The sequence below is a fragment of the Streptomyces sp. NPDC028910 genome, assembly GCF_055564955.1.
Genome location: NZ_JBVHVF010000012.1, coordinates 1 through 56,875, shown reverse-complemented (window position 1 = coordinate 56,875; position 56,875 = coordinate 1). Strand labels below are relative to the sequence as shown.

The following is a 56,875-nucleotide window of genomic DNA, read 5'->3' as shown; positions in this document are numbered from 1 at the left end:
CGGGCCCGGACCTCGGGGTCGGTGCCGGGGAACTCCATGACGTCGAGGGCGCCCCGGACGTACAGGCCTGATCCGCCCACGAGGACCGGCGTACGGCCCTGCGCGAGCAGCCTGTCGATCTCCAGGCGGGCCAGGCGCTGGTACTCGGCGACGTTGGCGGTATCGGTGACGTCCCAGATGTCGAGGAGGTGGTGCGGGACACCGCCGCGTTCCTCGGTCGTCAGCTTGGCGGTGCCGATGTCCATCCCCCGGTACAGCTGCATGGAGTCGGCGTTGACGACTTCGCCGTCGAAACGGCGGGCCAGGGCGACGCCCAAGTCGGACTTTCCGGCCGCGGTGGGACCGACGACGGCGATGACCCGCGGTGCGGGGGCTGCTTTCCTCACTGCCCCAGTCTCGCAAACCTCACGGCGTGTACCCGATCGAGTTACGTGACGGGGTGGGGGCGGGGTCGTTGCCCTGGCGAGGTTCCGGCCCGGCATGCGCTCTGCGCGCACCTGGCGGAGGCCGGTCCGGCCAAGGCGGAACTTCACTCGCACGAGTAACGTTACGGGAGTAGACATGGGCGTTTTTGATCGGTTTTTTCGTCGTAAGGACGAAGCTGCGACCGAGGAGGTCGCGGCCGAGGCACTGACGGCGGAGTCCGGTGCGGCCGACGAGGCCGAGGCCGAGCCTGTTGCCGCGGAGGCTCCGGCGGCGGAAGCCGTGGAGATCCCGAAGCAGCAGTCGGCCGAGGTGGCCGCGGACAGCGAGGCCGGCGAGGGCGCCCGTACGTAGCGACCGCCAACGGAAGGTGACCCATGGGCCTGCTGGACAATCTGAAGGCCAAGCTCGCTCCGGCGAAGGAGAAGGTCGGCGACCTCGCCCAGAAGAACGAGGGCAAGATCGCCGAGGGTCTCGACAAGGTGGCCAGGGCCGTGGACTCCAAGACCCACGGCAAGTACAGCGACCGGATCACGAGCGGCACGGGCAAGGCGAAGGACGCCCTGGGCAAGATCGCGCACAAGGACAGCCCCGGCGGGCCCCCTACGACGCCGCCGGCCGCCACCTGACGCGGTCCCGGAAAGGGGCGCGGAACCGGCTGATGCCGGTCCCGCGCCCCTTTCGTCGTTTTTCCGCGCCTACGGTCGGGCGGTTTCCGCGCCTACGACCAGGCGGAGACGACGTACCCCACGCCGTACGGCGCGTCCTCGTACAGCAGGCGCCCGTCCAGGTCCGCGTCCTCGGCGGCGCCGGCCAGCACCTGCCAGGGAGCCCGGCCGGCGGCCTGGAGTTCGGCCGCGAGCCCGGTGTCGAGCGCGGCGAGCGCGGCCACGTCGGCGGTGCCCAGCGCACGGGCGGCGGACGCGTCGAAGGCGGCGGCGCGCTCGTCGAGGTATCCGGGGGCCTTGAGGCTCCGTCGGGTACTGCCGTCACCCATCACGAGCAGCGCGACCCGGGCGGAACGCGCGGCCAGTTCCCGGCCGGTTTGCAGACACCGCGCGGTTTCCAGCGACTCCGCGACCCCGAGCCCCTCGACCGGGGCGGCGCCCCACCGGGCGTGCCCGAGCAGCCAGGCGCCCACGGCCAGTGAGGCGGGCAGCGGGCGCGGCCCCGCCTCGCCCTCCCCGAGCTGGACGTCGCTCTCGACGCCGAATCCGCGGAAGCTGCCGCGGGCGCCCTGGGGGTAGGTCCCGAGGTGCTCCTGGTCGGCGGCTCCGACCAGGACCAGCAGGTCGGGCCGGGAGGCGGCGAGCACCGCCAGCGCGTCGGAGCAGGCGGTGCGGGCGTCGCCGAGTTCGGCGGCGGCCCCCGCGGCGACCTCCGGCACGAGCAGCGGCGGGGCGGGACAGACGGCAGCGGCTACGAGCATGATCCGCAGCCTAGCCGGACGCGCAGGACGAAGGGGAGGCGGTCGGCGCGGCTCCAGAGCCGGCCACAGGCCCGCGCCCCGGGCCCCGCGCGACGGTGTGCGACGCCTGCCTCAGGACGGTGTGCCCGCCTCAGGAGGACGCGGGCACCGAGCAGCCGGACGTGACGGGCGGGAGGGGCGCCGGGGCACCCAGGGTCGGGATGCCGAGCATGACGCCGGCCGGCCGGGCCGGGGCGGCGTTGCGCTTCTCCCAGGCGTCGCCCGCGCGCGTGCGGCGCACGGTCAGGGTCGGACCCTCGGCCAGCAGGTGGTGCGGGGCCGCGTAGGTGATGTCCACGGTGACCACGTCACCCGGGCGGACCTCGCCCTCCGGCTTCGTGAAGTGCACCAGGCGGTTGTCCGGGGCGCGGCCCGACAGGCGGTGCGTGGCACCGTCCTTGCGGCCCTCGCCCTCCGCGACCATGACCTCCAGCGTGCGCCCGACCTGCTTCTTGTTCTCCTCCCAGGAGATCTCCTCCTGGAGGGCGACCAGGCGCATGTAGCGGTCCTGCACGACCTCCTTGGGGATCTGCCCCTCCATGTCGGCCGCGGGGGTGCCGGGCCGCTTGGAGTACTGGAAGGTGAAGGCGTTCGCGAAGCGGGCCTCGCGCACCGTGTGCATCGTCTGCTGGAAGTCCTCCTCCGTCTCACCGGGGAAGCCCACGATGATGTCGGTGGAGATCGCGGCGTGCGGGATCGCGGCGCGGACCTTCTCGATGATGCCGAGGAACCGCTCCTGCCGGTACGAGCGGCGCATCGCCTTGAGGATCGGGTCCGAGCCGGACTGCAGCGGCATGTGCAGCTGCGGCATCACGTTCGGGGTCTCGGCCATCGCCGCGATCACGTCGTCCGTGAAGTCGCGCGGGTGCGGGGAGGTGAAGCGGACCCGCTCCAGGCCCTCGATCTGGCCGCAGGCGCGCAGCAGCTTGCTGAAGGCCTCGCGGTCGCCGAGGTCGGAGCCGTACGCGTTCACGTTCTGGCCGAGCAGGGTGATCTCCGAGACGCCCTCGGCGACCAGGGCCTCCACCTCGGCGAGGATGTCGCCGGGGCGGCGGTCCTCCTCCTTGCCGCGCAGCGCCGGGACGATGCAGAAGGTGCAGGTGTTGTTGCAGCCGACGGAGATCGAGACCCAGGCGGCGTACGCGGACTCGCGGCGGGTCGGGAGCGTCGAGGGGAACGCCTCCAGCGACTCGGCGATCTCGACCTGCGCCTCCTCCTGGATGCGGGCGCGCTCCAGCAGCACGGGGAGCTTGCCGATGTTGTGCGTACCGAAGACGACGTCGACCCACGGGGCCTTCTTGACGATCGTGTCGCGGTCCTTCTGCGCGAGGCAGCCGCCGACGGCGATCTGCATGCCGGGGCGCTTGGTCTTCATCGGGGCCAGCCGGCCGAGGTTGCCGTACAGCTTGTTGTCGGCGTTCTCGCGGACCGCGCAGGTGTTGAAGACCACGACGTCGGCGTCGCCGTCGGAGCCCTCGGGCGCGCGGACGTAGCCGGCGTCCTCCAGCAGACCGGAGAGCCGCTCCGAGTCGTGCACGTTCATCTGGCACCCGTAAGTGCGCACCTCGTAGCTTCGCTTCACGTCCACTGCCTGGCTCCGGTCGCTGCTGGTCATGCAACAAGGGTAGGCGGTACCCGGAAGACCTCCGGTCCCGCGTGCGGCCGGCCCGCGCCGGCCCGCCGGCGCATGCGGCCCGAGCTGCGGATCGGCTGCGCCCGGGGGGCCCGGACGGCCCGTGCCGTGACAGGACGGCGGGCGGGTGGCAGGATCGCGGCCATGCCTCTCGTACCGCCCCGGATCAGCAGGCGCCACGCCCTGCGCGTCCTTGTGGCCGTACTCGCCGTGCTCGGGGTCCTGACCTGGTGGTTGAAGCCCTTCGGGGAGCCGGAGCTGCGCGGCGAGCTGACCATCAGCACGGGCGCGCAGACGGGGGTCTACCACCGGTACGGGCAGCTGCTGGAGCAGGCCCTCGCGCGGGACATGCCCGGGGTGAAGGTACGGCTGGAGACCAGCGAGGGCTCGCAGGAGAACCTGAAGCGGCTTGCCTCCGGCGAGGCGAACTTCACGGTGGCGACGGCGGACGCGGTCGCCAAGTACCGGCTCGACGGGAAGCCCGGCGCGGACCTGCTGCGCGGCTGCGCGCGGCTCTACGACGACTACGTGCAGCTGGTGGTGCCCGCCGGGTCGCCGGTGCAGTCGGCGCGGGACCTGCGGGGCAAGCGGGTCGCGATCGGCCAGCCGGGGTCCGGGGTGCGGCTCGTCTCGGAGCGGCTGCTCACCGCGGCCAAGCTGGACCCGGTGCTGGACATCACGCCGGTGTCCATCGGCATCGACACCATGCCGACCGAGCTGGAGGCCGGCCGGATCGACGCCTTCTTCTGGTCCGGCGGCCTGCCGACGAACGCGGTGCGCGAGCTGTCGGAGCGGTTCGACATCCGGCTGGTGCAGCTCGGCGACCTGGTGGAGCAGCTGCAGGGGGCCGGGAGCCCGGCGCGCCACTACCGGACGGCGGTGATGCCGCAGGACGCGTACGCGCGGGCGCGCAACACCAGCGCGGTGACGACCGTGGCCGTGCCGAACCTGCTCGTGACCACGCAGGGAACGGACCCCGAGCTCACCGAGCAGCTGACGCGGACGGTGATCCTCAGCCGCGACCGCGTCGGACGCGAGGTGCACGCGGCGCAGCTGGTGGACCTGCGGACGGCGATCTACACCGATCCCCTGGAACTGCACGAGGGCGCGCGCCGGTACTACCGGTCCGTCAAGCCCTGACGTTCAGGGCCGGGCCCTGACGTTCGCGGCAGGGCCCTGACGTTCACGGCGAGGGCGACGGCAGCAGCATCGTCGCCGCGGCGGCCGCGCCGATCAGGCCCGCGTGGGTGCCCAGGGTCGCCGGTACGACGTGCAGCTCCTTGACGAAGGAGAGCGTGGCGTACGTCGCGAGGTGGGTGCGGATCGGTGTGAAGAGGGTGTCGCCGGCGGCGGCGACTCCGCCGCCGATCACCGCGATGTCCGTTTCGACGAGGGTCGCGGTGGCCGCGATGGCGGCGGCCAGGGCGCGGCCCGCGCGGTCGAAGGCGGCCAGGGCGATCGGGTCGCCGGCGGCGGCCGCTGCGGCCACGCCCGCCGCGGTGGCGTCACGCGTGGTGCCCGTCGTCCGCCGGCCGGCGGCGCTGTTCCCGCTGTCCGCGCTCACGCCGTTCGACGGGGTCCAGCCCTGGGTCAGGGCCCAGCGCGCGATGGCCGTGCCGGAGGCGATCGACTCGACGCAGCCGCGGCCGCCGCAGACGCACGGTTCCCCGTCGAAGGCCACGCTGATGTGACCGATGTGGCCCGCGTTGCCGGTGGGTCCGGGGTGGAGCTGGTTGTTCAGGATCAGGCCGCCTCCGACGCCCGTGGAGACCACCATGCAGAGCGCGTTCGCGTGGCCCCGGGCCGCGCCCAGCCAGTGCTCCGCGGCGGTCATCGCCACGCCGTCGCCGGCCAGCACGGTCGGCAGGTCGGCCCCGCGCTCCGCGAGCTCCGCGGTGATCCGGGCCTGGACCGGGAAGTCCCGCCAGGCCCCGATGTTGACCGGGCTGACCGTGCCCCGGGAGGCGTCCACCGGGCCGGCGCTGCCGATCCCGCAGCGGACCGCCGAGGCCCACAGCGGCGAGTCGGAGAGTTCGGCGACGACCTCGGCCACCGCCGCCATGACACCCTCCGCGTCCGCTCCGCGCGGAGTCGGGCGGCGGGTCGTGGCCGTCATCGTGCCGTCGGGGTGCACCAGCGCACCGGCGATCTTCGTTCCGCCGATGTCGATCGCCACCGTCAGACCGGCGGCCGCGGCTGCGGCCCTCGGTGCGGGGAAAGGGGCGGTGGGGGTGATCACGGTGGCGGCTCCAGGGAGGGTTCAGGACTCAGTATGCGCCGGGGGCGGCGCCGTGCTCTCTCGCGGTTCCAGTCGTGGCCGCTCGCTGATCCGTACCCCGGGCGGGCTGCCCGCGAGGACGGCGAGGAGCTCCTCGGCGGCGAGCCTGCCGAAGCCCGCGGTGTCCCGTACGAGGGCGGTGAGCCGGGGGTGGGTGACCCGGCAGAGCGCGGAGTCGTCCCAGGCCACGATGGACAGCCGGCCCGGTACGGGGATGCCCAGCTCGGCGGCGACGGCGCTGCCGGCGACGGCCATCACGTCGTTGTCGTAGACGAGCGCGGTGGGGGGCCGCGGCTCGGCGAGGACCCGGCGGGTGGCGGCCGCGCCCTCGGCGTCGGAGTAGTCGGTGACCACCGAGCGCACCTGGTCCGGACCCAGCCCGCGCCGCGCGGCCTGGGACCGCAGGGACTGGATCCGGCGGGCCGTGTGGGCGAGGTCGGGGAGCCCGGCGATGTGGACGATCCAGCGGTGGCCGAGCCCGTGGAGGTGGTCCAGGACCTGGGCCATGGCCCCCGCGTCGTCGGCCCGTACCGAAGAGACCGACGAGGCCGGGGACACCGGCGAGGCCGGAGAGACCGGCGAGGCCAGAGAGACCGGCGAGGCCGGGAAGAGGCCCCCGGCGGGCTCGGCCTCGCCGATGGTGACCGCGGGCAGGCCCAGTTCCTCGAGGAGGGCCGGGCGCGGGTCCCGGGTCCGCGGGTCGACGACGAGGACGCCGTCGACCCGCCGTTCGGCCCACCAGCGGCGGTAGACCGCGCATTCGGCGTCGATGTCCTCGACGACCTGGAACAGCAGGGCGGTCCGGGCGGCGGAGAGGACCTCCTGGATGCCGGAGACGAGCTGGAGGAAGAAGGACTCGACTCCGAGGGTGTGCGCGGGCCGGGCGAGGACCAGCCCGACGGCTCCGGAGCGTTCGCCGGACAGGGCGCGGGCCGCGCTGTTGGGCTGCCAGCCGAGTTCCTCCGCGACGCGGCGGATCCGGGCCCGGGTGTGCTGCGAGACGCCCGGCCGGTCGTTGAGCGCGAAGGACACGGCGCTCTCCGACACCCCGGCCTGCCGGGCGATGTCCTTGATCGTGGGTCTGCGGGCCATGGCCTGCCTCATTCATCCTTCGAGAGCGTCGAGCGTCACGCGTGGCGGAGTACGGACGGCAATGGCCGGACCGTACGCGATCCTGCCCCGGCAGACCTCCTTGACCACATCCCGCGGGCCCGGAAGGCCTCGGCGGTATCCACCGAAATACCACGGCCCATTTCCCAGTACTTCCCAGTGGCCTTGACAGCTAAAGCGCATTAGTCCATCCAGGCTCCGATGAGTGGGCCCTTGTGTCAACGACACTGAAGCGCATAAGTAGCCGAACCCGAGGCCCTGTTGACTTTCCTCATCAGCACCGGCAGGTTGTGGCCCGCCCGGTGAATTCCTCCCGAACTCCTGGACGCCTTGTGCCCGATGACGCGCTCCGCTTCGGCGCCAACTACACGCCGGCCCGCGGCTGGTTCCACCACTGGCTGGACTTCGACCTCGACGAGGTCAGGGCCGACCTCGACTCGATCGCGGCGCTCGGGCTGGACCACGTCCGCGTCTTCCCGCTCTGGCCGGTCTTCCAGCCGAACCGGACGCTGATCCGGCCGCGCGCCGTCGAGCAGCTCGTCGCGCTCGCCGACGCGGCCGCCGAGCGCGGGCTCGACGTCAACGTGGACGGGCTACAGGGGCACTTGTCGAGCTTCGACTTCCTGCCCGCGTGGACCGGCACCTGGCACCGGCGCAACATCTTCACCGACCCGGACGTGGTCGCCGGGCAGGAGGAGTACCTGCGCACGCTGGCCGCGGCCCTCTGCGACCGGCCGAACTTCCTCGGCATGACGGTGGGCAACGAGATCAACCAGTTCTCCGACGCCCCGCACCCCGACCCCGACCGGATCACCCCGGCCCAGGCCGCCCGCTGGCTGGAGCGGATGCTCGCCGCCTGCGAGAAGGGTGCGCCCGGGCGGTTCCACCTGCATGCCGAGTACGACGCCGCCTGGTACCAGGACGGGCATCCCTTCACCGCGGCCCAGGCGGCGCGGCTGGGCGCGGCCACCGCCGTGCACTCCTGGGTGTTCAACGGCACCGCGCAGCGCCACGGCGGGAGCGGGACGGCGACCGAGCACCATGCCGCGTACCTGATCGAGCTCTCCAAGGCCTGGGCCCTCGACCCGCACCGCCCGGTGTGGCTCCAGGAGGTCGGCGCCCCGGCCCCGCTGATCGGGCCACAGCGGGCGGCGCGGTTCACCGAGGCCACCGTCGCGAACGCCCTGGACTGCCCGGACCTGTGGGGCGTGACCTGGTGGTGCTCGCACGACGTGTCCCGGGACCTCGCGGACTTCCCGGAGCTGGAGTACGGCCTCGGCCTGCTCACCAACGACCGCCGGACCAAGCCGGCCGGCGCCGCCCTCGCCCGGATCACCGAGGAGTGGCGGGGCCGCGCGCACCGCCCGGCTCCGCGCTCCACCGCGCTCGCCGTGGACGTGGGCGGGGCGCAGGAGGCCCCGCACCGGTCGGTGTGCGCCCCGGGCGGTGCGTTCTTCGAAGCCTGGGCCGTGCTGGCGGCCCGGGGGGTGCGCCCCGCGGTGGTCCTGGCGGAGCGCGCCGAGGACCCGGCCCATCTGTCGGCGCGCGGGATCACCGAGGTGCTGCGCGTGCACGACGTGACCTGACCGATCCCCTCGTGAGGAGCCCCCGCATGTCCGAGACCGACAACGGCGTCGATCCTCGTACGCCGCCCGCGACGCCGATACGGCCGCCCCGGCGCGCGGTGCTGGCCGCCGCCGGGGCCACCGGGGTCACCGCCGCCGGGGCCGCCGCGCTGCTGGGCGCGATCGGCCCGGCCCCGTACGCCGCCGCCGCGCCACCGTCGGCGCCCACCCCGCCGAGCTCGCCGACCCCGGCCGACCTGGCCCCGTACGCCTCCTACTGGTTCCCGGACTCCCTTCCGGCGGGGACCCCCGGCCCCGGGATCGTGTGGCGCTCGCTGCGGCGGTGGACCCCCGAGAGCGACCGCGATCTGGCGCACAACACCGCGACCGTGCCCCTGGCGGAGCGGTTCACCCCGGTCCCGGCGAACCGCGACGCCCGCGCCGGCCAGGCCCGGATCGCCTCCCTCGTCTCCTTCGGACCCACGGCGGGCAATCCCTCCCAGGGTTCCGCGACCGCCGACTACTACGCGCTCACGCACTGGGCGTACATCGACGAGCTGGTCTTCTGGGGCGGCTCCGCCGGCGAGGGGATCGTGCTCGCCCCGAACGCTCCCGTGGTCGACGCCGCCCACCGCAACGGGGTCCGGGTGCTGGGCAACGTGTTCCTGCCGCCCGTCCCCTACGGCGGCGACCTCCAGTGGACCCGCGACCTGGTGCAGCGGGACTCCCTCGGCCGCTTCCCGATCGCGGACAAGCTCGTCCAGGTAGCGCGGACGTACGGCTTCGACGGCTGGTTCGTGAACGTCGAGACGGACGGCGGCGACAGCGCGCTCGCCACCCGGATGCGGGAGTTCCTGCGCGCCCTGCGGGCGGCCGGCGAGCCGCACGGTCTGCGCATCACCTGGTACGACGCCATGAACGTCACCGGCCGGGTGGGCTGGCAGGGCGCCCTCAACGCGCTCAACCAGGAGTTCTTCGAGGACCGGGCCGGGAAGGTCGCGGACACGCTGTTCGTGGACTTCCGCTGGACCCCGGAGACACTGGCCGCCTCGGGCGCGCTCGCCGACCGGCTGGGCCGGTCCCGCCACGAACTGTGGGCGGCCGTCGACACGGAGTCCCACGGCTGGGATTCCCCCGTCCGCTGGGACGCGATCGTCCCGCGCGATCGCGACCACGTCGTCAGTTACGGCTTCTACCGGCCCGAATGGACCCGCAACCACCTCACGGACCGCTCCCCCGGCGCCTTCCACCGCGCCGACGACCGGTTCTGGACGGGCGAGTCCCTGGATCCCGCCCGGCCCGCGCCCGTGTCCCGCTGGCGGGCGCCCGCCACGGCCGTCGCCGACCGGTCCACCGTCACCGGGCTCCCCTTCGGCTGCTCCTTCAACACCGGGCACGGGCTGCGCTGGTACGAGAACGGCAAGGTCGTCTCCGACGCGCCCTGGAACCACCTCGGACTCCAGGACCGGCTCCCGGGCCGCCGCTGGGCGGTGGACAGCGCCGGCGAACGCCCTTCCGTCACCCTGGACTTCGCGGACGCCTGGCGCGGCGGCTCCAGCCTGCTGGTCGCGGGCGCCCTGACCGCTCCCGCGACCATCGGGCTGCACTCCACGCGGCTGCCGCTGACCCCGGGGGCCGTCCTGGAGCTGGTGCACGCCACCGGGCCGGGGCCGGTGGCGGTGGAGGTCGGCGTGGCCACCCGCGAGCCCTCCGCCCCCGGCGAACCGGTCCCGTACACCTGGCTGCCGGCCGGGAGCCGGGACGCCGGGCAGGGCTGGCGCCGGACACGGGCCGCGCTCGCGTCACTGGCGGGGAAGACCGCGTACGCCCTGGCCGTACGGATCACCGCGCTCGGGAAGGAGCCGGTGGTGTGGCGGCTCGGGGCCCTGTCGGTACGCGACGACGCCCGCAGCCGGCGCCCGGCTCGGCCCACGGCGCTGAGCGTGGACGCCTCGGCCCGGCACGACGGCAAGGCCTGGCTCCGCCTGTCCTGGCGCGGGACGGCCGGTGCGGGCGGGCCGTTGCGTCACTACGAAGTGTCCCGGCTCCTGCCCGACGGGACCCGCCGCTTCCTCGGCGGCACCTGCGGGACCGCCCTCTACCTCCCCGCCGTCCCGCGCGCCGGCCGGGAGCGCGCGGCCGCCTTCGAGGTCCGGGCCGTCGACGAGCTGTACGCGGTCTCCGCCCCGGCGCGCACCACCCTCACCTGGTAGCGGCGGGACGGGCGGCTCGGGCTCAGGAGCCGTGGGGGTCGGTGCGCGGGACGGCCACCGTCACGCGCAGCCCGTGCGGCGGGTTCGTCTCGTACGAGAGGGACCCGCCGCCCGCGGCGAGCATCGCGCGGGAGATCGACAGGCCGAGCCCGGAGCCCTTGATGTTCTGGTGGCGGCCGCTGCGCCAGAACCGGTCGCCGACGCGGAGCAGCTCCTCCTCTGTGAGGCCGGGTCCGCGGTCGGCGACGACCACGCGGACCGAGCGTCCCTCGACGGAGACCGACACCTCCACCTCCTCACCCGTGGGGGTGAACTTCAAGGCGTTGTCGATGACGGCGTCGAGCGCGCTGGACAGGGCGATGGGATCGGCCCAGCCGGTGACGGCGGTGCGGCCGGTCCCGGTGAGCCGTACCCCCTTCTCCTCGGCGTACGGGCGCCACGCGGCGACCCGCTCCGCGGCCAGGGCCCCGATGTCGGTGAGGCTGATCTCGGCGGAGGCGTGCTCGGCCAGCGCCAGGTCCAGGAGGTCGTCCAGGACCTGCGTCAGGCGCTTGCCCTCGGCGCGTACGGAGGCGATCTCCTCGTTCCCCTCGGGCAGTTCGAGGGCGAGCAGCTCGATCCGCAGGAGCAGCGCCGCGAGCGGGTTGCGCAGCTGGTGGGAGGCGTCGGCGACGAACGCCCGCTGCTGCTCCAGTACCTCTTCGACGTTGTCGGCCATCTCGTTGAACGAGCGGGCCAGGCGCTGGAGTTCCGGAGGCCCGCCGGCGGTCGCGACGCGCGAGTTCATCCGGCCGGTGGCGATGCCGTGGGCGGCCGCGTCCAGGGTCTGCACGGGCTTGAGCACCCAGCTGGTGAGCCTGAGGGCGGCGCCGAAGGCGACGAGCATGGCCGCGGCGAGCCCGCTCGCGATGAGCAGCCAGCCCCTCAGGATCCGGCCGCGCATCAGGTCGGTCGGGGAGTCGGTGGCGACGACCGCGACCACGTCGCCGTCGAGAACGACCGGGGAGATGACGAGCAGTCTGCCGTCGGTCTGCCAGGGCCACACCTGGGGAGGATCGTGGCTGCGCCGGCCGGCCAGCGCCTCCTCGAAGGCCCGGCGGCCCTCTCCGGATCGCGGGAGCTGCCACCCGCTCGGGGACCGGGCCATGTCGTTGTCGTCGCGGTAGAAGATGCCGACCCGGATGCCGTACAGCTCCTGGTAGCGGGCGAGTTCGAGCTGGAGGGTCGTGCGGCGCTCGTCGGCGCCGGTGGATCCGGAGCCCTCGGCGTCGATGAGGAACTGGGCGAGCGCGGCGAAGCGGGCGCTGTCGTCGATCCGGTCGACCACCACCCGCTGCTGCTGTCCGGCGGCCAGGCTCACCGCGAGCGGGAAGCCGAGCGCGAGCAGCGTGCCCGCCATCAGGATGACGAGCAGCGGGAGCAATCGGGCGCGCACGGCAGAGGACCCCTAGGGGGCCGCCGGGGTGACGAGCCGGTAGCCCACCCCGCGGACGGTCTCGATGAGGGCGGGCATGCGCAATTTGGAGCGCAGCGAGGCGACGTGGACCTCCAGGGTGCGCCCGGTCCCCTCCCAGCTGGTGCGCCACACCTCGCTGATGATCTGTTCGCGGCGGAAGACGACGCCGGGCCGCTGCGCGAGCAGGGCCAGCAGGTCGAACTCCTTGCGGGTGAGCGGTACGTCGGTGCCGTCCACGCTGACCCGGCGGGTGGGCAGCTCGATGCTGACGGGGCCGAGGCGGACGGTGGTGGGCGTACCGGTGCCGGTGGCGGCGGCCTCTTCGGAGGCGCCGGTGCGCCGGGCGACGGCGTGGATGCGGGCGAGGAGCTCGCCGGTGTCGTAGGGCTTGACGACGTAGTCGTCGGCGCCCATGTTCAGGCCGTGGATGCGGCTGCGCACGTCGGCCCGCGCGGTCACCATGATCACGGGCGTGGCGGTGCGCTTGCGGATCTTGCCGCACACCTCGTAGCCGTCCTGGTCGGGCAGGCCGAGGTCGAGCAGGATCACCCCGTAGGGAGTGGCGGAGGGCGGGGCGCCGGCGGGCAGCAGCGCCTGCAGGGCCTCTTCGCCGCTGCGGGCGTGGGTGACCTGGAAGCCGTGCCGGCCGAGGATCGCGGACAGGGCGGCGGCGACGTGATCATCGTCTTCGACGAGCAGCAGTCTCATGTCGTCCCCCTCTCCTTCTTCTCGTCGCTCGGGCTTCCACGCATGATCACCCGCGTGTCGCCCGTAGGTCACCCGCATGGCCATACGCATGGTCACATGCGTGACCACCATGCATCCACGCCGATGCGGAGTCCCACGTCAAGGGGGTTCCGCTCCGGCGCGTCTTCCGTTATGCACCCGGTACGCGTTCACAGTGGGCCACGCCGTGCCGCGCACGGAGCGTATCCGGAAGAGGCCGGATCGTTATGCTCAATTCTCCCTCAGATGTGATGACGTTGTGCGCGTGTCGTCACTACTGTCCTCCCAACCGAGGAGGACGGAGCAAGAGCCGATGAGCGGAGTATCAGTGACCAAGGACGTGCAGGACGCGGCCGGTGCCGCGGACGACCTGGTCGTACTGAGCAACGTCAACAAGCACTTCGGCGCGCTGCACGTGCTTCAGGACATCGATCTGAGCATTGCCCGCGGTGAGGTGGTCGTGGTGATCGGTCCTTCGGGATCGGGCAAGTCCACACTGTGCCGGACCATCAACCGGCTGGAGACCATCGACTCGGGCACCATCACGCTCGACGGCAAGGAACTGCCCTCGGAGGGCAGGGAACTGGCCCGGCTGCGCGCCGACGTCGGCATGGTCTTCCAGTCGTTCAACCTCTTCGCGCACAAGACGGTGCTGCAGAACGTCATGCTGGGCCAGCTCAAGGTCCGCAAGACCGACCAGGCCACGGCCCACGCGAAGGCGGTGGCCCTGCTGGACCGGGTGGGCGTCGGCTCGCAGGCCGACAAGTACCCGGCGCAGCTCTCCGGCGGGCAGCAGCAGCGCGTGGCGATCGCCCGGGCGCTGGCCATGGAGCCGAAGGTGATGCTGTTCGACGAGCCGACCTCGGCTCTCGACCCGGAGATGATCAACGAGGTGCTGGAGGTCATGCAGCAGCTCGCCCGGGAGGGGATGACCATGGTGGTCGTCACCCACGAGATGGGCTTCGCCCGCTCCGCGGCCAACCGGGTCGTCTTCATGGCCGACGGAAAGATCGTCGAAGAGGCAACGCCCGAGCAGTTCTTCAGCAACCCGCGCAGTGATCGCGCCAAGGACTTCCTGTCGAAGATCCTGCACCACTGAGGGTCTCGTCTGGTAGTCATCCGTATGCGGATCACCGCCCAGGGGGTCCCCCCGGACGAAGTCTGGGGGAGGTTCCTGTCGGCCGTGCGTGCGCCGTAAGCGTCGCTCGTCGTTCAACAACGTCTCATCCGAGGGAAGTTCACCATGAAGATCTCCAAGGCCGCTGCGGCCGCGGCCGTCGCCGTCGCCCTTGCCCTGACCGCGACCGCCTGTGGCGGCAACAGCGACAAGGGCAGCGGCTCCGGCCCCACCGGTGACGGCAAGGACAAGATCGTCATCGGCATCAAGTTCGACCAGCCGGGTCTGGGCCTGAAGACCCCCGACGGCAAGTACACCGGCTTCGACGTCGACGTCGCGACGTACGTGGCCAAGGAGCTCGGCTACCAGCCCGACCAGATCGAGTGGAAGCAGGCCATCAGCGCCGAGCGCGAGAACCTGATCGCGAACGGCGACGTGAAGTTCATCGTCGCGACGTACTCGATCAACGACAAGCGCAAGCAGAAGGTCGACTTCGCCGGCCCGTACTTCCTCGCCCACCAGGACCTGCTCGTCCGCGCCGACGACACCAGCATCACCAAGGCCGAGGACCTCAACAAGAAGAAGCTCTGCTCGGTAACCGGCTCCACCTCGGCGCAGAACGTCAAGACCAAGCTGGCTCCCGAGGCCGACCTGCTGGAGCAGGGCGGCTACTCCGAGTGCCTGACCAGCCTGGAGAACAAGAAGGTCGACGCCCTGACCACGGACGACTCGATCCTGGCGGGCTACGCGGCGCAGGAGAACAACAAGGGCAAGTTCAAGCTGGTCGGGCTGAGCCTGAGCAACGAGAACTACGGCATCGGTCTGAAGAAGGGCGACACCGAACTCCAGACCAAGATCAACGCCGCGCTCAAGAAGATGGTCGCGGACGGGTCCTGGGAGGCGGCCGTGCAGAAGAACCTCGGCCCGGCCAACTACAAGAACGAGCCTGCCCCGCAGATCACCGAAGGCAGCTGATTCACCGGTGAGGAGCGTCGCCGCCCGCCTGCCGCGGGCGGCGGCGCACCTCACCGGCCATCCTGGGGAGAGCGCAGGGCATCGTGTTCGATTTTCTTGAGTCCGGGCAGTACGACCTGCTCGGAGCCTTCTGGGTGACGGTTCAGCTCACCCTCTACTCGGCGGCCGGGTCTCTGATCTGGGGCACCGTCCTGGCCGGGATGCGGGTCAGCCCGGTCCCGCTGCTGCGCGGCTTCGGCACCGCGTACGTCAACCTGGTGCGCAACATCCCGCTGACCGTGCTGATCATCGCCTGCTCGCTGGGCCTCAGCCAGACCCTCGGCATCGAGCTGGGCGGCTCCACCTTCAAGGAGATCGGCTTCCGGCTCGCGGTCCTCGGGCTCGTCGCCTACACGGGCACCTTCGTCTGTGAGGCGATCCGCTCGGGCATCAACACCGTGCCCGTCGGCCAGGCCGAGGCGGCCCGCGCCCTGGGACTGAGCTTCTTCCAGGTGCTCACCCTGATCGTGCTCCCCCAGGCCTTCCGGGCGGTCGTCGCACCGCTCACCAACGTACTGATCGCACTCACCAAGAACACCACGGTGGCGGCGACCATCGGCGTGGCCGAAGCGGCCCTGCTGATGAAGGAAATGGTCGAGAACGAGGCCGACGCGCTCTTCGCCGTATTCGGCGTCTTCGCCCTCGGCTTCGTCCTGCTGACCCTGCCCACCGGCCTGCTGCTGGGCTGGGTGGCCAAGCGAGTGGCGGTGAAGCGATGACCTCCGTGCTGTACGACGCCCCGGGCCCCAAGGCCAAGGCGCGCAACTGGATCTACAGCGGGATCTTCGTCGTCCTGTTCGGGCTCGTCGCGTGGTGGGCCCTGTCCCTCATGGACGAGAAGGGCCAGCTCGACGCCGACAGGTGGACCCCCTTCCTCACCGACGGCCGGATCTGGAGCACCTTCCTGATCCCCGGCCTGCTGGAGACCCTCAAGGCCGGCGCGCTCGCCATGGTGATCGCCCTGCCGCTGGGCGCCCTGCTGGGCATCGGCCGACTGTCCGACCACGCCTGGGTGCGGGGGCCGGTCGGCGCGTTCGTGGAGTTCTTCCGCGCCATCCCGGTGCTGATGCTGATGCTGTTCGGCTACCAGTTCTACGTCCAGTTCACCAACGTCTCCTCGGACATCCGGCCGCTCTACGCCGTGGTCACGGGCCTGGTGCTCTACAACGCGGCCGTCATCGCGGAGATCGTCCGTGCGGGCGTGCTGTCCCTGCCCTCGGGCCAGACGGACGCGGCCAAGGCGATCGGCATGCGCAAGGGCCAGACCATGGCCTACGTGCTGATCCCGCAGGCCGTCACGGCGATGCTGCCGGCCCTGGTCAGCCAGCTCGTCGTGATCCTGAAGGACACCGCGCTGGGCGGCGCGCTGCTGGGCTTCGGCGAGCTGCTGTCGATGAACCGGCAGATCTCCGCGAACTACAGCAACACCATCGCGACGCTCGTCGTGATCGCCCTGCTCTACATCGTGGTGAACTTCGCCCTCACCACCTTCGCCTCCTGGCTGGAGGGCCGGCTGCGGAAGTCGAAGAAGGGCACCGGCGCGGTCGTCGCCGGTGACGTGGCCGAAGTCGACGCGGGCGGCGCCGCAGGCGTGGGCGAAGCCCCCTGACACCCGGTCAGTACACTGGCTCGATCCGTGTGGTGCGGCGGAACTCTTCCGCCGCACCACACGGCGTTGTCCCGACCGGCGTCACTTGACGCAGGCACCTCCAGTGGGTTGCATACGTTCTGTGATCACATACCGGACATCGGGAGCCGCGCCATGGACCCGGTGATCGTCGTCGGCGCGGGACCCGTCGGACTGTCCCTGTCCCTCGCCCTGGCCGGCCAGGGCGTGCCCGCCATCGTGCTCGACGAGGGGCCCGGCAAGGAGGAGCCCCGCCCGGCCCGTACGGTCGTCCTGCACGCCGACACGGCGTCCATGGCGCACCGGCTGGGCTGTACGACACTGCGCGACGAGGGGGCGTACTTCGCCGCCTGGCGCACCATGCGGCGCCGCCAGCCCGTCCAGCGGATCACCTTCGAGGACCACCCGGCCCCGCTGCACCTGCCGCAGCACGCGCTGACGCGCGGGCTGCGCGACGCCGCCGCGGCGCATCCGCTGGTCCAGCTGGTCGCGAAAAGCAGACTGGACGCCGTGGAGCAGGACGGCCACGGGGTCACCGCGCACACCAAGGGCGCCGAGACCACGTGGTGGCGCGGGAGTTACCTGGTCGGCTGCGACGGCGCCCGCTCCACCGTGCGCAAGCTGCTCGGCATCCGCTTCCCGGGCCGCACCTCCGTGGAGCGGTACGCCGTGGCCGCGCTGCGCACCGAACTGCCGTGGCCCGGCGAGGCCCTGCTGCACCGCAGTCCGCCGCACGAGGTCACCTCCCGGCCGCTGCCCGACGGGGTCTGGCGGCTGGACTGGCTGCTCCCGGCCCGCGGGGAGCTGGTCACTCCCGACACCCTGGTGAACCTGATCCGGGACACCCTCGCGGCCTGGTGCGGGGGCACGACTCCCCCGTACGACCTCCTCGACACCGGGGTCCACACCCTGCACCACCGGCTGGCCCGGCGCTGGCGCGACGGCCGCGCCTTCCTCGCCGGCGACGCCGCGCACCTGCTGGGCGCGCTCGGCACCCAAGGGGTCGAGGAGGGGCTGCGGGACGCCGAGAACCTGGCGTGGAAGCTGTCACTGGCCTGGCACCAGGGGGCCTCCGAGGCCCTGCTCGACAGCTACGAGGTCGAGCGGCGCACCGCGGTCGCCTCCCGGCTGCGCGCGGCCGACCAGGCGACGGCGACGCTGCGGGCCGGGGGCGGCCTGCGCACCTACCTTCCCGGAGCATCGCGTTCCGCCGAATCACTCCTGACCGACGGCCACCTGGGGCGGGGGCCGCTGGGCGCCGAGCCGACGTACGCCCCGCCGGTCGCCGTACGCGAGGTTCCGACCGCCACGGAACCGGGCGGTCCGGTGGCGAACGTGCCCGTGACCGCGCCCGACGGGTCGACCGTGCCGCTGCGCGACCTGCTGGGGCAGGGCCGGCTACTGGTGGTGCTGGTCGCGCCGGGGACCGGGGTCTGGGACCGGCGCCACTGGCTCGGCGCCGGGCTGATGCCGCGCCTCGCGGCGGCGGTGAGCGCCCTCCCCGTCCGCACCGACCTGCTGGTGGCCGACAGTTACCCGGGGGCCCCGGCGCACACCGTGCTGCTCGTGCGGCCGGACGGGCATCTGGCGGCGACCTTCGCGGGGGTCCGCCCGGCGGAACTGTACGAGGCGGCGGACACGGTCCGGGCGGGCGCGCCCGCGTCCCGGCTGCCGTCGCCGTCGCCGGCACCGGCACCGTCCACGACACCAGCCGTGGTGATCGATTGACCGTCTCCCGGACTGCGTGGTTCACTCGCGAAATGACCGGCAACGACGTACGCCTGTGGCGGAGGGTCCATATGGACCTGCTCCGCTACGCGGGCTGCGTGTGTCGCCCTTCCTGTTGATTCGCCCTTCCCTCCGCGCGCCCCGTGCCGTCCACCGGCCTGCGCGCACCTCCGCGAACCCAGGAACGGTCCACTTTCATGTCTGCACCCCTCCACACCCCTGAGCCCGTGGCGCCTGGACCCCTGCGGCAGCCACCGCGCCCCCGAGGCCACGAGCCACGACCTCCAGGTGGTGGTCATCTGCAACGAGGGCTACGCCTCCAGCCTCGCCGCGGCCTCCCTCCACGCCCTGGGCCTCCACCGCGCCACGGACCTGACCGGCGGCTTCCAGGCCTGGAAGTCCGCAGGCCTCCCGGTCTCCTGACGCCCCACCCCACTCAATCCAGCCTCGCCGGCGTTTGAGGCGCGGGGCCCGTACATGCTTGGTCTTGGTACCGGCCCGGCCCCTGCCGGGGGGCGACCGGCCGTGGCAGGGCTCGGTCGGTCAGTTCCCCGGGTACCCGAGCTCGTCGGCGTCCTCACCCTCCGCCTCCAGCGCGCGGCGGACCACCCGCAGGGCCATGCCCTCCGGGTATCCCTTGCGGGCCAGCATCCCGGCGAGGCGCCGGATCCGCTTGTCCCGCTCCAGGCCCCGGGTGGCGCGGAGCTTGCGCTCCACGAGCTCCCGGGCTGTCTGCTCCTCCTGGTCGGAGTCCAGCAGTTCCAGGGCCTCCTCCACGAGGGTGGCGTGCACCCCCTTGGTCCGGAGCTCCTGCGCGAGCGCCCGGCGGGCCAGGCCCCGGCCGCGGTGCCGGGACTCGACCCACGCTCCGGCGAAAGCGGCGTCGTCGATCAGGCCGACCTCCTCGTACCGGGAGAGGACCTGCTGCGACACCTCCTCGGGGATACCCCGCTTGTGCAGGGCGTCCGCGAGCTGGCACCGGGTGCGCGGGCTCCCGGTGAGCAGGCGAAGACAGATCGCCCGCGCCTGCTCCTCGGGGCTCTGGGGCGGAAGTTCCTGGCGGCCTTCACGGCCGCCTCGGATCTCACCGCCCCCTTCCTGCTCCCGCACGGGTCAGCTCTTGGCCACGGCGGCCTTGGCCGTCGTCTTGGCCTTCGATGCCGGGGCGGGCACCGGGGCGGCCGCGGCGTCGGCCGCAGTGGCACCGGCCTCCGCGGTGGCGGCGTCCTTGCGGACACCCACGCCCAGCTTCTCCTTGATCTTCCGCTCGATCTCGTTGGCGAGATCCGGGTTGTCCTTCAGGAAGTTACGGGCGTTCTCCTTGCCCTGGCCGAGCTGGTCGCCCTCGTACGTGTACCAGGCGCCGGCCTTGCGCACGAAGCCGTGCTCCACGCCCATGTCGATCAGGCCGCCCTCGCGGCTGATGCCCTGGCCGTAGAGGATGTCGAACTCGGCCTGCTTGAACGGGGGCGCGACCTTGTTCTTGACGACCTTGACGCGGGTGCGGTTGCCGACCGCGTCCGTGCCGTCCTTGAGGGTCTCGATACGGCGGATGTCGAGACGCACGGAGGCGTAGAACTTCAGCGCGCGGCCACCGGTGGTGGTCTCCGGCGAGCCGAACATCACACCGATCTTCTCGCGGAGCTGGTTGATGAAGATCGCGGTGGTCTTGGACTGGTTGAGCGCACCGGTGATCTTCCGGAGAGCCTGGCTCATCAGGCGGGCCTGGAGACCCACGTGCGAGTCGCCCATCTCACCCTCGATCTCCGCGCGCGGCACCAGGGCCGCCACGGAGTCGATGACGATCAGGTCGAGGGCACCGGAGCGGACGAGCATGTCCACGATCTCCAGCGCCTGCTCGCCGGTGTCCGGCTGCGACAGGATGAGGTTGTCGGTGTCGACGCCGAGGGCCTTCGCGTACTCGGGGTCGAGCGCGTGCTCGGCGTCCACGAAGGCCACGGTGCCGCCGGCCTTCTGCGCGTTGGCCACGGCGTGCAGGGTCAGGGTCGTCTTACCGGAGGACTCCGGGCCGTACACCTCGATCACGCGGCCACGGGGCAGCCCGCCCACGCCGAGGGCGATGTCCAGCGCGGTCGACCCGGTGGGGATGACCTCGATGGGGTCGTTCGGCTTGTCGCCGAGGCGCATGACCGCACCCTTGCCGAATTGCCGTTCAATCTGTGCGAGCGCGGCGTCGAGAGCCTTCTCGCGGTCGGTGCCTGCCATGGGTTCCACCCGGTTTGCTTGAGTCGATCGCTTCACGCCATTGACGCTAATGCCTGCCACTGACAATGCGCCTCCACGACCGGTTCGGCTGTGGATAACTCATCAGAATGGATGTTCGATTTCCCTGTCAAGCGAGCCACGCCGCCATGGCGGGACATACGGGGCCGAGCGCTCCGCTTGTGACGTCACATGGCATGGCACTGCGTGGCGCCATCCAGTGCCATGCAGCGCCGTCGGCGCCCCCTTAGCGTTTCGCTAGGTCAGAGGAGTCAGCCTCGACCGCACTCCGGGTAAGGTGCCACCGAGCTTGCTGCGGGCGCCACGTCGGTGCCAATATGGCGTCATGGATCTCACCCCGTATGTCGACACTCTGCGCCGCGAACTCGCGGTGGCCGCCGAAGCCGGCGGGGAAGAAGCCCGCCAGCTGGCCGAGCGGCTCACCGCTCCGCTGGAGTCGGCGACCCGTCTGACCATGCTCAGTGTGCTCTCCGCCGCGATGAACGAGATCACCCGCGAGCTCGCCCCCGGCTCGGTCGACGTACGGCTGCGCGGGCTCGACCCCGACTTCGTGGTGACGCTGCCGCCCGCCGACGTCGGCCTCACCCAGCCGGCCGGGCCCGTCGAACCGCTCAAGGCGCAGGCTCCCGCCGACGCCGACGAGAGCGGCACCGCCCGCGTCAATCTGCGGCTGCCGGCCCACCTCAAGGCACGCGCCGAGGAGGCCGCGAGCCGTGAGGGCCTGTCGGTCAACGCGTGGCTGGTCCGGGCCGTGTCGGCCGCGGTCGACAGCGGTGGCACTGCGCGTACGACGGAGAGGGCCCGCACCATCGGACAGAGCTTCACGGGCTGGGTGCGCTAACCGCGCCCGTGCCCCCGCCCCCGCCCGCGCCCGCGCCCGCCCCACCCCCACCACGTCCCACCAGCGGGGACGCCCCAAGGACTCACGAGGACGGTACAGCCATGCCTTCTTTCGACACTCCCGAACCGATTTCGGCCACCGCCCACGTGGACGCCGGCTCCATCCGGTTCACCGCGGGCGACCGCCTCGACACGGTCGTCGAGGTGCGGCCCCGCGACCCGAAGCGGGACCAGGACGTACGATCGGCCGACCAGACCGAGGTCACGTACGCGAGCGGCGCCCTGACGGTCAGGACGCCCAAGCAACGCCATCTCTTCGGGCGCACCGGCACCGTCGACGTGACGGTCGAACTGCCCACGGGCTCGCGCGTCGACGTGACCGGCGCCTGGGCCCAGGTCCTCGGCGAGGGCCGGCTCGGCGAGGTCCGCGTGAAGACCTCGTCCGGTGACGTCCGCCTCGACACGACCGGGCCGCTCCAGCTGACCGCCTCCCACGGCTCGATCACCGTCGACCGCATCGAGGGCACGGCCGAGATCAGCACCAGCTCCGGCAGCCTGCGCGTCGGCACCGTCGACGGCCCCGCCGTCCTGAAGAACTCGCACGGCACCACGACCGTCGGCGCCGCGACCGGCGACCTGCGGGTGAGCGGCGCCAACGGCGACATCGACATCGCGCGCGCCGAGGGCTCGGTCGCCGCCACCACCGCCCACGGCACCCTGCGCATCGCCGAAGTAGCCCGGGGCGCCGTCCAGTTGGAGACGTCCTACGGCGCCATCGAGGTCGGCATCCGTGAGGGCACCGCGGCCTGGCTCGACGTCAGCTCCGACCACGGGCAGGTACGCAACACGCTCACCGCCTCCGGGGCTCCGGAGAAGACCGGGGACACCGTCGAGGTCCGCGCCCGGACCCGCTACGGCAACATCGACGTGCGCCGCGCCCGGGCCTGAGCACCGGCCCCGCGACCCTCCCGCCCCCCATAGCGTTCACTCTCAGTCCATTGCAACGAACCCGTTTGGGTTGTTGCGTTATCCGCAAGCCATTGCAACGATTTCACGGCCTCTACCTGCAATTATCCCCTCCAGACGCAATAACTTCGTTGCCAGATCTATGAATGCAACGTAGCGTTTCCATCATGAGAAACGGTGCACCCGAGGCCTCACAGGTCGAGAGGTGCGCGTTCCGTGGAGTGAGCGATCAAAGGGGTCGGATCATGGAGACAGCGCAGAGCCGGCGGCAGGCGGCACCCGGCGCCTTCACCGCCTTCGCGCGCTTCGTGCTCTGCGGCGGCGCAGTGGGGCTCGCCTCCAGCTTCGCCGTGGTGGCGCTCGCCTCCTGGATTCCTTGGGGCCTGGCCAACGCCCTGGTCACCGCGGTGTCCACGCTCCTCGCCACCGAGCTGCACGCCCGCTTCTCCTTCGGCGCGGGCGAGCGCGCGACCTGGCGCCAGCATGCGCAGTCGGCCGGGTCCGCGGCGGCCGCGTACGCGGTGACCTGCGTGGCGATGTTCGTCCTGCACCAGCTGGTCGCGGCACCCGGTACGGTCCTCGAACAGGTCGTCTACCTGTCCGCCTCCGCACTCGCCGGTGTCGCGCGGTTCGCGGTGCTGCGCCTGGTCGTCTTCGCTCGCAGCCGCTCGCAGGTCTCGGCCACCGTCCGCACCCCCCGTCCCGTGCACGCGGCCGTGGCCCGCGCCGCGGCCCCAGCCGACCCGGCGGTGCTCTGCCGCGCCGCCTGACCGCACTGGAGCGCTCGGTCGCACCAGCCCTGACCACCTCTACGATCATCGGATGACGGAAGCCCTCCACCCCCCGAAGCCCCGCCCCGGAGATCCGGTCGCGGTGCTGTCCCCCTCCTCCGGTCTGCCCGGCCTCTTTCCCCTGCCCTACGAGTTGGGGCTGCGCAGGCTCCAGGACGACTTCGGGCTGAAGCCGGTCGAGTATCCGACGACGCGGACGATGGGCGCGACGCCCGAGGAGCGGGCCGCGGACATCCACGCGGCCTTCGCGGACCCCGACATCAAGGCGGTGATCGCCAGCATCGGCGGCGATGACCAGATCACCGTCCTGCCCCACCTCGACCCCGACCTCCTGCGCGCCCACCCCAAGCCGTTCTTCGGCTACAGCGACAACACCAACCTGCTGCTGTTCCTGCGGAACCTGGGCATCGTCGGCTACCACGGCGGCTCGGTGATGGTCGAGCTCGGCCGCCCCGGCGCGATGCACCCGGCGACGGCGGACTCGCTCCGGGCGGCGCTGTTCACCTCGGGCGCGTACGAGCTCACGCAGTCGAGCACCTACGGGGACGTCAACCGGCCCTGGGACGACCCGCGCACCTTCGAGTCCGAACCGGAGACGGAGCCCTCCGACGGCTGGTCCTGGCACAACGGCGACCGGGTGGTCGAAGGGGCCGGCTGGGGCGGCAACCTGGAGGTCCTGTCCTGGCTGCTGATGGCCGACCGCGCGGTGCTGCCGGTCGACGCCTACGCCGGCGACGTGCTCTTCCTGGAGACCTCCGAGGAGATGCCGCGCGCCGAAGAGGTCTACCGGATCCTGCGGCACATGGGCGAACGGGGGCTGCTGCGCCAGTTCCCCGCACTGCTGATGGGCAGGGCGAAGAGCTGGTCGTTCGACAACCGGTTCGACGCCGCCGAGAAGGAGGGCTTCCGCCGGGAGCAGCGCGAGGCCGTGCTGCGGGCCCTGCGGCAGTACGCCCCCGACGCCATGGTGGTGTTCGACGTCGACCTCGGCCACACCGATCCGCAGCTGGTGATCCCCGTCGGAGGCCGCATCCGCGTGGACGGCCCGGCCCGGCGGATCACCGTCACGTACTGAGGCGGCGGCCGTCAGGGAGCGATCGCGGTGCCGAGGGAGTCGGCGCAGAGGAACTTCGGCGCGCCCGTCTCGTAGAAGACGTCGAGCGCCGTGATCGTGAACCCCGCGGCCGTCAGCATCTCGACGGCCTGCCGGGTGAGGTGACAGCCGCCCAGGAGGCGCTTGTTCAGCGGCTCGAGCCGTCGCTGCCAGCGGCGCACCCGCCAGTCCTCCTCGGGGGCCAGCCCGTGCTCGATGAAGTGCAGGGTTCCCCCGGGCTTGAGGACGCGCCGCACCTCCCGCAGGGCCGCGTCGGCGTCGGGGATGGTGCAGAGCGTCCACGTGGACAGGGCGCTGTCGAAGCTGTCGTCCTCGAAGGGCAGCGACTGGCCGTCCGTACCGGCCCGCCGCACCGGGACGTGTGAGGCCCCGACGCGATCGGCCGCCAGGCTCCACGCGAGGTCGGAGGGCTCGATCGCGGCCACGCCGGTGACGCCCGGCGGATAGAAGGGGACGTTGTGCCCCGTGCCGAACCCGATCTCGACGACTTCGCCCTTCAGGCCCTCGCAGACCCGGCGCCGCAACGGTGGGGCCGTCTTGGCCCCGCAGGCGGCATTGATGATGCGCGGCAGGATCCGGTCGGCGTAGAAACCCATCGCGGCCTCCGTCCCTCGCTCTCAGCATGGCACCGCGGCCCCCAGGGTGCCCGCGACCGGCCAGTGGTCCCGCTCACCCCCGAAGTGACAACCAGAGGTTGACACCCCTGCGACTGTCAACCTACGGTTGCACCTATGACGAACCCTTCAGTGGAACCCGTCCGCATGACCAATCCGGTACGCCTCGACGACCTCATCGAGGCCATCAAGCAGGTCCACACCGACACCCTGGAGCAGCTCAGCGGCGCCGTCGTCGCCGCCGAGCACCTCGGCGACGTGGCCGACCACCTCATCGGCCACTTCGTCGACCAGGCCCGCCGCTCCGGAGCCTCCTGGACCGACATCGGCCGGAGCATGGGCGTCACCCGCCAGGCCGCCCAGAAGCGCTTCGTCCCCAAGGCCGACAAGGAGGGCGACGGCGCCCTCGATCCCGACCAGGGCTTCGGCCGCTTCACCCCCCGCGCCCGCAACGTCGTCATGGCCGCGCAGAACGAGGCCCGCGCCGCCGGCGGCACCGAGATCCGCACCGAGCACCTGGTCCTGGGCCTGCTGGCCGAGCCCGATGGCCTCGCGGGGCTCGCCCTGCGCGGCCAGCGGGTCGCCGCCGACGACGTACGCGCCGCCGTGGCCGCCGTACTGCCCCCGGCCCAGGCGGAGGTCCCCGACCTGATCCCCTTCGACGCGTCCGCGAAGAAGGCCCTGGAGCTCACCTTCCGCGAGGCCCTGCGCCTGGGCCACGGCTTCGTCGGCACCGAGCACATCCTGCTCGCGCTCCTGGAGCTGGAGAACGGCGAGGGCCCGCTGAGCGGCCTCGGCATGGACAAGGCCACCGCCGAGGCGATCGTCAGCGAAGCCTTGGCAGGCGTACTCGGCGACGCCGCGGACGGGAAGTAGAGGCGTCCGCGTCCTTCGTCAGCTCGTAGCGCTTGACGTACGCGCCGAGGAAGGCCTGCAGGGTGGCGACGGCCGGGATCGCGATGAGCGCCCCGACCGCGCCCAGCAGGGCGGCCCCCGCGACGACCGAGCCGAAGGCCACCGCGGGATGGATGTCCACGGTCTTCGAGGTCAGCTTCGGCTGGAGGAGGTAGTTCTCGAACTGCTGGTAGACCACCACGAATCCGAGGACGTACAGCGCGTACCAGGGCTCGACGGCGAAGGCGATCAGGATCGGCAGCGCGCCCGCGAGATAGGTGCCGATGGTGGGGATGAACTGGGAGACCAGCCCCACCCACACGGCGAGCGCGGGCGCGTACGGCACCCCGAGGACCACCAGCAGGATGTAGTGGGCGACGCCGGAGATCAGCGCCATCAGCCCGCGCGAGTAGAGGTAGCCGCCCGTCTTGGTGACGGCGATCTCCCAGGCGCGCAGCACCTCGGACTGCTTGGCGGGCGGCAGTACGGAGCACAGCGCGCGCCGCAGCCGCGGTCCGTCGGCGGCGAAGTAGAAGGAGAACAGCCCGATCGTCAGCAGCTGGAAGAGTCCGCCGAGCACGGTGGCGGACACGTCGAGCACGCCGCTCGCGCTGTCCTGCACGTACTTGCGCAGCCAGTCGGAGCGCAGCAGGCTGTCCTGGATCTCCAGCCGGGACAGCTCGGTGTGGAAGGTGGCGTTGATCGAGCTGATCACCGAGTCGAGGTAGCCCGGAAAACCTTCCACCATCTCGATGATCTGCCCGGCGAGCATCGAGCCGAGCAGGGTGAGGAAGCCCGCACTGGCGGCGAACACCGCGAGGAACACCAGGAAGGTGGCGAGCCCGCGGCGCATGCCGTGGGCCGCCATCCGGGACACCGCCGGTTCGATCGCGAGCGCGAGGAAGAACGCGATCAGGATGTTGACGAGCAGCCCGATCAGCTGGTGGAAGGCCCAGCTGCCCAGCTGGAAGCAGGCGACGAGAGCCAGTACGAGGACCACGGCGCGCGGCAGCCAGGGCGGCATCCGCGCCGCCGCTTCGCCGTTCGGCGGAGCACCTGGCGGAGCACCCGGCGGGCCACCCGGCGGGCCACCCGGCGGAGCATCCGGCGGGCCACCCGGCGGAGGGCTCACCGGCCCGCCGGAGCCACTGACCCCGGCCGGACCCGTCGACCGGGGAGGCGGCGCGCCCTGGGCATCCCCGGGCTGGTCGGTCGTCGTCTCATCACTGGCTGCCACGCCGCCAAGTCTGTCCCACCGGCGGCCCGTACCGCGAAGCGGCGGCCCTCGCCGCCGCACGGCCGGGGCAGCCGCCCTGCCCGGCGTCGGTCCGGCGTCAGCCCGCTCGACCTAGGTCGTCTCTTTCGGATCTTGTCGGTCGAGCCCGCGTTGTCCGGTGCCGTGCATCGCAAGGCGGAGGGGCGCCCGTGTACTGGACGTACTCGGGCGCCCCGACAACGCGGCGAGGTGCGGTGCCGGGCAGCGCGGGCCCGGCAAGATCCGAAAGAGACGACCTGGCCGCGGCCCGGCCCGGGCCCGGCGTCAGCGCAGCGAGGCCGGCACGTCCATCGCCGAACACACCGCGCGCCACACGTCCTTGGCCTCCCAGCCCGCCTCCAGCGCCTGGTGGACGGTCCGCCCGCCCAGCTCCGTCATGACGTGGTCCCGCGCGAAGGAGTCGGCGTAGGCCTCGCCGAAGTGCTCGGCCATCCGCTCCCAGAAAATCGTCAACCGCATGCCTCCAGTATCCCGCCCCGGGAGAGTGCACCGGTCTGGTTCGTCCCTCCTCGGCCCACCGCCGGTCCTACGTTTCACGCATGCCCGGAGACGAAGCTTCCTCCCCGACCCCGCTGGCCCGCGCCGAGCAGTTCATCTGGCTCACGGCCCGCGTGCTGGAGCAGCGGCGGTTCGCGTTCCACTTCCTCGGCGGAGACGCCGACCCGGTGGACACCGCCCTCGGTTCGTACCTCAACGGCGACGGCGGCTACGGCCACGCGCTCGATCCGGATCTGCGCGGTCCGCTCAGCCAGCCCCTGCACACCGCCCACGCGCTGCGCGTGCTGGACGGCCTGGGCCGCTGTGCCGGGCAGCGCATCGAGAGGCTCTGCCGCCACCTCACCGAGGTCTCCACCGCGGACGGCGCGCTTCCGGTGGCCTTCCCGGCCCCGCGCGACCACCCCGCCGCCCCGTACCACCCGATGCACGACGACCCGCCCGGCGAGCTGCTGACCACGGGCCCGGTCGTCGGCGTACTGCACCGCAACCGGGTCTGGCACGCCTGGCTCTTCCGCGCCACGGACTTCTGCTGGGACCGGGTCGAGGGCCTGCGCCACTCGCATCCGTACGAGGTCCAGAGCGCGGTCGCCTTCCTCGACGGCGTCCCCGACCGGGCGCGCGCGGCGGCGGCCGCGGACCGGCTGGGACGGCTGGTGCGCGAGCGGGAACTCGTGGTGCTCGATCCGGCGCGGCGCGGGGACTACCCGCCCGCTCCCGGCTACGCCCCGGGCGAGCAGCTGTTCCCGCACGACTTCGCGCGGCGGCCCGAGTCGCTGGCGCGCGGCTGGTTCACCGACGAGGAGCTGCGCCGCTCGCTGGACTTCCTGGCCGCCGAGCAGCAGCCCGACGGCGGCTGGCCCGTGCACCGCAGGGCCTGGGCGCCGGGAAGCTCGCTGGAGCGGCGCCCGATCGCGACCCTGGAGGCCCTGCTCACCCTGCGGGCGTACGGTCGCCTGCCGGCCCGGGTCAGCCGCCCAGGGCCCGTACCCCCGCGGTGACGACGACGGCGGCCGCGACCACGGCCAGGAACGGGGCGCGCAGCAGCAGCGCCAGCCCGGCGGCCGCGAGCCCGGCGGCGCGGGCGTCGATGACGAGGGCGGACCCGGTACTGAAGGTCTGCTGGGCGGTGAGCGCGGCGAGCAGCGCGACCGGCAGCAGGGCGGCCAGGCGGCGCACCAGCGGCCGCTCCAGGGCCCCGGCGGGCACCAGCAGCCCGGCGAGCTTGACGGCGTAGCAGCCGACGACGGTGAGTCCGATGGCGATCCAGACGTTCACGGGCGGCGTCCCTTCATCCACAGCACGACGGGGGCGGCCAGGGCCGCGATCAGCACGGGCACCCCGGCCGGCAGCACGGGCAGGAATCCGAGCCCGAGGACGAGCGCGAGGGCTGCGACGGCCCGTTCGGTGGAGGTCTTCAGCATCGGCGCGAGCAGGGCCAGGAACACGGCGGGTCCGGCGGCGTCCAGCCCCCACGCGTTGGTGTCCCCGATGGCCTCGGCGCCGAGCGCGCCGAGCAGGGTGGTGAGGTTCCACAGCGCGTAGAGGCTGAGCCCGGTGACCGTGAAGCCGAGCCGGGCCGACTTCCGGTCGGGCTGGGCCAGGGCCACGGCGGTGGTCTCGTCGATCACCCAGTGCGCGGCGAAGGGCCGTACGGCGCGGGGCAGTGCGAGCAGCTGCGACAGCCGCAGCCCGTAGAAGGCGTTGCGGGTCCCGAGGAAGAAGGCCCCGGCGGCGGCGGTGAAGGGGTTCCCGCCCGCCGCCACCGCCCCGATCAGCGCGAACTGCGAGGCGCCGGTGAAGACGAGCAGGCTCAGCACGCAGGCCTGGAGGGTACTGATCCCGGCCCCGGCGGCGGTCACCCCGAACGCGAACCCGGACAGCCCGACGGCCACCCCCACCCCGAGCGCGTCCCGTACGACGGCGGCGCGCGGCCGCCCGTCGGCGACCCCCTCGGGGGTCTCCTGTATCAGCATCTGATGTTCTCCCACGCCCCGAAACTACGCAGGGCGGGGCGAGCGGGTCTTGTACGTTCTTGCGCGCGCCCGGGGTCGGCCCGGACACCCCTAACCGGCGCGTTCCCGCCTGTACGCGCCCGGCGGGACCCCCACGATCCGGGTGAAGTGCCGGTTCAGGTGCGGCTGGTCGGTGAAGCCGACGGTGACGGCCGCCTCCGCCGGCGGGGTGCCCGCGTCCAGCAGCCGGCGCGCCCGGCGGACCCGGGCATCGGTCAGCCAGGTGTGCGGCGGCATCCCGTACCGCTCCCGGAAGGCCCGCAGCAGGGCGAACGGGCTCGTCCCCAGCTCCGCCGCGAGCTGCTCCAGCGACGGCGGATCGGCCATGCGCTCCTCCAGCACGGCCCGGGCCGCCGCCGCGTCGCCGCCGCCCGCGCCACGGACCGTACGGGCGGGCAGCGGTCCGGCGTGCCGGGTCAGCATCCGCGCCACCACACCCCGCAGCAGCGTGTCGGCGGCCAGCGCGTTCCCGGCCTCGGCGGCCCGGTGCACCTCGCTGATCGTCCGCGCGCCGTGCGGGTCGGTGACCACGTCGGCCGTGAAGCCGGGGGTGCCGCGCAGGGTGCCGATCTCGGCGGCGACCTCGGCGATCAGGTCTCGGGAGGGGTAGAGGGTGGCGTACGCCCAGCCCTCCGGTACCCCGGCACGCGCGGTGTGCGGCACCTCGGGGTTGATCAGGACCACACTGCCCGGGCCGGCGCGCACGGCGTGGCCGGGGAGCCCGACCTCCTCGATGCCGCCGGTGACGGCCGCGATGACGTACCCGTCGTGCGCGTGGCGCGGGAAGGTGTGGCGTACGTAGTGGGCGCGCAGCAGGTCGAGCCCGGGCAGCTCCGGGTACTGCCAGTGCCGTGCCCACTCCCGGCGCCCCTCGTCCGTCCCCATCCCCCCATTCTGCGCTCCCCCCCACGACCCGCGTTTCCCCAGGTCCGGCCCGTTGTCAGTGGCCGGGTGCACGATGGGGGCATGGCAGGCGATGCGCTCGACTCGTTCTCCCCCGCGACCCGCTCGTGGTTCACGGGGGCCTTCCTCGCGCCCACCACCGCGCAGGAAGGGGCCTGGCGGGCGATCGGGGAGGGCTCGGACGTGCTGGTCGTGGCTCCGACCGGCTCCGGCAAGACCCTGGCCGCCTTCCTCGCCGCCCTGGACCAGCTGGCCTCGACCCCGCCGCCCGCCGAGCCGAAGAAGCGCTGCCGCGTCCTGTACGTATCGCCCCTGAAGGCCCTGGCCGTCGACGTGGAGCGCAATCTCCGCAGCCCGCTGACCGGGATCCGGCAGGAGTCCGTCCGCCTCGGTCTGCCCGAGCCGGAGATCAGGGTCGGGATCCGGTCCGGCGACACCCCGCCCGCCGAGCGCCGGTCACTGGCCACCCGCCCGCCGGACATCCTCATCACCACCCCCGAGTCGCTATTCCTCATGCTGACCTCGGCGGCCCGGGACGCCCTCGCCGGGATCGAGACGGTGATCGTGGACGAGGTGCACGCGGTGGCCGGGACCAAGCGCGGCGCGCACCTCGCGCTCTCCCTGGAGCGGCTGGATGAGCTGCTGCCGCGCCCGGCGCGCCGGATCGGGCTGTCGGCGACGGTCCGGCCGGTGGACGAGGTGGCCCGGTACCTCGCGCCGCGCGGCAAGGTGGAGATCGTCCAGCCGCCGTCGGCCAAGGAGTTCGACCTGTCGGTGGTCGTCCCGGTGCAGGACATGGGCGAGTTGGGCGGATCCCCCGCGACCGAGGGCCGGGAGGGCGGTGACAAGCCGTCGATCTGGCCGCATGTGGAGGAGCGGATCGCGGACCTCGTGCAGGCGCACCGCTCGACGATCGTGTTCGCCAACTCCCGCCGTCTCGCCGAGCGGCTGTGCAACCGGCTCAATGAGATCGCGTACGAGCGCGCGATGGGCGAGAGACTGCCGGAGGGTTCACCACCGGCCGAGATCATGGCGCAGTCGGGCGCCGCCCTGGGCGCCCCGCCCCTGCTGGCCCGCGCGCACCACGGCTCGGTGTCCAAGGAGCAGCGGGCGCTGGTGGAGGAGGACCTGAAGGCGGGCCGGCTGCCGGCCGTGGTCGCCACCTCCAGCCTGGAGCTGGGCATCGACATGGGCGCGGTGGACCTGGTGGTGCAGGTGGAGTCCCCGCCCTCGGTGGCCTCGGGGCTCCAGCGGGTGGGCCGGGCCGGGCACCAGGTGGGCGCGGTCTCCACCGGGGTGGTCTTCCCCAAGTACCGCGGCGACCTGGTGCAGGCGGCCGTGGTCACCGAGCGGATGCGCACGGGTGCGATCGAGTCCCTTCGCGTTCCCTCAAACCCCCTCGACGTACTGGCCCAGCAGCTGGTCGCGATGGTCGCGATGGACACCTGGCAGCTGGACGACCTGCTCGCCCTGGTGCGGCGGGCGGCGCCCTTCGCGGCGCTGCCGGAGTCCGCCTTCACGGCGGTGCTGGACATGCTGGCCGGCCGCTATCCGTCGGACGCGTTCGCCGAGCTCAGGCCGCGCGTGGTCTGGGACCGGGTGGCGGGGACGATCACCGGCAGGCCGGGGGCCCAGCGCCTCGCTGTCACCTCCGGAGGCACCATTCCGGACCGCGGGCTCTTCGGCGTCTTCCTCGCGGGCTCGGACCCGAAGAAGGGCGGCGGGCGGGTCGGTGAGCTCGACGAGGAGATGGTCTACGAGTCCCGCGTGGGGGACGTCTTCACCCTGGGCACCACCTCGTGGCGGATCGAGGACATCACCCGCGACCGGGTCCTGGTCACGCCGGCCCCCGGGGTGCCGGGCAGGCTGCCGTTCTGGAAGGGCGACCAGCTCGGCCGGCCGCTCGAACTGGGCCGCGCGGTCGGCGCGTTCCTCCGCGAGCTCGGCGGCCTCACCGACGAGGACGCCCGGCTGCGGCTGCTGGCGGCCGGCCTGGACGCCTGGGCCGCGGAGAACGTGCTGGCGTACCTCGCCGAACAGCGCGAGGCCTGCGGCCACGTGCCGGACGACCGGACGATCGTGGTGGAGCGCTTCCGTGACGAGCTGGGCGACTGGCGGGTCGTGGTCCACTCGCCGTTCGGCGCGCAGGTGCACGCCCCGTGGGCGCTGGCGCTGGGCGCCCGCCTCGGCGAGAAGTACGGCATGGACGCGCAGGTGATGCACGCCGACGACGGCATCGTGCTCCGCCTCCCCGATGCGGACCTGCTGTCCATGGACCTCCTGGACCTCGATCCGGCAGGCGTGCCCGCCTTCGAGTTCGACGACGAACAGGCCCCGCTGGGCGCGGCCGATGTCGCCTTCGACCACGGTGACATCAGCCAGATCGTCACCGACCAGGTCGGCGGCTCCGCGCTCTTCGCCTCCCGCTTCCGCGAGTGCGCGGCCCGCGCCCTGCTGCTGCCGCGCCGCAGTCCGGGCAAGCGCACCCCGCTGTGGCAGCAGCGCCAGCGCGCCTCCCAACTCCTCCAGGTGGCCTCGGAGTTCGGCTCGTTCCCGATCGTGCTGGAGGCCGTACGCGAATGCCTCCAGGACGTCTTCGACGTGCCCGGCCTGACCGAGCTGATGGGCGACATCGAGGCGCGCCGCGTCCGCCTGGTCGAGGTCACCACCCCGGAGCCCTCCCCCTTCGCCCGTTCCCTCCTCTTCGGGTACGTCGCCCAGTTCCTCTACGAGGGCGACTCCCCCCTGGCCGAGCGCAGGGCGGCCGCGCTGTCGCTGGACTCCCGGCTGCTGGCCGAGCTGCTCGGCCAGGCGGAGCTGCGCGAACTGCTCGACGCGCAGGTGCTGGAGGAGCTGGAGCGGGAGCTCCAGTGGCTCACCGAGGACCGGCGGGCGAAGGACGCCGAGTCGGTGGCCGACCTGCTGCGCATGCTGGGCCCGCTGACGCCGGATCAGCTGACGGAGCGGGGGGCGGATCCGTCCTGGGCGGACGAGCTCGCCGCGGCCCGCCGCGCCATCCGGGTCCGGATCGGCGGCGCGGACCACTGGGCGGCGATCGAGGACGCGGGCCGGCTGCGGGACGCGCTCGGCACGGCGCTCCCCGTCGGCGTGCCGGAGGCGTTCACCGAGCCGGTCAAGGACCCGCTGGGGGACCTGCTGGCCCGGTACGCCCGCACCCACGGGCCGTTCACCACGGCCGCCGTCGCCGCACGCTTCGGCCTGGGCCCTGCGGTGACCGAGGGCGCGCTGCACCGGCTCGCCGCGGCCGGCCGGGTGGTCCAGGGCGAGTTCCACCCGGCGGGCATCGGCCAGGAGTGGTGCGACGCGACGGTGCTGCGCAGGCTGCGCCGCCGCTCGCTCGCCGCGCTCCGCCAGGAGCTGGAACCGGTCCCGCCGACCTCGCTGGCCACCTTCCTCCCCCAGTGGCAGCACCTGGGCGGAGCCCTGCGCGGCCTCGACGGCCTGGCCCGCGCGGTCGAACAGCTCCAGGGCGCCCCGGTCCCGGCCTCGGCGCTGGAACGGCTGATCCTCCCGTCGCGGGTGACCGGCTACTCCCCCGGCCTGCTGGACGAACTGACCACCACGGGCGAGGTGGTCTGGGCGGGCGCCGGAGCCCTTCCGGGCAAGGACGGCTGGATCTCCCTCTACCTGGCGGACGCGGCCCCGTTGCTCCTGCCCCCGCCGCACCCCCTGGAGGCGAGCCCGCTCCACCAGGCGGTCCTGGCGTCCCTCGCGGGCGGGTACGGCCTCTTCTTCCGGCAGATCGCGCAGTCGATCCGCGCCGAGTTCCCCGAGGTGTCCGATGTCGCCCTCTCCGAGGCGGTGTGGGATCTGGCCTGGTCGGGCCGGCTCACCAACGACACCCTGGCCCCGCTGCGCTCACTGCTGGGCTCGGGCCGCACGGCGGGCTCGACGGCCCACCGGGCCCGGCGTACGGTCCCCCGCGGCCGGTACGGCACGCTCAGCGCGACCGTGTCCCGCACCGGCCCGCCCACGGTCGCGGGGCGCTGGTCGCTCCTGCCCTCCCCGGCTCCGGACCCGACCCACCGGGCGCACGCCCTGGCCCGCACCCTGCTGGACCGGCACGGGGTGGTGACCCGGGGCGCGGTCGCCGCGGAAGGGGTGGAGGGCGGCTTCAGCGCCGTCTACCGCGTGCTGTCGGCCTTCGAGGACAGCGGCCAGGCCCGTCGGGGCTATGTGGTCGAGGGGCTGGGTGCGGCCCAGTTCGCGATGGACGGCGCGGTGGACCGCCTGCGGGCCGCCGAGCGGACCCCGCCCCCGCTGGCGGCGGTGGTCCTGGCGGCCGCCGACCCGGCGAACGCGTACGGCGCGGCCCTGCCCTGGCCCGAGCCCCCGGCCGGGGCCACCCACAAGCCGGGCCGGAAGGCGGGCTCCCTGGTGGTCCTGGTGGACGGGGAACTCACCCTGTATCTGGAGCGCGGCGGCAAGACCCTGCTGGCCTGGCCGCCTCCGGCGGACCCCCGGCTCGCGGCCGCCACGGCCGCCCTGGTGACGGCCTCGCGCGCGGGCACCCTCCCGGCCCTGACCGTGGAGCGGATCAACGCCGCCTCGGCCCTGACGTCCCCGCTGGGCCGGGCCCTGGAGGCGGCCGGTTTCCACGCCACCCCGAGGGGTCTGCGCCTGCGGCCCTGACGACTGCGAACGGTCTCGACTGTTCCGCGGACGTCCTGGACATGTCACAGAACCGTTCCTGACCGCCCCTGAGCTGGCATCGGCGCTTATTCATCCTTTATCAAGATGATCACAGGCATCGCAGGGGCGATGCACAGTCATGGGGGAGCACAAGAGTGAGCACCAGCAGCATGCGTACCACCACCCTCGGCACGGTCGGCCTGGCGGTCGCCGCGGCCCTGGCCCTGACCGGTTGCAAGAACGGCAACGAAGAGCTCCCGACGCAGCCGGTCTCTCCGTCCGCCCAGCCCTCGGAGGCGACCGGGTCCGCCCAGCCCACCACCTCGGCCAGCCCCTCCACCGGCGGCGAGGCCCCCGCGGGGGCGGGGGGCACGGCGAAGTCCGGCCAGACCTTCAAGATCGGCGAGGCTGCGGAGGTCCCGTTCAGCTACGGAAACAACAAGGGCGGCCAGATAGCCCTCACCGTCACCGCGATCGAGCAGGGCAACCCCGCCGACCTGGACGTGCTCAAGCTCGGCGACAAGGTGAAGGGGATGATCCCCTACTACATCCGCTACTCGGTCAAGAACACCGGGACCACGGACCTCTCGTTCTCCTCCGTGGGCCACATCAAGGGCCTGCTCGGGGACGGCAGCGAGGCCCAGAAGCTGTCGGTCATCGGCAAGTTCGAGAAGTGCCCGAACGAGTCGCTGCCGAAGGGCTTCACCAACGGCCAGACGCAGACCAGCTGCGTGGTGGCCCTCGCCCCGTCGGCCCAGACGAAGGTCACCGCGGCCGAGTACTGGGGCAACCCCTACAACTCGCTGAACAAGAACAAGGGCCTCATCTGGAAGTAACGACCGCCCCGCGCGAGCCCCTGCGGAACACCCCACCGCAGGGGCTCCCGCCCGCCCCACCCCGGGCAGCGCCGCGCGTACCCCATCGGGCCCGTCAGGCCGCCCCGAGCCACGCCAGGCCGCCGCAGGCACATCGGGCCACGTCGGGCGCCTGCGGGCCGCCAGCGCCCCGCGCATGGCCGCGCCGGGCGCGTTCGGGCCTGACCGACGCCATGGACGCCGGCGGCGACCCACCACCCGAAGCCCGGGGCTGCTAGGTCGTCTCTTTCCGATCTTGCCGGACCCGCGCTGCCCGGCAAGATCCGAAAGAGACGACCTAGAGCACGTCAGCACGCGAACCGCCCGCGCGGGCCGCGCAGAGCCGCATGGGGCCGGGGCGCCGAGAGCCTCACCGGGCCGGGACCGCGCAGGGCCGGGCCACGCCAGGCCGCCGCGGGCACATGGGCCGTATCGGGCCCGGGCCAGGGCGCCGCGGGCACATCGGGCCGTATCGGGGCCGGGCCAGGGCGCGCAGGGCGGTATCGGTCAGCGGCGGCGCGCGGCGGGCGACAATGGGGGCATGCCCGAAGGCGACAGCATCCTGCGCGCGGCGAGCCGTCTCCACGCGGCCCTGGCAGGCCGCGAGCTCACGCGCAGCGACCTGCGCGTCCCCCGCTTCGCCACCGCCGACCTCACCGGCCGCGTCACCCTTGACGTCACCCCCCGGGGCAAACACCTCCTCGCCCGCTTCGAGGGCGGCCTCACCCTGCACAGCCACCTCCGCATGGACGGCGCCTGGCACGTCTTCGCCGCCGGCGAGAAGTGGCGCGGCGGCCCCGCCCACGAGATCCGGGCCGTCCTCGGCACCGCCGACCACACCGCCGTCGGCTACCGCCTCCCCGTCCTGGAACTGATCCGCACCGCCGACGAGGACCGGGCCGTGGGCCATCTCGGCCCCGATCTCCTCGGCCCGGACTGGGATGCCGGCCGCGCCGCCGCCAACCTCCTGGCCGCCCCCGAGCGCCCCCTCGGCGAGGCCCTGCTCGACCAGCGCAACCTCGCCGGGATCGGCAACATCTACAAGGCCGAGCTCTGCTTCCTGGCCGGGGTCACCCCCTGGACCCCCGTCGGCGCGCTCCCCGAGGCGACCCTCCCCCGCCTGGCCGCCGCCGCCCACCGCCTGCTGTCCGCGAACAACGGCGAGCGGCCGGGCCCCCGCAACACCACCGGCAGCCGCCGCCCCGGCCAGGACCTGTTCGTCTACGGCCGCACCCACCGCCCCTGCCTGCGCTGCGGCGCCCCCGTCCGCGAAGCCCCCCAGGACGGCCGCCCCACCTACTGGTGCCCCCGCTGCCAGACCGGCCCGACGCCTTAGGTCGTCTCGTCCCGGGCGGTGTCCGGGCGACAGGACGAGCTGGTTGACGCTCCGTCAGATACGGTCGTACGGTCCCGCCATGCCCACACACTCCGCCATGCCCACACCCACAGCCTCGTACGACCTCAGCGGCCGCACCGCCCTGGTCACCGGCGCCGCCAGCGGCATCGGCCGCGCCACCGCCGTCCTCCTCGCCGGGGCGGGCGCGCACGTGCACTGCGCGGACCGCGACGAGCAGGGCCTCGCCGAGACGGCCGCCCTCGTCGCGGAGAACAAGGCCGGCGGCGCCACCGTCCACCCTCTCGACGTCACCGACCGGGCCGCGCTCCGGGCGGCCGTCACCGCGGCGGGCCCCCTCGACATCACCGCCGCCATCGCCGGGATCATGCACACCAGCAGCGTCCTGGAGACGACCGACGAGGACCTCGACCGGGTCCTGGACATCAATTTCAAGGGAATCCTGCGCACCTGCCAGGAAGCCGCCCGCTCCATGATCGCGGCGGGCCGCCCCGGTTCGATCGTCACCATGGCCTCCGGGGCCGTGGACGCCGCCCAGCCCGGCCTGCTCTGCTACAGCGCCGCCAAAGCCGCCGTCGTGCAGCTGACCAAGACCCTCGCCACCGAGGCCGGCCCGCACGGCATACGGGTCAACGCCGTCGCCCCCGGCTGGATCCGCACCCCGATGACCGGCCGCCACAGCCCCGAAGTCCAGGAGCGGACCGAGGCGGCGATGGTCCGCATGTCCCCCCTGCGCCGGGTCGGCGAGCCCGAGGACATCGCCCAGGCGGTGCTCTACCTGGCCTCGGACGCCTCGTCCTTCATGACGGGCCAGATCCTTCGCCCGAACGGTGGAGTGTCGATGCCCTGGTAGTCCCAGCAGGCCCCGTGGCCCCGCCCGCCCTCGCGGCTCCCCCAGCCCCCGCAGCCCCCTCAGCTTCGTCCGCCCCGTCAGCCCGCTCCGCCCCGCCCGCCCACCGCCGCCGGGCCTTCCGCACCGGTCCCGGCACACAGTGCACCGGCAGCACCCCCAGCCCCCAGCCGCCCACCGCCACAGCGCCCTCGACGGCCCCGGACTCCTCGGGCGCCAGCACCAGCCGCAGCACGGCCCACCACCACAGCAAGCCGACCGCCAGCGCGAGTGCCGACGCCACAGGTATGCGCAGTAACCGCCGCACGGCTACCTCCCAGGGGCCGGGACCCGGACGGCCCCATCCTCCCGCACCCCCCACTCCCCCGCACCCAGAACGGCCGGGAGCCCCGGTCGGTGCGTCACGCACCGACCGGGGCTCCGGCCACACTCAAACACGCACGTACTCGCTCACGCGGCTACGACATTCACCGCTTCCGCAGGCGCCTTGATGGTCACCCGCTCCGGCCCACCAGTGACCGAAGCCATGGAGACCGAATTGAGCATCGGGCGGACCGGCACACTCACCGGTTCGCTTGCCGCGGCCGACTGTGCCAGCTCGGCCAGCGACAGCTCGTCGCTGACTTCGCGCATCAGCTCGGACATCCGTACGTCCAACGCGTCGCAGATCGCGGAGAGCAGCTCGGAGGATGCCTCCTTCTGCCCCCGCTCCACCTCGGAGAGATAGCCGAGCGAAACTCGGGCCGACGAGGAGACTTCGCGCAGAGTACGGCCCTGGCGCTGGCGCTGCCGACGCAGCACGTCACCCAGCAGGCGACGGAGCAGAATCATCGGTGGCTCCCTCCTCTGACCGTGTAGCCGCATCCTTCACGCCCCACCGTACCGCCTCGCGCCGCGGCCGTGCGGGGAGCGATGTCGTGTTCACTCAGGGCTGCAAACATCAAATCCCCCCGTTCTGTTCCGTATCCTGCCTCCGCGCATTCTCGCGGAGTTGGCCTGAGAGAAGTTCCAGCACTGTCCGTGCACTCTCCCTACGGATTTCCGCGCGGGAGCCTTTCAACCTCAGCCGGACCGTTTTCCTGCCCCCCGGACCGTCCACCGCGATGAAAACGGTGCCCACCGGCTGCCCGTCCTGCGGCTGCGGACCGGCCACTCCGGTGGTCGCGATTCCCCACGAGGCGCCCATCACCCGTCGCACGCCGGCCGCCATCTCCGCCGCGACCTGCGCGTTCACCGCGCCTTCGGCCTCGAGCAGTCCCGCGTCCACCCCCAGGACCCGGTGCTTGATCTCCGTCGCGTACGCCGTGACCGAGCCGCGGAAGGACAGGGAGGCACCGGGGACGGCCGTGAGCTCGGCCGCCACGATGCCGCCGGTCAGGGATTCGGCCACGGCGAGGGTCTGGTCACTCTCCGCGAGCAGCCGCAGCACATCAGCAGCCGCTTCGACCGCGCCGATCTCACCGACCCCACCGACCACTCCGGCCGCTCCCATCACTCCGGAACCGGCTTCCACCACCGCGGGACCCCCCGCCGCGTACGTCACCTCGCGGCCCGCTCCTCGGCGAGACCCTGGCGGCGCAGTACGACCGCCTGGCGGATGTAGTCCAAACCGGTGACGAGGGTCAGCACGACGGCCAGCGCCATCACCCAGAAGCGCAAGGTCGCCAGCGGCCCGGTCAGCGCGAGCACGTACATGCCCACGGCCGTGCCCTGGGCCAGGGTCTTCAGCTTGCCGCCGCGGCTGGCCGGAATCACGCCGTAGCGGATGACCCAGAAGCGGAGCAGCGTGATCCCGAGCTCCCGTCCGAGGATCGCCCCGGTCACCCACCAGGGGAGGTCGCCGAGCCACGAGAGACAGATGAGCGCCGACCCCATGATCGCCTTGTCGGCGATGGGATCGGCGATCTTGCCGAAGTCCGTGACCAGGTTGTACGTCCGGGCCAGGTGCCCGTCGAAGATGTCCGTGATCATGGCGACGGCGAACGCCGCCCAGGCCCAGGCCCGCCAGGCCGGGTCGTAGCCGCCCTCGGCGAGCAGCAGGAGGACGAAGCCCGGCACCAGCACGAGCCGGATCATCGTCAGGATGTTGGCGATGTTCCACAGGCTGGCCTGATTGACCGCCGCAGCCCCCAGCGTCGCGCCGGACACGGGCCGGCGGCCGGTCCCGCCCGCCGCAGATGCCGGGACTCCGGTCATCCGGCCGCCTCCTCAAGATCCATGCCCAGGGGCTCGGCCACCAGGTCCACACCCAGGGTGCCGACCACCTTCGCCGTGACGATACGGCCGGGGACCAGGCCCGTGCTGTCCGTGAAGACGACCTGGCCGTCGGTCTCGGGTGCCTGGTGCGCGGCGCGGCCGTAGGCGCCCTCGCCGTCCTCGTCGACGGCTTCCACCGTCTCGACGAGTACTTCCAGGGTCTCCCCGATCCGCTCCTCCGCGCGCTGCGAGGTGAGCTCCTCGGCGAGCCGCTGCATGTGCGCGAGCCGCTCGGCGATGGTGTCCTCGTCCAGCTTGTGGTCGTAGGTGACGGCCTCGGTGCCGTCCTCGTCGGAGTAGCCGAAGACGCCGATGGCGTCCAGGCGCGCGTGGGTGAGGAAACGCTCCAGCTCCGCGAAGTCCGACTCCTTCTCGCCGGGGAAACCGACGATGAAGTTGGACCGCACACCGGCCTGCGGAGCCTTGCTGCGGATGGTGTCCAGCAGCTCCAGGAAGCGGTCGGTGTCACCGAAGCGGCGCATGGCGCGCAGCACGTCGGGGGCCGAGTGCTGGAAGGAGAGGTCGAAGTACGGCACGACCTTGGGGGTCGAGGTGAGTACGTCGATCAGGCCGGGCCGCATCTCGGCGGGCTGCAGGTAGCTGACGCGCACGCGCTCGATGCCGTCCACCTCGGCCAGCTCCGGCAGCAGGGTCTCCAGCAGCCGGATGTCGCCGAGGTCCTTGCCGTACGAGGTGTTGTTCTCGGAGACCAGCATGATCTCCTTGACGCCCTGCTCGGCGAGCCAGCGGGTCTCGCCCAGCACGTCGCTGGGGCGGCGGGAGATGAAGGAGCCGCGGAAGGACGGGATGGCGCAGAAGGAGCAGCGCCGGTCGCAGCCGGAGGCCAGCTTGACCGAGGCCACGGGGCTCTTGTCCAGGCGGCGGCGCAGCGGAGCGCGCGGCCCGGAGGCGGGCGCGAGCCCGTCCGGCAGGTCGGCGGGCGCCTCGGCCGGCGCCTCGGCGGGCTCCTGCGCGTGGCCGGGAAGTGCCACCTCGGCGTCCTGGCGCGCCGCCGGGCTGATCGGCAGCAGCTTGCGCCGGTCGCGCGGGGTGTGGGAGGCGTGGATGCCGCCGTTGAGGATGGTCTGGAGGCGGTCGGAGATGTCGGCGTAGTCGTCGAAGCCGAGCACGCCGTCGGCCTCGGGGAGCGCTTCGGCGAGTTCCTTGCCGTAGCGCTCGGCCATGCAGCCGACGGCGACGACGGCCTGGGTCTTGCCGTGATCCTTGAGATCGTTGGCTTCCAGCAGGGCGTCTACGGAGTCCTTTTTGGCGGCTTCGACGAAGCCGCAGGTGTTGACGACGGCTACGTCCGCGTCGGCGGCGTCCTCGACGAGCTCCCAGCCATCCGCCGCCAAGCGGCCTGCGAGCTCCTCCGAGTCCACCTCGTTACGGGCGCAGCCAAGAGTGACAAGGGCGACGGTACGGCGTTCGGGCATGGACTCAAGACTACTTCGTCCCGGCGTCGGCCCCAGCCGCAAGTCCCCGTACAGCAAGATCCCCGGGGTGCGGCTCAGCACCCCGGGGATCCGGATTCAAGCGTTCCGCCCTAGGGCGGCCTCTGGTCAGCCTGCCTGGGGCTCATCCACGAGGGGGTCTTCCTTGGTGTATGTGAGACGTTCCACCTGACCCGGCTGGAAGTCTTCCTTGATCTCCTTGCCGTTCACGAAGAGCTTCACGGCCCCGGCGTCGCCGAGCACGAGGTCGACGGACTCCTTGTCCGTGAAGGTCTTGGACTCACCCTGCACGAGGGTGCCGTCGAAGAGCAGCCGGCCGGTGGAGTCCTTCGCGGAGATCCAGCTCTCGCCGGTGTCGGCCGTCAGGACGACCGTGACGAGGTCCTTGGGCGCCGCGGCGATGGCGCTGTCCGAGGGCTCCGGCTTGGGCGCCGCCGGGGTCTGCTGGGGCTGCGCGGCCGGCTTTCCGCCGGACTGCTTGGGTGCCGGCTTCGGGGAGGCGGAACCTTCCGCCACCGGCCGTTTGTCGTTCTCGCCGCTGCCGCTGAAGGCCGTGAAGCCCACGAAGCCGATCACGGCGACGATGGCGGCGACCATGGCCGCGGTCCAGTTGGGCCGCTGCCGCTCGGGGCGGATGCGTTCGGCATCGAACATCGGCGCGGCGGGGGTGGGTGCCGGCCGGCCGCCGTGGGCCGCGTCGTAGCTGTCGACCAGGGGTGCCGGGTCGAGCTGGACGGCGCGGGCTAGCGTACGGATGTGACCGCGGGCGTAGACGTCGCCGCCGCACCGCGTGAAGTCGTCCTCTTCGATCGCGTGCACGATCGGGATGCGCACGCGGGTGGTGGAACTGACCTCGTCGACGGTGAGCCCGGCGGCGATCCGGGCCTTCTTCAGGGCCGTCCCGATGGACGGCCCTTCGACGGAACGCTCGACGATGGGGTCCTCGGACCGGTCGTCGGTCGAAGGCCGCTCTTCTTCGGGGGAGTTGGATTTGCCGATGGACACAAGGGCGCCTTTCGAGCGTGTAGCCACCTGCTGGATGTCCAGTCTAGGGGGGTGACGAAAGGGTGGAGCAACCGGAGGGTGCACTTCCTACGCCATCCGAATGGCGACGGGAGGTCAGGTCCGGTGCGGCGGCCCGAGCGCCGTACGCGATGTCGTGCGCGGTGCCGCCACCTCCCTTCAACTGGACGCGAGTCCAAGGGAAACGGTTGCTCGTCGATTCTCTACGGGTGAGCCTCCCCCCGGATGACGGCGAGCGCGCCGTCCAGCTCATCGGCCTTCAGCAGGACGTCGCGCGCCTTCGAACCCTCGCTCGGGCCGACGATTCCGCGCGATTCCATGAGGTCCATGAGCCGCCCGGCCTTGGCGAAGCCCACCCGCAGCTTGCGCTGGAGCATCGAGGTGGAGCCGAACTGCGTCGAGACCACCAGCTCCGCCGCCTGGCACAGCAGGTCCAGGTCGTCGCCGATGTCCTCGTCGATCTCCTTCTTCTGCTTCTGCCCGACGGTGACGTCGTCCCGGAAGACGGGCGCCATCTGGTCCTTGCAGTGCTGGACGATCCCGGCGATCTCGTCCTCGGTGACGAAGGCGCCCTGGAGGCGGACCGGCTTGTTCGCCCCCATCGGCAGGAACAGCCCGTCACCCTTTCCGATGAGCTTCTCGGCACCGGGCTGGTCGAGGATGACCCGGCTGTCGGCCAGCGAGGAGGTCGCGAAGGCCAGCCGCGAGGGCACGTTCGCCTTGATCAGGCCGGTGACCACGTCCACGGAGGGCCGCTGGGTCGCCAGCACCAGATGGATGCCGGCCGCGCGGGCCAACTGGGTGATCCGGACGATCGAGTCCTCGACGTCGCGCGGGGCCACCATCATCAGGTCGGCCAGCTCGTCGACGATCACCAGGAGGTACGGGTACGGGCTGAGCTCCCGCTCGCTGCCCGGCGGCAGTTTGATCTTGCCGTCCCGGATGGCCTGGTTGAAGTCGTCGATGTGCCGGTAGCCGAAGGCGGCCAGGTCGTCGTAGCGCAGGTCCATCTCGCGCACGACCCACTGGAGCGCCTCGGCGGCCCGCTTGGGGTTGGTGATGATCGGCGTGATCAGGTGCGGAATGCCCTCGTACGCCGTCAGCTCGACCCGCTTGGGGTCCACGAGCACCATGCGGACGTCGTCCGGGGTGGCCCGGACCATGACGGAGGTGATCAGGCAGTTGATGCAGGAGGACTTTCCGGAACCGGTGGCACCGGCCACCAGCACGTGCGGCATCTTGGCGAGGTTGGCCATGACGTAGCCGCCCTCGACGTCCTTGCCCAGCGCGACCAGCATCGGGTGGTCGTCCTCGGCCGCGTCCGCCAGGCGCAGTACGTCGCCCAGGTTGACCATCTCGCGGTCGGTGTTCGGGATCTCGATGCCGACCGCGGACTTGCCCGGGATCGGGCTGATGATCCGGACGTCCGGCGAGGCCACGGCGTAGGCGATGTTCTTCGCCAGCGCCGTGATCCGCTCCACCTTGACCGCCGGGCCGAGCTCCACCTCGTAGCGGGTGACCGTCGGGCCCCGGGTGAAGCCGGTGACCCGCGCGTCGACCTTGAACTCCATGAAGACGTTGGTCAGCGAGGCGACCACGGCGTCGTTCGCGGCGCTGCGGGTCTTGCCGGGCCCGCCGCGCTCCAGCAGGTCGAGCGAGGGCAGCGCGTACGTGATGTCCCCCCGCAGCTGGAGTTGCTCGGCGCGCGGCGGCAGCGCCTGGGTCTGCGGCGGGGCCTTGGTGAGATCGGGCACCGACAGCGTCCCGGAGGCCGCGGCGGTGGTGGCGTGCGGCTGCTCGGCGGGAGCGGCGGCAGTCGCGGGAGCGGTGGGCGGTACGGGACGCTCCGCGCGGGCGGTCGGTACCGGAGCGGTGCTCTGCGCACTCTCGCGCGGAGTGGTGATGCCCTGCGTGAGGTCGGCGACGAGCGGGGAGGGCGGCATCCCGCCGTAGACCACCCCGTCCAGCGCGGCGGCGGCCGCCGCGGCCACGTCGACGGCGTCCATCTCGCGGGCCATGGCCGGCCGGGCGGCGGTCCTGCGCGGCCGGCGCCGCCGGGCGAGCGCCTCCTCCTCGGCGGCGTCCGCCGGGTCGCCGGAGCCCGCGCCGGCTCCCGTACGACGGGCCCGCCACTGCTCAGGGTCGTGCCGCTCGGCGGGGACGCCCCCGGCCTCCCCGTAGGCGTCATAGCCGTCGGCATCCTCGTTCTGGGCGATGATCCCCAGCCGGATGCCGAGCCTGCGCAGCCGCTGCGGGATCGCGTTGACCGGGGTCGCGGTGACCACCAGCAGCCCGAAGATCGTGAGCAGTACCAGCATCGGCACGGCCAGCGGGGCGCCCATGGTGAAGATCAGCGGCTTGGAGGCGCCCCAGCCGATGAGCCCGCCCGCGTTCTGCATCGCGGTGGTGCCCTCGTCCCGGCCGGGCGCTCCGCAGGCGATGTGGACCAGGCCCAGGACCCCGATGGCGAGGGCGGACAGCCCGATGCCGATGCGGCCGTTGGCGTCGGCCTGTTCGGGATGGCGGATGAAACGTACTGCCATGACCCCGAGCAGGATCGGCACGAGCAGATCCAGTCGTCCGAAGGCACCGGTGACCAGCATGGTGACCAGATCCCCGACGGGACCGCTCAGATTCGACCAGGTTCCGGCGGCGACGATCAGCGAGAGGGCGAGCAGCAGCAGCGCGACGCCGTCCTTGCGGTGGGCGGGGTCGAGGTTCTTGGCCCCCTGGCCGATCCCGCGGAAGACGGCGCCGATCGCGTGCGCACAGCCGAGCCACACGGCGCGCACCAGCCGCACCACACCCCCCGTAGGGGACGGCGCGGGATTGGCCGCCGCCTTCTTGGCCGGGGCGCGCTTGGCGGCCGCGGCCTTCTTCGCCGGAGGCTTGCGTGCGGGGGCCGACTTCTTCGCCGGCGCCGTCGTACGGCCGGTGCGGCCCTTCGCGGTGCCCGCGGTGCTCTGGGAACCCTTGCCGGACGTACTTGAGGCCATGCGCCCGAGGTTACCGGTGCGCACGCCGGTGGACACGCGTGCCCACCCCTTCACCCGTTCGTGTCGTGGGCCGGGTCGGTACTTTGACGCACCGCCAGACGTGACGCCGACTGACGCCGAGTGACGCCGAAGTGGTCAGTTCTGCGCGGGCAGGGCCGGAGCCCCTCCGGCGGTCCCGGGCTCCAGCGCGTCGAGCGCCCGCCGCAGTCCGGTGAGTTTGCGCTCCAGATGGGCCGCGGTCGCCACCACACCCGCGTCGGCGTCGTCCTCGCCGAGCTGCTTGGTCAGCGCCTCGGCCTGCTCCTCGACCGCCGCGAGCCGCGCGGAGAGCTCGGCCAGCAGTCCGGCCGTCTCCTTGCTCGCGTCCACGCCGTTCGAGTTGCCGCCCTCCAGCTGGAGCCGCAGCAGTGCCGCCTGCTCCCGCAGTTGGCAGTTCTTCGTATACAGCTCCACGAAGACCGAGACCTTGGCCCGCAGCACCCACGGGTCGAAGGGCTTGGAGATGTAGTCCACCGCACCCGCCGCGTAGCCGCGGAACGTGTGGTGCGGACCGTGATTGATCGCGGTGAGGAAGATGATCGGAATGTCCCGGGTCCGCTCCCGCCGCTTGATGTGCGCGGCCGTCTCGAATCCGTCCATCCCCGGCATCTGGACATCCAGCAGGATGACCGCGAAATCGTCCGTCAGCAGCGCCTTGAGCGCTTCCTCCCCCGACGACGCCCGGACCAGTGTCTGATCGAGCGCGGAGAGGATGGCCTCCAGCGCCAGCAGATTCTCCGGCCGGTCGTCGACCAGGAGGATCTTGGCCTTCTGCACCATGCCCTGTCCTCCTCGCCCCGGCACGGGGCCTCCCCGGCTCCTGGCTCCGGCCTGTGCGCCGGGCCCCGCCCCAGAGGACGGCATCCTTGCGCCGTCCGTCCTTGTGCCGGTCATCGTAGCCCCAGTCCCGAGATCGCCACACCCTGTCACCAAGATGTCACTGTGCACGTAGCAGAAACGTGGTGGGAGAGCAGAAGGTTCCCCGTATTCCGCGCTCCCACACCGCCCCGGCCACAGTGGGTCGGCAATTGATATCCGTCCGCTCTCCCGGCGATCACTTGCCCCGCATCCACTGCTCCATCACCGACAGCAGGTAGTCGGGATCGACGGGCTTGGTGACGTAGTCGGAAGCACCGGAGTCGATCGCCTTCTCCCGGTCCCCCTTCATCGCCTTCGCCGTCAGCGCGATGATCGGCAGCCCCGCGAACTGCGGCATCCGCCGGATCGCCGAGGTCGTCGCGTACCCGTCCATCTCGGGCATCATGATGTCCATCAGCACGACCGTCACATCGTCGTGCTGCTCGAGGACCTCGATGCCCTCCCGCCCGTTCTCCGCGTACAGCACGGCCAGCCCGTGCTGTTCCAGCACGCTGGTGAGCGCGAAGACGTTGCGTACGTCGTCGTCCACGATGAGCACCTTCTCGCCGTGGAAGTCGTACGTCCGGGGCACCACCGGGAGTTCCTCCTCGGCACTGCCCCAGCCGTCCTCGGGCCCCTGCACATTGGGCTGCCCCGGCACTGCCGTGCGCGGCTCCAGGTCGCTCAGCGCCTTGCGCCGCCGCCGGAACAGCGCGGCCCCGCCGCCCTGCCCCTGGCCGGCCTGCCCGGCCTGCCCGCCCTCTCGCTGACCGCCCTGACCGCCCTGCCCGGCGGCCGACGGGGCCGGCCGCACCGGCTCCTGCTGCGCCGACGCCACGGCCGCCGGCCCGGCCGGAGCCGGCGGCAGCACGGGCCGCGCCCCGTCGAGGGACCTGCGGTACAGCTCGCCGCGGGCCCCGCCGGGCGTGGGCGGCGCGTACCCCTGCGGAGGCAGCTCGCTCGGGTGAAGCGGCAGGTACAGCGTGAAGGTGGACCCGCGGCCGGGCTCGCTGGCCGCGTGGATCTCCCCGCCCAGGAGCCGGGCGATCTCCCGGCTGATGGACAGGCCAAGCCCGGTGCCGCCGTACTTGCGGCTGGTCGTCCCGTCGGCCTGCTTGAACGCCTCGAAGATCACCAGCATCTTGCTCGCCGCGATCCCGATACCGGTGTCGGTGACCGAGAAGGCGATCAGATCCGCGTCCGCCTCGCGCAGCGAACCGGCCTCCAGCAGCTGCTCGCGGATCGCCGTCGGCACGTCGGCCCCGGCCGGCCGGATCACCAGTTCGACCGCCCCGCTGTCGGTGAACTTCACCGCGTTCGACAGCAGGTTGCGCAGCACCTGGAGCAGCCGCTGCTCGTCGGTGTGCAAGGTCGCCGGCAGCTCCGGGGAAACCCGTACCGAGAAGTCCAGGCCCTTCTCCGCGGTCAGCGGCCGGAAGGTCGCCTCCACGTAGTCCACGAGCTGGACCAGCGCGATCCGGGTGGGCGAGACGTCCATCTTCCCGGCCTCGACCTTCGACAGGTCGAGGATGTCGTTGATCAACTGCAGCAGGTCCGAACCGGCGCCGTGGATGGTCTCGGCGAACTCCACCTGCTTCGGCGAGAGGTTCCCGTCCGCGTTGTCGGCGAGCAGCTTGGCCAGGATCAGCAGCGAGTTGAGCGGCGTCCGCAGCTCGTGCGACATGTTCGCCAGGAACTCGGACTTGTAGCGCATCGAGACCGCGAGCTGCTCGGCACGTTCCTCCAGGACCTGCCGGGCCTCCTCGATCTCGGTGTTCTTCACCTCGATGTCCCGGTTCTGCTGCGCCAGCAGCTCGGCCTTCTCCTCCAGCTCCGCATTGGCGGCCTGCAGCGCCTTCTGCCGGTTCTCCAGCTCGTCGGAACGCTCGCGCAGCTGCTCGGTCATCTCCTGCGACTGCTTCAGCAGCATCTCCGTCTTGGAGTTGACGCTGATGGTGTTGACGCTCGTCCCGATCATCTCGGCGATCTGGCTGAGGAAGTCCTTCTGGATCTGCGTGAAGGGCGTGAAGGAGGCCAGCTCGATGACGCCGAGCACCTTCCCCTCGAAGAGCACCGGCAGCACGATCACATGCGCCGGCGGCGCCTCACCGAGCCCCGAGGAGATCTTCAGGTAGCCGGGCGGGGTGTTCTCGACGAGGATCGTCCGCTTCTCCTCGGCGACGGTCCCGATCAGCCCCTCCCCCGGCCGGAAGGAGATGGGCATCTGGCCGCCCGCGTACGCGTAACTGCCGCGCATCCGCAGCTCGTACGAGCCGTCCGCGCCCCCCTCCGTCCCGATCTCGGTGGTCCCGCCGGTCGGCAGGGCCAGGAAGAAGGCTCCGTGCTGCGCCGAGACCACGGGCGTCAGCTCGCTCATGATCAGCGAGGCCACGTCGTCGAGTTCCCGGCGGCCCTGCATCAGGGCGGAGATCCGGGCGAGATTGCCCTTGAGCCAGTCCTGCTCCTTGTTGGCCAAGGTGGTGTCGCGCAGGTTGACGATCATCGTGTTGATGTTGTCCTGGAGGACCTGGATCTCGCCCGCCGCGTCCACGTCGACCTTCAGGCTCAGGTCGCCGCGGGTCACCGCGGTGGCCACGGCCGCGATGGCGCGCACCTGCCGGGTGAGGTTCCCGGCCATCTCGTTCACGGACTCGGTCAGGTCCCGCCAGGTGCCGTCGACGTCCCGGACCCGGGCCTGACCGCCCAGGATGCCCTCGGTGCCCACCTCGCGGGCCACCCTGGTCACCTGGTCGGCGAAGGAGGACAGCTGGTCGACCATCGTGTTGATGGTGGTCTTGAGCTCCAGGATCTCGCCGCGGGCGTCGATGTCGATCTTCTTGGTCATGTCGCCCTTGGCGATGGCGGTCGTGACCATGGCGATCTGCCGCACCTGGCCGGTGAGGTTGGAGGCCATGAAGTTCACCGAGTCGGTGAGGTCCTTCCACGTCCCCGAGACGCCCGGCACGTGCGCCTGACCGCCGAGGCGTCCCTCCGTGCCCACCTCGCGGGCCACCCGCGTCACCTCGTCGGCGAAGGAGGAGAGGGTCTTCACCATCGTGTTGACGGTGTCGGCGAGCTGCGCGACCTCGCCGCGCGCCTCGACGGTGACCTTCTTCGTCAGGTCGCCGTTGGCGACCGCCGCCGAGACCTGGGAGATGTTGCGCACCTGGGAGGTCAGGTTGTTCGCCATCAGATTGACGTTGTCGGTCAGGTCCTTCCAGATGCCGGTCACCCCGCGGACCCGGGCCTGACCGCCCAGGATGCCCTCGGAGCCCACCTCGCGGGCCACCCGCGTCACCTGCTCCGCGAACGACGACAGCTGGTCCACCATCGTGTTGACGGTGGTCACCAGCTCGAGGATCTCCCCCTTGGCGTCGACGGTGATCTTCTTGGAGAGGTCGCCCATGGCGACCGCCGTGGTCACCTCGGCGATGTTGCGCACCTGGGACGTCAGGTTGTTCGCCATGAAGTTGACGGACTGGGTGAGGTCCTTCCAGGTACCGGAGACGCCCTTCACCTCCGCCTGGCCGCCGAGGATGCCCTCGGTGCCCACCTCACGGGCCACTCGCGTCACCTGCTCCGCGAAGTTCGAGAGCTGGTCGACCATCGTGTTGAGGGTGTTCTTCAGCTCCAGGATCTCGCCCCGGGCGTCCACGTCGATCTTCTGCGAGAGGTCACCGCGCGCGACCGCCGTGGCGACCTGCGCGATGTTGCGCACCTGGGAGGTCAGGTTCCCGGCCATGCCGTTCACGGAGTCCGTCAGGTCGCGCCATACGCCGGCCACCCCGGGCACCTGCGCCTGGCCGCCGAGCCGGCCCTCCGTACCCACGTCCCGCGCCACCCGGGTCACCTGCTCCGCGAAGGCCGAGAGCTGGTCGACCATCGTGTTGATGGTGTTCTTCAGCTCCAGGATCTCGCCCCGGGCGTCCACGTCGATCTTCTGCGAGAGGTCACCCCGGGCGACCGCCGTCGTCACCTGCGCGATCTGACGCACCTGCGAGGTCAGGTTCCCGGCCATGAAGTTGACGGAGTCGGTCAGCTCCTTCCAGGTGCCGGACACCCCCTCCACCCTGGCCTGGCCGCCGAGCCGGCCCTCCGTACCCACGTCCCGCGCCATCCGCGTGACCTGGTCGGCGAAGGAGGACAGCTGGTCCACCATGGTGTTCACGGTGTTCTTCAGCTGGAGCATCTCGCCCGAGACGTCCACCGTGACCTTCTGCGACAGGTCGCCGTTGGCCACCGCCGTGGTCACCTGCGCGATGTTGCGCACCTGACCGGTGAGGTTGCGGAAGGCGGTGTTCACCGAATCGGTGAGGTCCTTCCACGTCCCCGCGGCCCCCGGCACCTGCGCCTGACCGCCCAGCTCACCCTCGACGCCGACCTCGCGGGCCACCCGCGTCACTTCCGCACCGAAGGACTGGAGCTGGTCGACCATCGTGTTGACGGTGTTCTTCAGCTCCAGCATCTCGCCGGCCACGTCGACCGTGACCTTCTGCGACAGGTCGCCGTTGGCCACCGCCGTGGTCACCTGCGCGATGTCCCGCACCTGCGTGGTGAGGTTGCGGAAGACCGTGTTCACCGAATCGGTGAGGTCCTTCCACGTCCCCGCGGCCCCCGGCACCTGCGCCTGACCGCCCAGCAGACCCTTGGCCCCGACCTCGCTGGCCACACGCGTGACCTCGTCCGCGAAGGTACGCAGCGTCTCCGTCATCTGATTGATCGTTTCGGCCAGCTGCGCCACCTCGCCGCGCGCGCTGACCCGGACCTTCTGCGACAGGTCGCCGTTCGCGACCGCCGTCGTCACCTGCGCGATCCCGCGCACCTGGGCCGTCAGGTTGCCGGCCATGGTGTTGACCGAGTCGGTCAGGTCCTTCCACACGCCCGCGACCCCGGGCACCTTCGCCTGGCCGCCCAGCTCGCCCTCCGTACCCACCTCGCGGGCGACCCGGGTCACCTCGGAGGAGAAGGAGGACAGCTGGTCCACCATGGTGTTCACGGTGTTCTTCAGCTGGAGCATCTCACCGGCCACGTGCACCGTGACCTTGCGCGACAGATCACCCTTGGCGACCGCCGTCGTGACAAGAGCGATATCACGCACCTGAGCGGTGAGCCGGTACGCCATCGTGTTGACGGAGTCGGTCAGATCCTTCCAGGAACCGGACATTCCGCGCACCTGGGCCTGACCGCCGAGCTTGCCCTCGGTGCCCACCTCCAGCGCCACGCGCGTCACCTCGTCGGTGAACGCGGACAGCTGGTCGACCAGGTTGTTGACCGTACGCCCGACCTTCAGGAACTCGCCGCGCAGCGGATGCCCGACCCCGTCGGCCGCCTGCGTCCGCAGGTCCATCCGCTGGTCCAGATCGCCCTCGGCCACCGCCGAAAGCACCCGGCCGACCTCGGACACCGGCCGGGCAAGATCGTCCACCAACTGGTTGGAAGCGTCGATCGCGGCCGCCCAGGAGCCCTCACAGGCACCTGTTTCCAGCCGTTCGCTCAGCTTGCCCTCGCGGCCCACCATCCGCCGGACCCGGGACAGCTCCCCGGTCAGATGGAGATTGCGGTCGGCGACCTCGTTGTAGACGGCGGCGATCTCCGCCATCACGCCCTCGCCGGACACCGTCAGCCGCTTGCGGAAATTCCCGTCCCGCATCGACACCAGGGCCGTGAGCAGCCGGTTCAGAGCGGCGGTATCGACCTCTGTCGTGCCACTGCGCCGGGACCGTCCGCCCTTCGGCCGCGTTCCCGTACGCCGCACCGCTGCGCCAGACTCCACCGTGTCCCTCCCGAAAGGGTCGACCGCTGTTCCACCGGACACCTGACTCTTCTCAAGCCGGCTCTGCAAGCCTGCCCAGTGTTTCACCCTGGCCGAACCCGGCCATAACACTTCGGCACCATCGCACACCCGCCGTACCCTGCGGGTGGAATCCCCGACGACGGCACCATGCCGACCGTGAAGGTAAGTAACCTGGCACTCGATGTCCAACCGCGTCGAAGGAGACTTGTGATCACGGCACGGGCGGCTGCCAGTTTCGATCCCCTCGGGCGCTCGGTCGCCGGCGCTCGCGCGTTCGTCCGCGACACCCTGCAGGGCTGGGGCTTCGCGGACATCGTCGACGACGCGGTGGTCCTCACCAGCGAGCTCGTCACCAATGCCGTGGTCCACGCCGGAACCAGGGCCGAGGTCCTGTGCCTGCGCGCCCAGGGCGGCGTACGGGTCGAGGTCGCCGACCGGTACCCGGAGCGCGAGCTCCCGCTCCGGCACCCCGGAGAGAGCCCGTACGCCGACCCCGACCGCGAGAGCGGCCGCGGCCTGATGCTCTGCGCCGCCCTCGCCACCCGCTGGGGCGTCGAGTACACGGCCACCCACAAGCACGTGTGGTTCCGTCTCGACCTCCCAGACCGGCCGGTCGGTACCCGCTCCGCGGGTCCCGTCGTCCCCGACCAGCTGCTCCCCCTCGCCGACAGCCGGGTCCGCGTCGCCGTACTCCAGGTCGACGCGGCCGATGCCATCTCCGCCTGGAACGAGGATGCCGAGCACATCTTCGGCTATCCCGCCGAGAAGGCCCTGGGCCGCCCGCTCGCCGAGCTCGCCGCCTGGCCGCAGACCCCCGGCACCGGAACCGGCATCGCCGAGGCCCTGCGCCTGTCCCGCTGGGAGGGCAGCTACGGCGTCCGCGGCTCCGACGGCCGCGTCATCCCTATCTACGCCTCCCACCTGCGGGTCCGCGACGCCCACGGCGAACCGTCCATCGTCTGCCTCCTCGTCCACGACGACGAGCGCGCCCTGCTCCAGACTCCCGTACGGGTACCCGCCACCGACAGCGGATCCTTCACCGACCCGCGCCCCGCGGACCCCTTCGAGGTCTTCATCGGCTCTCCCGCCCCCGACGACCTCGACGGCCTCCTCCAGCGCACCGTCGAACGGGCCCGCGACCTCCTCGACGCGGACGCCGCCTTCCTGCTGCTCGCCACCGACGACGAGACCGAGCTGGAGGTGCGCGCCACCACCGGCCTGCCCTCCACCCGCCAGCGCTTCGCCCGCGTCCCCGTCGAGGCGGGCACCAACCGCTACGGCTCCGCCCGGATGCCCGCCGTCCACGACGACCTCGTCGCCGTCCCCGGAGCCGTCCCGCTCCTGGAGGCCACCGGCATGCGCTCGGCGGTCACCGTCCCCCTCAAGGTGGAAGGCCGGCTCACCGGCTCCCTCGGCGTCGCCGCCGAGGCCCCCGGCCGCTACTCCAACGAAGAGGCCCTGCACCTCCAGTTCGCCGCCGACCGCATCGCCCTCGCCGTGGAATCCGCCCGCCTCGGCGAACTGGAACGCCTGCGGCGCGGTTCCCTCTCCTTCCTCGTCGAGGCCTCCGACCTGCTGGCCGGTACCCTCGACCGGGACCAGACCCTGGCCCTCATGGCCCAGATGACCGTCCCCACCCTCGCCACCTGGTGCGCCGTCTACACCATCGCCGACCAGTCCTCCGACCCGTACCTCTCCTACGTCCTCCACGAGGACGAGGAGCGCATCGACGGCCTCAAGGCCCTGCTCTCCCGGGTCAGCCCGCCCGACCCGGTCCGCGAGGCCGGCGCCCGCCCGTGGTCGGAGGCGGCCCTCGCGGTCGGCGGCGAGACGGTGGTCCTGCCCCTCCTCGCCCGCAACCGTGTGATCGGCATGCTCACCCTCGGCAAGCCGAGGGAGGAGCACTTCCGCCAGGAGATCCTCGAACTCGCCGAGGACCTCTCCCGCCGGGCCGCCCTCGCCCTCGACAACGCCCGCCTCTACTCCGAGCGCACCGCGATCAGCCGCTCCCTCCAGCGCAGCCTGCTGCCGCCCGGCTCCCCCGCCATCCCGGGCATGGAGGTCGAGGTCATCTACCGCGCCGCCGGCGAGGGCAACGAGGTGGGCGGCGACTTCTACGACGTCTTCCCGATCCGCGACGGCGCGTACGGCTTCGCCATCGGCGACGTCTGCGGTACGGGCCCCGAGGCGGCCGCCGTCACCGGACTGGCCCGGCACGCTCTGCGCCTGCTGGCCCGGGAAGGCCTCGGTGGTCCGGCGGTCCTCGAACGCCTCAACGCGGCCATCCTCGACGAGGGCGCCCGCAGCCGCTTCCTCACCCTCCTGTACGGCGAGCTCCACCCCCAGCCGGAAGGGGGCGCCCTGATGAAGGTCGTCTGCGCGGGCCACCCGCTCCCACTGCGCCTGCGCCCGAACGGGCAGGTCGACGCGGCCGCCGACCCGCAGCCCCTGCTGGGCGTGATCGAGGACCTGGACCTCTACGAGCAGACCCTCACCCTCGATCCGGGCGATGTCCTGTTGTGCGTCACGGACGGCGTGACCGAACGCCGCGAGGGCACCCGCATGCTCGGCGACGACGGTCTCGCCGAGGTCCTCACCACCTGCACGGGCCTCACCGCGGGCGCGGTCGCCTCCCGCGTCCTGCGCGCGGTGGAACGCTTCGCGGCCGAGCCCGCCTCGGACGACATGGCGATCCTGGCCTTCCGTGTCCCGGAGCAGCGCACGGGCGATTGATGGCCGTGCCGTAATCCCGGTGCGGGCGTCCTCCCTCTGCACTAACCTCGGCGCCCATGCCGACTCCTCGCATACGACCCGATTACACCGCCGACGAACGCACCCAGCTGCTGGGCTGGCTGGACATGCAGCGCTCGATCATCCATTGGAAGTGCGAGGGCCTCTCGGACGAGGACGCCCACCGCCCCGTCCTCCCGTCCTCCCCCTTGATGACGGCGGCGGGCCTCGTCTCCCACATGCGCTGGGTCGAGCACTGCTGGTTCGAGGTGATGCTGCTGAACCGCCCGTCAGCGGCCAACCCCCAGTTCGGGGAGGTGGAGGACGCCGACATGAAGGTCGACGGCATCCCCCTCGGCCGGCTCCTGGACGAATACGAGCGCCAGTGTGCGGTCTCGAACGAGATCGTCGCCGCACTCGCCCTGGACGACACCGGCCTCAACAAGGACTTCAAGGCCGGCGCCGCCTCCCTTCGCTGGGTCATGTTGCACATGATCGAGGAGACCGCCCGCCACGCCGGCCACCTGGACGCGATCCGCGAACTGGCCGACGGCGAGAAGGGCTACTACTGACGGTCCCCGCGCCGGGACCCGGCAGCGTCAGGTGGTCGCACGCCTGGTGAGCCCGATGTTCAGTACGTCGCGCACGTAGTGCTCGACGAATCCGGGCAGCCACACGTCGTCCGCCATGTCCGCGAACACCTTCTGGAACCGTTCGTCCTCGCCGTCCGTGAGCAGGACGATCCGCCAGATGTTGGTGGGCCGCTCGTCGGTACCGCCCACACCGTGCTGGACGTGGAAGAGGGGCTGACCGGTGCCGGCGACCAGGGTGTTGCCCTGGGCATCAGGGAAGGCGGCCCGGCCGGTGAAGGTGACGAGCTGCCGTTCGTGGTGGAGCGAGACCTCCTCCAGCACCAGCCCGTAGTCCTCGGGCCGGAGCCACAGCCGCTGCTGCGACTGCCGGACGAACTCGTCCCCGAGCTCGCCGCCCTCCCTCCCCGGCACCCACGCCGAGGCGGTGCCTTCCTTGACGACGTAGGGAATGAAGGCGGCGGGGTTGCCGGCCTTCCGTACTTCCATGTCCCAGATCATGGCCCGCGTGAAGGCCACCGGCTCGTCGCTGATGTACCGCTCGGCAAGCACGCGATTGACGTCGACCGGCGGCAGTTCCGCTCGCGTGTACCGCTCGTCGTTCCACGCACTCTCGAATGCGGCCTCGGCCGCGGTGAGCTGTGTCATGTTCTTCCCTCCCCGTTCTGCGAAAAGTCGCACCCGGGCACAGCCTAAAACGCAAAAAGGCCCCCGCCAAAATGGCGGGGGCCTTTTTCATGTGGAGCCCTTTAACGGAATCGAACCGTTGACCTTCTCCTTACCATGGAGACGCTCTACCGACTGAGCTAAAAGGGCGGGTTGTTCGGCGGCGTCCTACTCTCCCACAGGGTCCCCCCTGCAGTACCATCGGCGCTGAAAGGCTTAGCTTCCGGGTTCGGAATGTAACCGGGCGT

Annotated in this window: 47 protein-coding genes, 1 tRNA gene, 1 rRNA gene and 1 pseudogene (1 of these 50 cut by a window edge); 24 read left to right on the top strand and 26 right to left on the bottom strand. The window is 72.0% G+C overall.

Annotation, left to right across the window (positions count from 1 at the left end):
- Positions 1-386, bottom strand: partial view of a tRNA (adenosine(37)-N6)-dimethylallyltransferase MiaA gene (gene miaA, locus ACZ4TV_RS16955; protein WP_468135308.1) — the 5' end (the start) only. The gene continues 553 nt to the left of window position 1, outside the view; 386 of the gene's 939 nt are visible here — the first part of the coding sequence; its start codon is at positions 384-386; its stop codon lies beyond the left edge, outside the window.
- Between the two features lie 175 nt (positions 387-561).
- On the opposite strand from miaA, the gene ACZ4TV_RS16950 reads away from it, so the two are divergent.
- Both ACZ4TV_RS16950 and ACZ4TV_RS16945 read left to right on the top strand, forming a co-directional pair.
- Positions 562-777, top strand: coding sequence for a gliding motility protein (locus ACZ4TV_RS16950; protein ID WP_468135306.1), 216 nt, complete (start codon positions 562-564; stop codon positions 775-777).
- 23 nt (positions 778-800) lie between these two features.
- A complete protein-coding gene (locus tag ACZ4TV_RS16945) occupies positions 801-1,052 on the top strand; it encodes an antitoxin (RefSeq protein WP_468135304.1) in 252 nt (83 codons plus the stop codon).
- A 92-nt stretch (positions 1,053-1,144) separates the two neighbouring features.
- Here ACZ4TV_RS16945 and ACZ4TV_RS16940 read toward each other — a convergent pair whose 3' ends face one another.
- Positions 1,145-1,852 (bottom strand): class III extradiol dioxygenase subunit B-like domain-containing protein, encoded by a 708-nt coding sequence (locus ACZ4TV_RS16940; RefSeq protein WP_468135302.1) that lies wholly within the window; start codon positions 1,850-1,852, stop codon positions 1,145-1,147.
- Positions 1,853-1,982: 130 nt separating this feature from the next.
- Positions 1,983-3,506, bottom strand: a complete 1,524-nt coding sequence (miaB, locus tag ACZ4TV_RS16935) for a tRNA (N6-isopentenyl adenosine(37)-C2)-methylthiotransferase MiaB (RefSeq protein ID WP_468135300.1) — start codon at positions 3,504-3,506, stop codon at positions 1,983-1,985.
- A 162-nt stretch (positions 3,507-3,668) separates the two neighbouring features.
- Between miaB and ACZ4TV_RS16930 the strand changes: the two genes are divergently transcribed.
- Entirely contained in the window at positions 3,669-4,664 is a 996-nt protein-coding gene (locus tag ACZ4TV_RS16930; RefSeq protein ID WP_468135298.1) for a TAXI family TRAP transporter solute-binding subunit, read from the top strand.
- Between the two features lie 43 nt (positions 4,665-4,707).
- Here the strand turns inward: ACZ4TV_RS16930 and ACZ4TV_RS16925 are convergent, their stop codons facing one another.
- Together ACZ4TV_RS16925 and ACZ4TV_RS16920 are read right to left on the bottom strand one after the other, a co-directional pair.
- The gene (locus ACZ4TV_RS16925; RefSeq protein ID WP_468135296.1) at positions 4,708-5,763 is read right to left on the bottom strand and encodes an ROK family protein; all 1,056 of its coding nucleotides are present in this window, start codon (positions 5,761-5,763) and stop codon (positions 4,708-4,710) included.
- Positions 5,764-5,784: 21 nt separating this feature from the next.
- Positions 5,785-6,894 carry a LacI family DNA-binding transcriptional regulator gene (locus tag ACZ4TV_RS16920; RefSeq protein WP_468135294.1) on the bottom strand — a complete coding sequence of 370 codons (1,110 nt, stop codon included), beginning with the start codon at positions 6,892-6,894 and terminating at the stop codon, positions 5,785-5,787.
- Between the two features lie 350 nt (positions 6,895-7,244).
- On the opposite strand from ACZ4TV_RS16920, the gene ACZ4TV_RS16915 reads away from it, so the two are divergent.
- Together ACZ4TV_RS16915 and ACZ4TV_RS16910 are read left to right on the top strand one after the other, a co-directional pair.
- Positions 7,245-8,498 carry a glycoside hydrolase 5 family protein gene (locus tag ACZ4TV_RS16915; RefSeq protein WP_468135292.1) on the top strand — a complete coding sequence of 418 codons (1,254 nt, stop codon included), beginning with the start codon at positions 7,245-7,247 and terminating at the stop codon, positions 8,496-8,498.
- 26 nt (positions 8,499-8,524) lie between these two features.
- Positions 8,525-10,690, top strand: coding sequence for an endo-beta-N-acetylglucosaminidase (locus tag ACZ4TV_RS16910; RefSeq protein WP_468135290.1), 2,166 nt, complete (start codon positions 8,525-8,527; stop codon positions 10,688-10,690).
- 22 nt (positions 10,691-10,712) lie between these two features.
- Here ACZ4TV_RS16910 and ACZ4TV_RS16905 read toward each other — a convergent pair whose 3' ends face one another.
- Both ACZ4TV_RS16905 and ACZ4TV_RS16900 read right to left on the bottom strand, forming a co-directional pair.
- Complete coding sequence (locus ACZ4TV_RS16905) at positions 10,713-12,125, bottom strand: sensor histidine kinase (protein WP_468135288.1); 1,413 nt, start codon at positions 12,123-12,125, stop codon at positions 10,713-10,715.
- Positions 12,126-12,137: 12 nt separating this feature from the next.
- Positions 12,138-12,854 carry a response regulator transcription factor gene (locus ACZ4TV_RS16900; protein WP_468135286.1) on the bottom strand — a complete coding sequence of 239 codons (717 nt, stop codon included), beginning with the start codon at positions 12,852-12,854 and terminating at the stop codon, positions 12,138-12,140.
- A 331-nt stretch (positions 12,855-13,185) separates the two neighbouring features.
- On the opposite strand from ACZ4TV_RS16900, the gene ACZ4TV_RS16895 reads away from it, so the two are divergent.
- The 7 genes and pseudogenes from ACZ4TV_RS16895 to ACZ4TV_RS16865 form a co-directional block, all read left to right on the top strand.
- Positions 13,186-13,971, top strand: a complete 786-nt coding sequence (locus ACZ4TV_RS16895) for an amino acid ABC transporter ATP-binding protein (RefSeq protein WP_468135284.1) — start codon at positions 13,186-13,188, stop codon at positions 13,969-13,971.
- Positions 13,972-14,115: 144 nt separating this feature from the next.
- The gene (locus ACZ4TV_RS16890) at positions 14,116-14,964 is read left to right on the top strand and encodes a glutamate ABC transporter substrate-binding protein (protein ID WP_468135282.1); all 849 of its coding nucleotides are present in this window, start codon (positions 14,116-14,118) and stop codon (positions 14,962-14,964) included.
- An 83-nt stretch (positions 14,965-15,047) separates the two neighbouring features.
- Positions 15,048-15,722, top strand: a complete 675-nt coding sequence (locus ACZ4TV_RS16885; protein ID WP_468135280.1) for an amino acid ABC transporter permease — start codon at positions 15,048-15,050, stop codon at positions 15,720-15,722.
- Positions 15,719-16,612: an amino acid ABC transporter permease gene (locus ACZ4TV_RS16880; protein ID WP_468135278.1), complete on the top strand. Its 894-nt coding sequence runs from the start codon at positions 15,719-15,721 to the stop codon at positions 16,610-16,612. The genes ACZ4TV_RS16885 and ACZ4TV_RS16880 overlap by 4 nt, the downstream gene beginning before the upstream one ends.
- Before the next feature lie 153 nt (positions 16,613-16,765).
- The gene (locus tag ACZ4TV_RS16875; protein ID WP_468135276.1) at positions 16,766-18,358 is read left to right on the top strand and encodes an FAD-dependent monooxygenase; all 1,593 of its coding nucleotides are present in this window, start codon (positions 16,766-16,768) and stop codon (positions 18,356-18,358) included.
- A 32-nt stretch (positions 18,359-18,390) separates the two neighbouring features.
- Positions 18,391-18,477, top strand: a complete 87-nt coding sequence (locus ACZ4TV_RS16870; RefSeq protein ID WP_311318651.1) for a putative leader peptide — start codon at positions 18,391-18,393, stop codon at positions 18,475-18,477.
- Between the two features lie 109 nt (positions 18,478-18,586).
- Positions 18,587-18,781: pseudogene (locus tag ACZ4TV_RS16865) on the top strand (rhodanese-like domain-containing protein); the annotation flags it as partial.
- 120 nt (positions 18,782-18,901) lie between these two features.
- On the opposite strand, the gene recX reads toward ACZ4TV_RS16865, so the two are convergent.
- Both recX and recA read right to left on the bottom strand, forming a co-directional pair.
- Entirely contained in the window at positions 18,902-19,468 is a 567-nt protein-coding gene (gene recX / locus ACZ4TV_RS16860; RefSeq protein WP_468135274.1) for a recombination regulator RecX, read from the bottom strand.
- 3 nt (positions 19,469-19,471) lie between these two features.
- Positions 19,472-20,584: a recombinase RecA gene (recA, locus tag ACZ4TV_RS16855; RefSeq protein WP_468135272.1), complete on the bottom strand. Its 1,113-nt coding sequence runs from the start codon at positions 20,582-20,584 to the stop codon at positions 19,472-19,474.
- A gap of 343 nt (positions 20,585-20,927) precedes the next feature.
- On the opposite strand from recA, the gene ACZ4TV_RS16850 reads away from it, so the two are divergent.
- The 4 genes from ACZ4TV_RS16850 (at position 20,928) to ACZ4TV_RS16835 (ending at position 24,274) form a co-directional block, all read left to right on the top strand.
- Complete coding sequence (locus ACZ4TV_RS16850) at positions 20,928-21,443, top strand: toxin-antitoxin system HicB family antitoxin (RefSeq protein ID WP_468135270.1); 516 nt, start codon at positions 20,928-20,930, stop codon at positions 21,441-21,443.
- 101 nt (positions 21,444-21,544) lie between these two features.
- Positions 21,545-22,390 (top strand): DUF4097 family beta strand repeat-containing protein, encoded by an 846-nt coding sequence (locus ACZ4TV_RS16845; protein ID WP_468135268.1) that lies wholly within the window; start codon positions 21,545-21,547, stop codon positions 22,388-22,390.
- A 263-nt stretch (positions 22,391-22,653) separates the two neighbouring features.
- Positions 22,654-23,178, top strand: a complete 525-nt coding sequence (locus ACZ4TV_RS16840) for a GtrA domain-containing protein (protein WP_468135266.1) — start codon at positions 22,654-22,656, stop codon at positions 23,176-23,178.
- A 52-nt stretch (positions 23,179-23,230) separates the two neighbouring features.
- A complete protein-coding gene (locus ACZ4TV_RS16835; RefSeq protein WP_468135264.1) occupies positions 23,231-24,274 on the top strand; it encodes a S66 family peptidase in 1,044 nt (347 codons plus the stop codon).
- A gap of 11 nt (positions 24,275-24,285) precedes the next feature.
- On the opposite strand, the gene ACZ4TV_RS16830 is transcribed toward ACZ4TV_RS16835, so the two are convergent.
- A complete protein-coding gene (locus ACZ4TV_RS16830) occupies positions 24,286-24,909 on the bottom strand; it encodes a class I SAM-dependent methyltransferase (protein WP_468135262.1) in 624 nt (207 codons plus the stop codon).
- 135 nt (positions 24,910-25,044) lie between these two features.
- Between ACZ4TV_RS16830 and ACZ4TV_RS16825 the strand changes: the two genes are divergently transcribed.
- Positions 25,045-25,803, top strand: a complete 759-nt coding sequence (locus ACZ4TV_RS16825) for a Clp protease N-terminal domain-containing protein (protein ID WP_468135260.1) — start codon at positions 25,045-25,047, stop codon at positions 25,801-25,803.
- Here ACZ4TV_RS16825 and ACZ4TV_RS16820 read toward each other — a convergent pair.
- The gene (locus tag ACZ4TV_RS16820; RefSeq protein WP_468135258.1) at positions 25,754-26,845 is read right to left on the bottom strand and encodes an AI-2E family transporter; all 1,092 of its coding nucleotides are present in this window, start codon (positions 26,843-26,845) and stop codon (positions 25,754-25,756) included. The two genes, ACZ4TV_RS16825 and ACZ4TV_RS16820, sit on opposite strands and share 50 nt — an antisense overlap.
- 516 nt (positions 26,846-27,361) lie before the next feature.
- Positions 27,362-27,556, bottom strand: a complete 195-nt coding sequence (locus tag ACZ4TV_RS16815) for a DUF3046 domain-containing protein (protein ID WP_468135256.1) — start codon at positions 27,554-27,556, stop codon at positions 27,362-27,364.
- Positions 27,557-27,636: 80 nt separating this feature from the next.
- On the opposite strand from ACZ4TV_RS16815, the gene ACZ4TV_RS16810 reads away from it, so the two are divergent.
- The gene (locus ACZ4TV_RS16810) at positions 27,637-28,593 is read left to right on the top strand and encodes a hypothetical protein (protein WP_468135254.1); all 957 of its coding nucleotides are present in this window, start codon (positions 27,637-27,639) and stop codon (positions 28,591-28,593) included.
- Here ACZ4TV_RS16810 and ACZ4TV_RS16805 read toward each other — a convergent pair.
- From ACZ4TV_RS16805 to ACZ4TV_RS16795, 3 genes are all read right to left on the bottom strand, one after another.
- A complete protein-coding gene (locus tag ACZ4TV_RS16805) occupies positions 28,562-28,870 on the bottom strand; it encodes an AzlD domain-containing protein (RefSeq protein ID WP_468135252.1) in 309 nt (102 codons plus the stop codon). The genes ACZ4TV_RS16810 and ACZ4TV_RS16805 overlap by 32 nt on opposite strands.
- The gene (locus ACZ4TV_RS16800; RefSeq protein WP_468135250.1) at positions 28,867-29,568 is read right to left on the bottom strand and encodes an AzlC family ABC transporter permease; all 702 of its coding nucleotides are present in this window, start codon (positions 29,566-29,568) and stop codon (positions 28,867-28,869) included. The genes ACZ4TV_RS16805 and ACZ4TV_RS16800 overlap by 4 nt, the downstream gene beginning before the upstream one ends.
- A 90-nt stretch (positions 29,569-29,658) precedes the next feature.
- Entirely contained in the window at positions 29,659-30,492 is an 834-nt protein-coding gene (locus ACZ4TV_RS16795) for an AraC family transcriptional regulator (RefSeq protein ID WP_468135248.1), read from the bottom strand.
- An 81-nt stretch (positions 30,493-30,573) separates the two neighbouring features.
- Between ACZ4TV_RS16795 and ACZ4TV_RS16790 the strand changes: the two genes are divergently transcribed.
- The 4 genes from ACZ4TV_RS16790 (at position 30,574) to ACZ4TV_RS16775 (ending at position 38,224) form a co-directional block, all read left to right on the top strand.
- Positions 30,574-35,163 (top strand): ATP-dependent helicase, encoded by a 4,590-nt coding sequence (locus ACZ4TV_RS16790; protein ID WP_468135246.1) that lies wholly within the window; start codon positions 30,574-30,576, stop codon positions 35,161-35,163.
- Between the two features lie 155 nt (positions 35,164-35,318).
- Positions 35,319-35,999, top strand: a complete 681-nt coding sequence (locus ACZ4TV_RS16785) for a hypothetical protein (protein ID WP_468135244.1) — start codon at positions 35,319-35,321, stop codon at positions 35,997-35,999.
- Between the two features lie 559 nt (positions 36,000-36,558).
- Positions 36,559-37,353, top strand: a complete 795-nt coding sequence (locus ACZ4TV_RS16780) for an Fpg/Nei family DNA glycosylase (RefSeq protein WP_468135242.1) — start codon at positions 36,559-36,561, stop codon at positions 37,351-37,353.
- Between the two features lie 43 nt (positions 37,354-37,396).
- Complete coding sequence (locus ACZ4TV_RS16775; protein ID WP_468135240.1) at positions 37,397-38,224, top strand: SDR family NAD(P)-dependent oxidoreductase; 828 nt, start codon at positions 37,397-37,399, stop codon at positions 38,222-38,224.
- 447 nt (positions 38,225-38,671) lie between these two features.
- Here the strand turns inward: ACZ4TV_RS16775 and ACZ4TV_RS16770 are convergent, their stop codons facing one another.
- The 8 genes from ACZ4TV_RS16770 to ACZ4TV_RS16735 all read right to left on the bottom strand — a co-directional run bounded on the left by ACZ4TV_RS16770 (position 38,672) and on the right by ACZ4TV_RS16735 (position 52,620).
- The gene (locus tag ACZ4TV_RS16770; RefSeq protein ID WP_030012484.1) at positions 38,672-39,052 is read right to left on the bottom strand and encodes a helix-turn-helix domain-containing protein; all 381 of its coding nucleotides are present in this window, start codon (positions 39,050-39,052) and stop codon (positions 38,672-38,674) included.
- Between the two features lie 109 nt (positions 39,053-39,161).
- Complete coding sequence (locus ACZ4TV_RS16765; protein ID WP_468135519.1) at positions 39,162-39,713, bottom strand: CinA family protein; 552 nt, start codon at positions 39,711-39,713, stop codon at positions 39,162-39,164.
- Between the two features lie 47 nt (positions 39,714-39,760).
- A complete protein-coding gene (gene pgsA, locus ACZ4TV_RS16760) occupies positions 39,761-40,417 on the bottom strand; it encodes a CDP-diacylglycerol--glycerol-3-phosphate 3-phosphatidyltransferase (protein WP_468135238.1) in 657 nt (218 codons plus the stop codon).
- Positions 40,414-41,913, bottom strand: coding sequence for a 30S ribosomal protein S12 methylthiotransferase RimO (gene rimO, locus ACZ4TV_RS16755; RefSeq protein ID WP_468135236.1), 1,500 nt, complete (start codon positions 41,911-41,913; stop codon positions 40,414-40,416). Before rimO ends, pgsA begins: the two co-directional genes overlap by 4 nt.
- 126 nt (positions 41,914-42,039) lie before the next feature.
- Positions 42,040-42,936 (bottom strand): helix-turn-helix domain-containing protein, encoded by an 897-nt coding sequence (locus ACZ4TV_RS16750; RefSeq protein WP_468135234.1) that lies wholly within the window; start codon positions 42,934-42,936, stop codon positions 42,040-42,042.
- 221 nt (positions 42,937-43,157) lie between these two features.
- A complete protein-coding gene (locus ACZ4TV_RS16745; RefSeq protein WP_468135232.1) occupies positions 43,158-45,950 on the bottom strand; it encodes a DNA translocase FtsK in 2,793 nt (930 codons plus the stop codon).
- Between the two features lie 135 nt (positions 45,951-46,085).
- The gene (locus ACZ4TV_RS16740; protein ID WP_468135230.1) at positions 46,086-46,769 is read right to left on the bottom strand and encodes a response regulator; all 684 of its coding nucleotides are present in this window, start codon (positions 46,767-46,769) and stop codon (positions 46,086-46,088) included.
- 274 nt (positions 46,770-47,043) lie between these two features.
- Positions 47,044-52,620, bottom strand: a complete 5,577-nt coding sequence (locus ACZ4TV_RS16735; protein WP_468135228.1) for a HAMP domain-containing protein — start codon at positions 52,618-52,620, stop codon at positions 47,044-47,046.
- A gap of 168 nt (positions 52,621-52,788) precedes the next feature.
- Here ACZ4TV_RS16735 and ACZ4TV_RS16730 point away from each other — a divergent pair, with 168 nt between their 5' ends.
- Positions 52,789-55,374 carry a SpoIIE family protein phosphatase gene (locus ACZ4TV_RS16730; protein WP_468135226.1) on the top strand — a complete coding sequence of 862 codons (2,586 nt, stop codon included), beginning with the start codon at positions 52,789-52,791 and terminating at the stop codon, positions 55,372-55,374.
- 56 nt (positions 55,375-55,430) lie between these two features.
- Positions 55,431-55,943, top strand: a complete 513-nt coding sequence (locus ACZ4TV_RS16725; protein WP_468135224.1) for a DinB family protein — start codon at positions 55,431-55,433, stop codon at positions 55,941-55,943.
- Positions 55,944-55,970: 27 nt separating this feature from the next.
- Here the strand turns inward: ACZ4TV_RS16725 and ACZ4TV_RS16720 are convergent, their stop codons facing one another.
- The 3 genes from ACZ4TV_RS16720 to rrf all read right to left on the bottom strand — a co-directional run.
- On the bottom strand, positions 55,971-56,609 hold the full coding sequence (locus ACZ4TV_RS16720) for a hypothetical protein (protein WP_468135222.1): 639 nt from the start codon (positions 56,607-56,609) through the stop codon (positions 55,971-55,973).
- Positions 56,610-56,701: 92 nt separating this feature from the next.
- A tRNA-Thr gene (locus tag ACZ4TV_RS16715) sits at positions 56,702-56,777 on the bottom strand.
- A gap of 5 nt (positions 56,778-56,782) precedes the next feature.
- Positions 56,783-56,875: ribosomal RNA gene (gene rrf, locus ACZ4TV_RS16710) — 5S ribosomal RNA — on the bottom strand; the annotation flags it as partial.

Bases quoted from the DNA above. Each gene is read 5' to 3' on its own strand.
- ACZ4TV_RS16740 (WP_468135230.1), bottom strand. From the start codon at position 46,769: ATGGTGCAGAAGGCCAAGATCCTCCTGGTCGACGACCGGCCGGAGAAT.
- ACZ4TV_RS16895 (WP_468135284.1), top strand. From the start codon at position 13,186: ATGAGCGGAGTATCAGTGACCAAGGACGTGCAGGACGCGGCCGGTGCC.
- ACZ4TV_RS16845 (WP_468135268.1), top strand. From the start codon at position 21,545: ATGCCTTCTTTCGACACTCCCGAACCGATTTCGGCCACCGCCCACGTG.
- ACZ4TV_RS16910 (WP_468135290.1), top strand. From the start codon at position 8,525: ATGTCCGAGACCGACAACGGCGTCGATCCTCGTACGCCGCCCGCGACG.
- miaB (WP_468135300.1), bottom strand. From the start codon at position 3,506: ATGACCAGCAGCGACCGGAGCCAGGCAGTGGACGTGAAGCGAAGCTAC.
- ACZ4TV_RS16765 (WP_468135519.1), bottom strand. From the start codon at position 39,713: ATGGGAGCGGCCGGAGTGGTCGGTGGGGTCGGTGAGATCGGCGCGGTC.
- ACZ4TV_RS16890 (WP_468135282.1), top strand. From the start codon at position 14,116: ATGAAGATCTCCAAGGCCGCTGCGGCCGCGGCCGTCGCCGTCGCCCTT.
- ACZ4TV_RS16825 (WP_468135260.1), top strand. From the start codon at position 25,045: ATGACGAACCCTTCAGTGGAACCCGTCCGCATGACCAATCCGGTACGC.
- ACZ4TV_RS16815 (WP_468135256.1), bottom strand. From the start codon at position 27,556: ATGCGGTTGACGATTTTCTGGGAGCGGATGGCCGAGCACTTCGGCGAG.
- ACZ4TV_RS16820 (WP_468135258.1), bottom strand. From the start codon at position 26,845: ATGCCGCCCTGGCTGCCGCGCGCCGTGGTCCTCGTACTGGCTCTCGTC.
- ACZ4TV_RS16870 (WP_311318651.1), top strand. From the start codon at position 18,391: ATGACCGGCAACGACGTACGCCTGTGGCGGAGGGTCCATATGGACCTG.
- ACZ4TV_RS16810 (WP_468135254.1), top strand. From the start codon at position 27,637: ATGCCCGGAGACGAAGCTTCCTCCCCGACCCCGCTGGCCCGCGCCGAG.
- ACZ4TV_RS16920 (WP_468135294.1), bottom strand. From the start codon at position 6,894: ATGGCCCGCAGACCCACGATCAAGGACATCGCCCGGCAGGCCGGGGTG.
- ACZ4TV_RS16745 (WP_468135232.1), bottom strand. From the start codon at position 45,950: ATGGCCTCAAGTACGTCCGGCAAGGGTTCCCAGAGCACCGCGGGCACC.
- ACZ4TV_RS16940 (WP_468135302.1), bottom strand. From the start codon at position 1,852: ATGCTCGTAGCCGCTGCCGTCTGTCCCGCCCCGCCGCTGCTCGTGCCG.
- ACZ4TV_RS16795 (WP_468135248.1), bottom strand. From the start codon at position 30,492: ATGGGGACGGACGAGGGGCGCCGGGAGTGGGCACGGCACTGGCAGTAC.
- ACZ4TV_RS16875 (WP_468135276.1), top strand. From the start codon at position 16,766: ATGGACCCGGTGATCGTCGTCGGCGCGGGACCCGTCGGACTGTCCCTG.
- ACZ4TV_RS16800 (WP_468135250.1), bottom strand. From the start codon at position 29,568: ATGCTGATACAGGAGACCCCCGAGGGGGTCGCCGACGGGCGGCCGCGC.
- ACZ4TV_RS16770 (WP_030012484.1), bottom strand. From the start codon at position 39,052: ATGATTCTGCTCCGTCGCCTGCTGGGTGACGTGCTGCGTCGGCAGCGC.
- ACZ4TV_RS16900 (WP_468135286.1), bottom strand. From the start codon at position 12,854: ATGAGACTGCTGCTCGTCGAAGACGATGATCACGTCGCCGCCGCCCTG.
- pgsA (WP_468135238.1), bottom strand. From the start codon at position 40,417: ATGACCGGAGTCCCGGCATCTGCGGCGGGCGGGACCGGCCGCCGGCCC.
- ACZ4TV_RS16850 (WP_468135270.1), top strand. From the start codon at position 20,928: ATGGATCTCACCCCGTATGTCGACACTCTGCGCCGCGAACTCGCGGTG.
- ACZ4TV_RS16780 (WP_468135242.1), top strand. From the start codon at position 36,559: ATGCCCGAAGGCGACAGCATCCTGCGCGCGGCGAGCCGTCTCCACGCG.
- ACZ4TV_RS16725 (WP_468135224.1), top strand. From the start codon at position 55,431: ATGCCGACTCCTCGCATACGACCCGATTACACCGCCGACGAACGCACC.
- ACZ4TV_RS16950 (WP_468135306.1), top strand. From the start codon at position 562: ATGGGCGTTTTTGATCGGTTTTTTCGTCGTAAGGACGAAGCTGCGACC.
- ACZ4TV_RS16945 (WP_468135304.1), top strand. From the start codon at position 801: ATGGGCCTGCTGGACAATCTGAAGGCCAAGCTCGCTCCGGCGAAGGAG.
- ACZ4TV_RS16930 (WP_468135298.1), top strand. From the start codon at position 3,669: ATGCCTCTCGTACCGCCCCGGATCAGCAGGCGCCACGCCCTGCGCGTC.
- ACZ4TV_RS16830 (WP_468135262.1), bottom strand. From the start codon at position 24,909: ATGGGTTTCTACGCCGACCGGATCCTGCCGCGCATCATCAATGCCGCC.
- rimO (WP_468135236.1), bottom strand. From the start codon at position 41,913: ATGCCCGAACGCCGTACCGTCGCCCTTGTCACTCTTGGCTGCGCCCGT.
- ACZ4TV_RS16880 (WP_468135278.1), top strand. From the start codon at position 15,719: ATGACCTCCGTGCTGTACGACGCCCCGGGCCCCAAGGCCAAGGCGCGC.
- ACZ4TV_RS16835 (WP_468135264.1), top strand. From the start codon at position 23,231: ATGACGGAAGCCCTCCACCCCCCGAAGCCCCGCCCCGGAGATCCGGTC.
- ACZ4TV_RS16790 (WP_468135246.1), top strand. From the start codon at position 30,574: ATGGCAGGCGATGCGCTCGACTCGTTCTCCCCCGCGACCCGCTCGTGG.
- ACZ4TV_RS16720 (WP_468135222.1), bottom strand. From the start codon at position 56,609: ATGACACAGCTCACCGCGGCCGAGGCCGCATTCGAGAGTGCGTGGAAC.
- ACZ4TV_RS16730 (WP_468135226.1), top strand. From the start codon at position 52,789: ATGCCGACCGTGAAGGTAAGTAACCTGGCACTCGATGTCCAACCGCGT.
- recA (WP_468135272.1), bottom strand. From the start codon at position 20,584: ATGGCAGGCACCGACCGCGAGAAGGCTCTCGACGCCGCGCTCGCACAG.
- ACZ4TV_RS16840 (WP_468135266.1), top strand. From the start codon at position 22,654: ATGGAGACAGCGCAGAGCCGGCGGCAGGCGGCACCCGGCGCCTTCACC.